Source organism: Streptomyces gardneri (genome assembly GCF_006539185.1).
GTDB classification, from domain to species: Bacteria; Actinomycetota; Actinomycetes; order Streptomycetales; family Streptomycetaceae; genus Streptomyces; species Streptomyces gardneri.
Window position 1 is genome coordinate 1 of sequence record NZ_BJMN01000058.1, and the last position, 51,454, is coordinate 51,454.

Annotated in this window: 35 protein-coding genes; 24 read left to right on the forward strand and 11 right to left on the reverse strand. The window is 74.1% G+C overall.

The genetic code is table 11. The features are described from left to right. Positions 1-152 precede the first annotated feature (152 nt). Complete coding sequence (locus SGA01_RS35055) at positions 153-617, reverse strand: nuclear transport factor 2 family protein (RefSeq protein ID WP_141301884.1); 465 nt, start codon at positions 615-617, stop codon at positions 153-155. A 249-nt stretch (positions 618-866) separates the two neighbouring features. On the opposite strand from SGA01_RS35055, the gene SGA01_RS35060 reads away from it, so the two are divergent. After that, positions 867-1,640 (forward strand): cyclase family protein, encoded by a 774-nt coding sequence (locus tag SGA01_RS35060; protein WP_055643861.1) that lies wholly within the window; start codon positions 867-869, stop codon positions 1,638-1,640. Positions 1,641-1,741: 101 nt separating this feature from the next. Here the strand turns inward: SGA01_RS35060 and SGA01_RS35065 are convergent, their stop codons facing one another. After that, positions 1,742-2,206 carry a nuclear transport factor 2 family protein gene (locus SGA01_RS35065; protein WP_141301886.1) on the reverse strand — a complete coding sequence of 155 codons (465 nt, stop codon included), beginning with the start codon at positions 2,204-2,206 and terminating at the stop codon, positions 1,742-1,744. Between the two features lie 148 nt (positions 2,207-2,354). Between SGA01_RS35065 and SGA01_RS35070 the strand changes: the two genes are divergently transcribed. Both SGA01_RS35070 and SGA01_RS35075 read left to right on the forward strand, forming a co-directional pair. Beyond that, entirely contained in the window at positions 2,355-3,986 is a 1,632-nt protein-coding gene (locus SGA01_RS35070; RefSeq protein ID WP_167534243.1) for a class I adenylate-forming enzyme family protein, read from the forward strand. Further along, a complete protein-coding gene (locus SGA01_RS35075) occupies positions 3,983-4,957 on the forward strand; it encodes an MBL fold metallo-hydrolase (RefSeq protein WP_141301890.1) in 975 nt (324 codons plus the stop codon). The genes SGA01_RS35070 and SGA01_RS35075 overlap by 4 nt, the downstream gene beginning before the upstream one ends. Before the next feature lie 94 nt (positions 4,958-5,051). Here SGA01_RS35075 and SGA01_RS35080 read toward each other — a convergent pair whose 3' ends face one another. From SGA01_RS35080 to SGA01_RS35105, 6 genes are all read right to left on the reverse strand, one after another. After that, a complete protein-coding gene (locus SGA01_RS35080) occupies positions 5,052-5,306 on the reverse strand; it encodes an acyl-CoA carboxylase epsilon subunit (RefSeq protein ID WP_055643865.1) in 255 nt (84 codons plus the stop codon). A gap of 225 nt (positions 5,307-5,531) precedes the next feature. After that, positions 5,532-6,485 (reverse strand): glycosyltransferase, encoded by a 954-nt coding sequence (locus SGA01_RS35085; protein WP_141301892.1) that lies wholly within the window; start codon positions 6,483-6,485, stop codon positions 5,532-5,534. A 105-nt stretch (positions 6,486-6,590) separates the two neighbouring features. After that, on the reverse strand, positions 6,591-7,367 hold the full coding sequence (locus SGA01_RS35090) for an AfsR/SARP family transcriptional regulator (protein WP_141301894.1): 777 nt from the start codon (positions 7,365-7,367) through the stop codon (positions 6,591-6,593). A gap of 216 nt (positions 7,368-7,583) precedes the next feature. Next, positions 7,584-8,189: a response regulator transcription factor gene (locus SGA01_RS35095; protein ID WP_055643868.1), complete on the reverse strand. Its 606-nt coding sequence runs from the start codon at positions 8,187-8,189 to the stop codon at positions 7,584-7,586. A 197-nt stretch (positions 8,190-8,386) separates the two neighbouring features. Further along, positions 8,387-10,666 carry a TOMM precursor leader peptide-binding protein gene (locus tag SGA01_RS35100; protein ID WP_255325335.1) on the reverse strand — a complete coding sequence of 760 codons (2,280 nt, stop codon included), beginning with the start codon at positions 10,664-10,666 and terminating at the stop codon, positions 8,387-8,389. A gap of 43 nt (positions 10,667-10,709) precedes the next feature. Beyond that, entirely contained in the window at positions 10,710-11,027 is a 318-nt protein-coding gene (locus tag SGA01_RS35105; protein ID WP_141301897.1) for a hypothetical protein, read from the reverse strand. 309 nt (positions 11,028-11,336) lie between these two features. Here SGA01_RS35105 and SGA01_RS35110 point away from each other — a divergent pair, with 309 nt between their 5' ends. Continuing rightward, positions 11,337-12,620: a sensor histidine kinase gene (locus SGA01_RS35110; protein WP_167534244.1), complete on the forward strand. Its 1,284-nt coding sequence runs from the start codon at positions 11,337-11,339 to the stop codon at positions 12,618-12,620. Between the two features lie 14 nt (positions 12,621-12,634). Here the strand turns inward: SGA01_RS35110 and SGA01_RS35115 are convergent, their stop codons facing one another. After that, positions 12,635-13,129, reverse strand: a complete 495-nt coding sequence (locus tag SGA01_RS35115) for a DUF6059 family protein (RefSeq protein ID WP_141301902.1) — start codon at positions 13,127-13,129, stop codon at positions 12,635-12,637. Between the two features lie 278 nt (positions 13,130-13,407). On the opposite strand from SGA01_RS35115, the gene SGA01_RS35120 reads away from it, so the two are divergent. The 14 genes from SGA01_RS35120 (at position 13,408) to SGA01_RS35185 (ending at position 42,356) form a co-directional block, all read left to right on the forward strand. After that, a complete protein-coding gene (locus tag SGA01_RS35120) occupies positions 13,408-14,133 on the forward strand; it encodes an alpha/beta fold hydrolase (protein ID WP_141301904.1) in 726 nt (241 codons plus the stop codon). A 130-nt stretch (positions 14,134-14,263) separates the two neighbouring features. Beyond that, on the forward strand, positions 14,264-16,045 hold the full coding sequence (locus tag SGA01_RS35125) for an acyl-CoA dehydrogenase family protein (protein ID WP_141301906.1): 1,782 nt from the start codon (positions 14,264-14,266) through the stop codon (positions 16,043-16,045). Further along, positions 16,042-16,899, forward strand: a complete 858-nt coding sequence (locus SGA01_RS35130) for a 4'-phosphopantetheinyl transferase family protein (protein ID WP_141301908.1) — start codon at positions 16,042-16,044, stop codon at positions 16,897-16,899. The genes SGA01_RS35125 and SGA01_RS35130 overlap by 4 nt, the downstream gene beginning before the upstream one ends. A gap of 193 nt (positions 16,900-17,092) precedes the next feature. After that, positions 17,093-17,353, forward strand: coding sequence for an acyl carrier protein (locus SGA01_RS35135; protein WP_055643876.1), 261 nt, complete (start codon positions 17,093-17,095; stop codon positions 17,351-17,353). Further along, positions 17,350-18,402 carry a 3-oxoacyl-ACP synthase III family protein gene (locus SGA01_RS35140; RefSeq protein ID WP_141301910.1) on the forward strand — a complete coding sequence of 351 codons (1,053 nt, stop codon included), beginning with the start codon at positions 17,350-17,352 and terminating at the stop codon, positions 18,400-18,402. Before SGA01_RS35135 ends, SGA01_RS35140 begins: the two co-directional genes overlap by 4 nt. After that, the gene (locus SGA01_RS35145; protein WP_141301912.1) at positions 18,402-20,285 is read left to right on the forward strand and encodes an HAD-IIIC family phosphatase; all 1,884 of its coding nucleotides are present in this window, start codon (positions 18,402-18,404) and stop codon (positions 20,283-20,285) included. Before SGA01_RS35140 ends, SGA01_RS35145 begins: the two co-directional genes overlap by 1 nt. Then, positions 20,275-20,571: an acyl carrier protein gene (locus SGA01_RS35150; RefSeq protein WP_141301914.1), complete on the forward strand. Its 297-nt coding sequence runs from the start codon at positions 20,275-20,277 to the stop codon at positions 20,569-20,571. Before SGA01_RS35145 ends, SGA01_RS35150 begins: the two co-directional genes overlap by 11 nt. After that, a complete protein-coding gene (locus SGA01_RS35155; protein ID WP_141301916.1) occupies positions 20,568-21,323 on the forward strand; it encodes a 2-oxo acid dehydrogenase subunit E2 in 756 nt (251 codons plus the stop codon). Before SGA01_RS35150 ends, SGA01_RS35155 begins: the two co-directional genes overlap by 4 nt. Beyond that, positions 21,320-22,639, forward strand: a complete 1,320-nt coding sequence (locus tag SGA01_RS35160; RefSeq protein WP_063785784.1) for an FAD-dependent oxidoreductase — start codon at positions 21,320-21,322, stop codon at positions 22,637-22,639. The genes SGA01_RS35155 and SGA01_RS35160 overlap by 4 nt, the downstream gene beginning before the upstream one ends. Next, positions 22,632-28,907, forward strand: coding sequence for a type I polyketide synthase (locus tag SGA01_RS35165; RefSeq protein WP_229917571.1), 6,276 nt, complete (start codon positions 22,632-22,634; stop codon positions 28,905-28,907). The genes SGA01_RS35160 and SGA01_RS35165 overlap by 8 nt, the downstream gene beginning before the upstream one ends. 69 nt (positions 28,908-28,976) lie before the next feature. After that, a complete protein-coding gene (locus tag SGA01_RS35170) occupies positions 28,977-38,000 on the forward strand; it encodes a type I polyketide synthase (RefSeq protein WP_167534245.1) in 9,024 nt (3,007 codons plus the stop codon). Positions 38,001-38,075: 75 nt separating this feature from the next. Then, the gene (locus SGA01_RS35175) at positions 38,076-40,472 is read left to right on the forward strand and encodes a type I polyketide synthase (RefSeq protein WP_141301920.1); all 2,397 of its coding nucleotides are present in this window, start codon (positions 38,076-38,078) and stop codon (positions 40,470-40,472) included. After that, positions 40,469-41,257, forward strand: coding sequence for a thioesterase II family protein (locus SGA01_RS35180; RefSeq protein ID WP_141301922.1), 789 nt, complete (start codon positions 40,469-40,471; stop codon positions 41,255-41,257). The genes SGA01_RS35175 and SGA01_RS35180 overlap by 4 nt, the downstream gene beginning before the upstream one ends. A gap of 61 nt (positions 41,258-41,318) precedes the next feature. After that, positions 41,319-42,356 carry a ketoacyl-ACP synthase III family protein gene (locus SGA01_RS35185; protein ID WP_141301924.1) on the forward strand — a complete coding sequence of 346 codons (1,038 nt, stop codon included), beginning with the start codon at positions 41,319-41,321 and terminating at the stop codon, positions 42,354-42,356. A gap of 15 nt (positions 42,357-42,371) precedes the next feature. Here SGA01_RS35185 and SGA01_RS35190 read toward each other — a convergent pair whose 3' ends face one another. After that, positions 42,372-42,713, reverse strand: a complete 342-nt coding sequence (locus tag SGA01_RS35190; RefSeq protein WP_024761882.1) for a YrdB family protein — start codon at positions 42,711-42,713, stop codon at positions 42,372-42,374. Positions 42,714-42,778: 65 nt separating this feature from the next. Further along, on the reverse strand, positions 42,779-43,582 hold the full coding sequence (locus SGA01_RS35195; RefSeq protein WP_024761883.1) for an AfsR/SARP family transcriptional regulator: 804 nt from the start codon (positions 43,580-43,582) through the stop codon (positions 42,779-42,781). 294 nt (positions 43,583-43,876) lie between these two features. On the opposite strand from SGA01_RS35195, the gene SGA01_RS35200 reads away from it, so the two are divergent. The 6 genes from SGA01_RS35200 to SGA01_RS35230 form a co-directional block, all read left to right on the forward strand. Beyond that, positions 43,877-45,799, forward strand: a complete 1,923-nt coding sequence (locus SGA01_RS35200) for an HAD-IIIC family phosphatase (RefSeq protein ID WP_229917573.1) — start codon at positions 43,877-43,879, stop codon at positions 45,797-45,799. Then, positions 45,796-46,020: a phosphopantetheine-binding protein gene (locus SGA01_RS35205; protein WP_024761885.1), complete on the forward strand. Its 225-nt coding sequence runs from the start codon at positions 45,796-45,798 to the stop codon at positions 46,018-46,020. The genes SGA01_RS35200 and SGA01_RS35205 overlap by 4 nt, the downstream gene beginning before the upstream one ends. 34 nt (positions 46,021-46,054) lie before the next feature. Further along, positions 46,055-47,563 carry an MFS transporter gene (locus tag SGA01_RS35210; RefSeq protein ID WP_063785785.1) on the forward strand — a complete coding sequence of 503 codons (1,509 nt, stop codon included), beginning with the start codon at positions 46,055-46,057 and terminating at the stop codon, positions 47,561-47,563. 897 nt (positions 47,564-48,460) lie between these two features. Beyond that, positions 48,461-49,771 carry a pyruvate dehydrogenase (acetyl-transferring) E1 component subunit alpha gene (gene pdhA, locus SGA01_RS35220; RefSeq protein WP_229917595.1) on the forward strand — a complete coding sequence of 437 codons (1,311 nt, stop codon included), beginning with the start codon at positions 48,461-48,463 and terminating at the stop codon, positions 49,769-49,771. Between the two features lie 2 nt (positions 49,772-49,773). Continuing rightward, positions 49,774-50,778 (forward strand): alpha-ketoacid dehydrogenase subunit beta, encoded by a 1,005-nt coding sequence (locus SGA01_RS35225; protein ID WP_141301932.1) that lies wholly within the window; start codon positions 49,774-49,776, stop codon positions 50,776-50,778. A gap of 32 nt (positions 50,779-50,810) precedes the next feature. After that, positions 50,811-51,454: biotin/lipoyl-containing protein (locus SGA01_RS35230; RefSeq protein ID WP_174867630.1), on the forward strand; the 644-nt coding region annotated here is incomplete at its 3' end.

The window sequence follows — 51,454 nt, forward strand, 5'->3', positions numbered from 1 at the left end:
GGGGCCCGACCACCGGAAGGTGGCCGGGCCCCGCCCCTTTGGCCCGGCTTCGATCGGGAGACGCGCGGGAGACATGACCGTGCCCCGGTCACGGGGGATGAGACCGGGGCACGGAGTCGGGGCGGGTGGTGCAGGTGGTGCAGGCTGTGGGCTCAGAGCGTGGACGTCGGCGGCAGGTCGTCGCGGTCGACGTGCCGGGCGAGGATGCGCAGCGCGCCGTCCTCGCGGTTCAGGACGTCGGTGACGAGGGTGCTGGCCAGCAGAGTAGGACCGCCCTCGCGGGGCGTCGAGACCACGAGCACGTACGAGCGGGTGAGCACGGTGCCGTCCTCGCGCGGCTCGACGGTCAGCTGCGTCAGCATGTGCCGGTGCTGCACCCCCTCCGCCGTACGGGCCGCGAACATCGCGGTGACGGCCGGCAGGATGACGGCGCGCGAGACCACCGGCTCGGGGCGGGCGTTGGAGCTGAAGGAGCCGTCCACGGCGAAGCCCTCGGCCCAGGCGGCGGCGTCGCCCCCGTCCCCGGCCTGGAAGTGCCGGGCGTAGAACTCCTCCACCTCGTGGCGGAGTCCGGTCTGCGCTCCGGTGGCGGGGGCGTCGGACGTGACGGTCGGCATGGTGTTCCCTCCGGTGGTGGGCGGTCGGCGCACGGGGTCGGCCCGTGATGCCGACACCAAGGTCGCCGGACCTGCTCGAAGAGGACTCGGCCGGTTCTGAAGGGCCGCCGGGTTCACACATCCTCCAGGGGCGTGCGAGGCCCCCCGCCGACGATGGCCACCGCCGCCCCAGGGCCTGTCCGGAAAGTCCCGCCCGGCCCTGGCCCCGATCGCGGCCCCGCGCCCCCCTGACTGCCAAGGAGCACGCCCATGCCTCTGATCGACCTCTCCTCGCCGGTGGACGGCGAGTTCTGGGAGCCGGACACCGTGACCCACACGATCATGTCCGCCGAGGAGGGCGCCCGGCACATGGCCGAGGGCATGAAGCGCGTCTTCGGCATCGACTTCGACACCTCGGTGCTGCCCGACGGCGAGTTCCTCACCAACGACTTCCTGACCCTCACCGCGCACACCGGCACCCACGTGGACGCCCCCGCCCACTACGGCTCGCGCGGCACCTACGGCGTGCCCCGCACCATCGACCAGATGCCGCTCGACTGGTTCCACCGCCCGGCCTTCGTCCTCGACCTGAGGGACTCCGGCACCGGCACGGTCGGCGCCGACCGGCTGCGCAAGGCCGTGGCCGACATCGGCTACGAGCCGCAGCCGCTGGACATCGTGCTGCTCGACACCGGCGCCGCCGCCCGCGTCGGCACCCAGAGCTACTTCACCGACTTCACCGGGCTCGACGGCTCGGCCGTGCGCTATCTGCTCGACCTGGGCATCCGTGTGATCGGCACCGACGCCTTCAGCCTGGACGCCCCCTTCGGGCACATCATCAAGACGTTCCAGGAGACCGGCGACCGCGACGTGCTGTGGCCCGCGCACTTCGCCGGCCGGGAGGTCGAGTACTGCCAGATCGAGCGGCTCGCCGGCCTGGAGAGCCTGCCGCGCCCATACGGCTTCACCGTCAGCTGCTTCCCCGTCAAGATCGCCCGGGCCGGGGCGGGATGGACCCGGGCGGTGGCCCACGTCCCGGAGTGAGCGGCGGGGCGGGACACGGAGCGGGGCGGAACCCTGAGGAAGGGTTCCGCCCCGCTCTCGTCTCCGTTTCCGCTTCCGCCGCTGTCTCGGGGCGGGTCGGTTCAGGCCAGCGGCGGGAGGTCGTCGCGCAGCACGTCACGGCGGCGCACCCGCCACCCGCCGTCCACCGCGACGACCTCGTCCTCCATGACCGTGCTCAGGTACGCCTGCGGGGCGCCCTCCCGGGCCGTCTCGACCAGGAGCACGTACCCGCGGGTGGCGAGCGCCCCGTCGGCGAGCTCGGTCACGGCCAGGGAGGTCAGCAGGTGCCGCCGCACGACCCCGGCGGCGCGTCGCGCGTCGCCCTGCCTGCGGGTCGCCTCGCGGATCTTCTCCCGGCCCTGGACCGGGCCGGGCAGCGCGTTGCTCCGGAAGACGGTGTCCTCGGTGAACGTCCCCGCGTACGTGTCGACGTCGTCGCCGTCGGCCGCGTGCATCTGGCGGGCGTAGAAGTCCAGGAGCGACTGGCGGCGGGCGGCGGTGGCGGTGGCGGTGGCGGTGGCGGTGGAGTGCAGGGCGGTGGACATGGGGCTCCTCGGTCGGGACGGTGCGCGGGGCGTGGGCACGCAGGCTGGCCCCGGCGGCTCGGCGGGCGCTCGGGCGGTCCTTGTTCACCGGCGCTCGACGGCCGCTCGAGGACGGCTGGAGAGGCTTTCCGGACCTGCCGGAGAAGGGATGGGAACCATCGTGGTCGCACAGCGTCTTGAGCTCTCGGAGGAGGCGCCGGTCCTGCTGGGCGCGCTGCCGCGCGAGGCCGCACGCCGGTCCGGGCGGCACCTCGCCGTGGAAGCCGCCGGTACCTCCCTGACGTACGCGGAGCTGGACGCGCGGGTCGACGCGATCGCCGCCCGGCTCGCCGGACTGCTCGACACCGGGCGACGCGAGGTCGTCGCGGTCTCCTCGGTCCTCGGAGCCGACTTCCCCGCCGTCTACTACGCGGTGGCCCGCGCCGGTCACATCGTCGCGCCCGTCAACCCCTTCCTCCCGCCGCCCGTCTGGCAGGGACTGCTCCGCTCCGTCGGGGCCGCGGCCGTGGTGCTCGCGGCGGACGTACGGGCCGCGGTGGGGCCCGCCCTGGCGGCGGTCCCGTCGCTGCGGGCCGTGGTGAGCTTCGACGAGCTGCCCGGCGTACCGGAGACCGGGCGGTCCGAGCGGTCCGAGACCGGGTCGTCCGAGGAGGCCGGGCTGCCGGAGGCGTACGAGCCGCCGGAGTACGAGAGCGTCCCGGCCGGGCCCGACGACATCGCCGCGATCATGTTCACCAGCGGCAGCACCGGACGCCCCAAGGGCGTCGCCCTGACCCACCGCAACCTCCTCACCGGCGCCCGGCAGATCGGCGCGGCGCACGGAGTCGGCGCGGACGCCGTCGTCCTCAACGCGCTGCCGCTCTACCACCCGATGCACCTCAACGCCGCCGTCACCGCCGGCGCCACCCAGCTCCTCGCCGCGGGCCGGGACCCGGTCGGCGCGGTCCGGCTGGCCCGGGAGCGGCGCGCCACCCACTTCTACGCCCTGCCGTTCCAGCTGGCCGGCCTCGCCGAGCACCCCGACCCGCGGGCCCTCGACCTGCCGGACGTCCGGCTCGTCGGCACGGGCGGGCTGCCGCTGCCGCCCGCCACGGCCCACCGGCTGAGCACCTCCTTCGGCGCGCCCCTCGTGCAGGGGTACGGCCTGACGGAGACGGCCGGTCTCGCCCACTCCGCCGGTGCCGATGGCGCCCCCGAGGGTTCGGTCGGCCCCGCCCTGCCGGAGGCCACGACCCGGATCGTCGACCTGACCACCCGGGAGCCGGTGACGGACGGCGGGCTCGGCGAGATCGAGATCGCCGGCCCGCACGTCGCGCTCGGCTATGTCTCGCTGGACGCCCTGGGGCGGCTCGCGGTGGCGCCGGCCGCCGGGTCGGACGGCTGGTTCGCCACGGGCGACGCGGGCCGCCTGTCGCCGGACGGTGAGCTGTACGTCCTCGACCGGGTCGTCGACCTCTACCACCACGAGGGCGGCCTCGTCTCGCCCGGCCGGGTGGAGCGCCGCCTCGCGGCGCACCCCGCCGTCCGGGAGTGCGCGGTGCTCGGCCTGCCCGGGCCCGGGACCGACGGACCGCTCCTGACCACCGCGTTCGTAGCGGCACGGGACGGGGCCGAGGGCGGGTGGGAGGAACGACTCGCCGCCGCGGCAGGACCCGAGGCCGAGCGGGTGCACCGGGTGGTCCGCGTCGGCGCCCTGCCGCGCCTGCCCAACGGCAAGATCGACAAGGCGGCCCTGCGCGAGCTCGGCGCCTTCCCCGTGGAGGCGGCGGTGTCCGGATGACCGACACCCGGCCGAAGGTCGTGCGGCGGCCCGTCGGCGCGCGGTGCGACCGGCCCGACGGATACCGGCACCGGCTCGCCGATCCGCTGCCGAGCCCCCGCGACATGCTGGCCGCCGTCGTCGCGGGGAAGCTCCGGCCGGACCGGTCGCAGGCCCCGCTCATCCCCGTACACCCGGAGCCGCACGGCGGGTTCGACGCCGGCCCGGCCGAGACCTCGGCCACCTGGGTGGGGCACGCCACCTACGTCGTGCGCATCGGCGGGCTCACCGTCCTCACCGACCCCGTGTGGTCGTCCGCCATCCTCGGGGCGGGCAGCAGGCTCACCGCGCCGGGAGTGGAGTGGGACGCCGTCGGGCCGGTCGACGCCGTGGTGATCAGCCACAGCCACTACGACCACCTCGACGCCGCCACCGTCGACCGGCTGCCGCGCACGACACCGGTGTTCGTGCCGGCCGGGCTCGGACGGTGGTTCAGGAAGCGCGGGTTCGACGGGGTCACCGAGCTGGACTGGTGGGAGGAGGCCGAGCTCGACGGGGTCAGGTTCGGCTGCGTCCCGGCCCGCCACTGGAGCCGCCGCGGCCCCTTCGACCTGTGCCGCACGCTCTGGTCGGGATGGGTGCTGTCCGGCCCCGGGCACCGGGTCTACTTCGCCGGGGACACCGCGTACGGGCCGCACTTCGCCCGGATCGGGGAGGCCTACCCGGACATCGACCTGGCGCTGATGCCGATCGGCGCGTACGAGCCGCGCGCGCTGCTCTCGCACGCGCACGTCAGCCCGGAGGAGGCCGTGCGCGGCTGCCTCGACGCGGGCGCCGCCCGGATTGCGACGATGCACTGGGGCACGTTCGCGCTGTCGGGCGAGCCGCTGCTCGACCCGCTCGAACGGGCCCGCGCCGCCTGGCGGGAGACCGGCCGCGCGCCGGCGGACCTGTGGCCGCTGGCGGTCGGGGAGGGCCGGTCGCTGCCGTAGAGGAGCGTCGGGGAGTTCGTACGCGCCGTACGGGATGTGAGGGCATCCTGTACGGCGCGTACGCGTGTGGGGGGCCGCCGGGACGGCCGGGCGGTCAGCGGCCCCGGGGCACCGAGCGCCAGGAACCCGCCGCCTGCGAGCTGTGCGACCTGCTCCAGCGCGCCGCGCGGTCGGCCCCGGCGCTCGCCGCGCGCGGCGGCTCGCGGTGCAGCGTCGCCAGCAGGGCGGCGGTCACGGCGGCGACCTCCTCCGGGGTGGGATTGCCGTTCAGGATCCGCAGGGGACGGACCGGCGTGGCGGTGGAGTCCGCCGTGTGCGGCGGAAGCGGGAACGGGGTCGAAGCGCTCATGGCGGTGGCCTCCTGCGGGGGAGGGGCGGGCCCCTCGGGCGGACGGACGGGCGGGCGGACGGATGCGAACGTCGGTGAGTCGGTGAGTCGGTGAGTCGGTGAGTCGGTGGAGCGGCAGGTCGGTGCGTGGGGCGGGCGGCCCGGCCAGGTGTACGCGGTCGGGCCGGACGGCGGGTGTACGGGGCGGGGCGACGCGGCCACCAGGGCCTGTCCGGCACCCACCCCCTAGTGCGCGGCGAGGTCCTCCAGGCGGCCGGCGAAGGCCTCCGGCGAGGGCAGGGCGGCGATCGCGGAGCGCAGCCGCTGGGCGGTCGCCAGGGCCCGGCCGCCGTAGAGGAGGTCGGCGAGATGGCGGCGCAGCCGCAGGGAACTCCCGGTCTCCAGGGGCTCCTCGGCGGTGACGAGCCGGCGTCCGGCGCCGATCCGGTCCAGCCGGTCGCCCGCCGGGCGGCTGTCGGCGAGCACCAGTTGCGTGACGCCGTGGGCCGCGGCCTCCAGGGTCACGTCGGGGCCGCCCTCGTGGGCGACGGCCACACAGGTCGACAGGACCGGGCCGAGCAGCTCCGGTTCCGCGAACCGGACGGGGGAGCCGGGCCCGCCCAGGGCGCCGGTGATCCGCATCCGCTCGGCGGCGGGGACGAGGACGATCAGCTCGACGTCGAGGCCGAGCGCGGCCCGGGCGACGAGGAGCAGCCGCTCGGGCGTCCAGCTGTCCGGCGAGCCGGCCGGGCCGGGACGCAGACAGACCCGCAGCAGGTGGTGCGGCTCGCGCAGCTCGTACGGCAACTGTCCGGCGTGGCTGGTGGGTTGGCGTACGGACAGGGCGTCGTGCTCCGCGCCCGACTCCGCCCCGCCGCGCAGCCCCGGCGGGCAGGGGTCGATGCGGACCGGCGCCGGTCCGTCGGCGCTCCGGTGGTCGAGCGGCGTCCACCGCACGACTCGCCCACCGGGGAAGGCCGCGCGGGCGCCGGTCTCCGCGGCGCCGTCCTCGGCCGACACCACCAGATCGGGGAGCCAGCCGGGGGCGGGCGGCGACGTGCCGCGCAGCGCGGGGGAGAGGGGGGCGTCGGGCGGCCCTGCGGTGCGGACCTCGTGGCCGGCGGACGCGCAGGCCTGTGCGGCGGCCGTCATCGCGAGCAGATGCGAAACGGAGTGCCGCGCGCTGAACAGGACACGCATGGGTTCCCCTTCCGGCGGCGCCGTGCGCTTCTTCGCGCACGCTCTTGCCGACCAGGGGACCCCCACGCGGTCCAGCCTCGTTAGGGGGACGCTGGAGTCCGGGCGTCAGGCGTGGTGGGAGGCCTGTCCGGCGCGCTCCCGCAACTCCCGGCCGAGGCGCAGGAGGTCGGGCGAGGGGAGCAGGCCGAAGCGCTCGTCGAGGCGGGCCGTGACCGTCTCGTAGACGCTGAGCGCACCCGACACCCGGCCGGAGCGCGCCAGCGCGGTCATCAGGAGCCCGTGCAGCGCCTCGTGGTGCGGGTGCTCCTCGGCCAGCGCGGACAGCTCGGGCAGCAGCCGCTCCCCGGCGCCGAGCCGCAACTCGGCGGTCAGGCACCGCTCCAGTACGTCGGTGCGGCTCTGCTCCAGGCGCATCGCCTCCAGGCCGAGGGCGGGGCCGTCCTGGACGCCGTCCAGCGCGCGCCCCTTCCACAGGGCGAGGGCCTCGCGGAACAGCGCGGCCGCGGCCGCGTCGTCACCGGTCTCGAAGGCCGACTGACCCTGGGCGCACAGCCGGTCGTAGGCGTGGACGTCCACCGTGCCCTCGCCGACGAGGAGCGCGTAACTGCCCGGCCGGGTCACGAGGACGTCCCGGGCGGCGCGCGGGTCCTTGAGGGCCTGGCCGATGAAGTTGCGGAGCTGGAGCACGTACGTCTGGACGGTGATGTGCGCCTTGGGCGCGGCGGCCGCGCCCCACACCTCGTCGACGACGGCGGAGACCGGGACGGCCTGGCCGGCGTGGAGTGCGAGCAGCGCCAGGATCCGGCGGGGCTTGCGGGCGCTCGGGGTGATCGGGACGCCGGCGATGGCAGCGGAGAACGGTCCCAGCATGTCGATCTTCATCGATGCCTCCTCCTGGTCGTGGATTCCACCGTCGCACGCGCCCGTGACGGCGGACCAGTGAGACCGGAACAAGCCAGGGATGAAGCGTTCCCGGCCACACCGTGACGGATTCACGGTCCGAGGCCACACCCCTGTCGATGTCCCGGTTCACGTCCATGTCCACGTCCCCGGATCCCGTCCCGGTCCACGTCCCGGATCACGGTCCTTGCGAGGGACTCACAGCCAGCCGGAGGTCTGCGCGATGCGGATGGCGTCCACGCGGTTGCGGGCGCCGAGCTTGTACACGACCGCGGTGAGGTAATTGCGGACGGTGCCGGACGAGAGGTAGAGCGCGCCGGCGATCTCCTCGACGTCGTCGCCGTCGGCCGCGAGCCGCAGGACGTCCGCCTCGCGCGGGGTCAGCGGGGACTCGGCGGCACCGAGCGCCGCGAGCATCAGCTGCGGGTCGAAGACGCGCTCGCCCTTGGCGATGGCGCGGATCGCCTCGGCGAGCCGGCCGGGCTCCGCGTCCTTCAGGAGAAAGCCGCGCACCTGCGCGTCCAGGGCCCGGCGCAGATTGCCGGGCCTGCCCAGGCTGGTGAGAATCAGCACCCGGGCCCCCGCGCCCCGTTGGTGCAGGGCCTCGGCCGCCGCGATGCCGTCGATACCGGGCAGTTCGATATCGAGGATCGCCACATCCGGCTTCAGCTCCTCGACGCGCGACACGATCTCGCTGCCGGTCTCCAGCTCGGCGACGACCTCGATGTCGGGCTCCAGGGAAATCAGTTCCACCAGAGCACGGCGCAGCATGCGCATGTCTTCGGCGATCAGGATCCTGATCAAGCTTCGTTCCACCCCCCGTGGACTCCGTTGACTCTGTCGACGGGGATGGAGCGTACTGGCTATTTTCGATCGCCGCGCGGGGTGGGACGGCTGGATTCGTACGAAGACGGAGGCGGCCGCTCCACGGCCGCCTCCGTCGTCATCGAGGGTTCACACGATCTTCAAGCGGTACTGACCGGTAGCCGGTCCGGTCCGTCTCAGAGGAACAGCGGGACCGGGTTCAGCCCCTCGTACGGGGTCGGGGCGGCCACTCTGCCGAGGGCCACGGGCACGTCGAAGAGCCGGCCGGGCGCGAAGCGGTCCCAGAAGTGGCGCATGCCGGGCACGATCACCTTGACCACCGGCAGCCCGACGTCGGGACGGGTCTGGTCCAGGACCAGCAGCTCCATGCCGCGCTCGCGGACCGCCGCCCCGATCGCGGCGACGTCGTCGCGGAGGTCGGCGCGCGGGGCGTACGCGAAGTCGGCGGGGCCGCGCAGCGGGGCCTCGGGATCCGGCAGCAGGTAGGGGTGGGCCGCGGCGGTGGCCGTCCGCCACCAGCGCAGCAGCCGCTCGTCCTGGCAGCCGTAGCCGGTCCCGTCGGCCCGGACCTCGGCGACGGACGGCATCATCTGGTTCGCCTCGGCGAGCGCGCGGCACAGCGCGACCTTCGGGTCGAAGTGCGCGCCGAAACCGAACAGGATGTCCTCGGCCGGCTTGTCGGTGCGCCGGGTGACGGCGGCGAAGGTCGGTACGCCGAAGTCGGCGGTCACGTCGAGGACCCACACCTCGCGGCCGAGGGAGGCGTGCAGCTCCCGCATCCGGCCGATCCAGGGCTCGTCGAAGGCGTCGAGGTCGACGGCGGGGTGCCGGGTGCGGTTGTACCACCAGAGGGCGACCGCGTCCCGCTCGACGAGCTCCAGGAAGCCCTGGACGATCGCGTCCTCACGGCTGCTGCCGGCGGCGTTGCCGTTCGAATCGGCCCGGACGTGGCCGAGACCGGGGGTGCGCGGGGCGTCGAAGTAGAGCAGCGCGGTGGGCAGCAGCCGGTGTTCGCCGCGGGTCAGCGACCAGACCGGCGTCCAGTCGACGGGCGCGTCCTCGTCGAAGGGCTCCATGCCCTGGCGGGGGTCGTACAGCTGGCAGGCGGCGGGGTGGACGGCCCGGTCCGCGACCTCGCGCCAGCTCGCCCGGACGGTCGGCTCGTCGCCCTCGTACATCCCGGAGTGCCGCTCCAGGGACTCGCACAGGGCGCCGACCCGGGCGTCGAGCTCGGTCATGCCCTTGCCGCCGCTCTCGCTGCGCAGTTGGGAGGCGGGCCCGGTCAGGCCGCGCGGTCCCCGGGCGTGGTTGTGTCCGGCGCGGAAGGAGTTGAGGCCGGCGGGGCCGCGGGCGTCGCGCTGCACGGCCTTGACGACGCCGGTGATGGGGCTGATGAGGTGCTCGTACCGCCGCAGGGTCTGCTCTGCGGTGGCGGAGCGGTGGCCCGAGCCGGTGAGATCGGCCTTGGGACGGGAGTGCACGGTGACGGGGGAGAGGACCCGGCGCGCCACCAGGCCGGGGTCGCCGCACCCCGTGCACTGCGGGCGGGCCCGCAGCGGGTGCACCTGGGTCGTGAGGCTGAAGGTGTCGAAGGTGAGGACGCCGTCCTGGCCGGGGTGGCGGTGCCCGCCCAGCCACTTGACGCACTCGGCGACGGCGAGCTGATTGCCGAGGAGGAGGCTCGCGGGCGTCTCGGCCGGCGGGTGCGCGACCGGGCGGCCGAGCGCACGGCTCAGATGGGTCTCGGCGCCCCGGTGTCCCGAGATCCGGTGGGACAGGCACTGCCAGCAGGGGCCGTCGTCGGGCCGGAACAGCGGGCCGATCCAGGGGGTGGTGCCGTGCGGCTTCGCGAGCAGCCAGGGCGTGCCCGCCGCGCGCTGCTCGGCGTCGACCTCGGCGAGCTCGGGGTCGAGGTAGTTGTCGCAGACGACCAGGGTGAGCTGGGCGGGGACACGGCCGCCGATGCCGTCCCCGCCCTCCTGGCGGCAAGAGCCGTCCTGGCCGTACGCGCTGACCTGGCCGTACGCGCCGTCCTGCCCGTACGCGCCGTCCTGGCCGTCCGTCAGGAGCAGGCCCGACGCGGTGCAGGCCTGCTCGGCGGACCGGGCGTCGGCGCCGCCGACCGCCCGGACCCGTACGGTCGAGAGGGATAACGGGCCGGGCGCGCCGGCCAGTTCCCAGTACGCGGCGGCCGCCGCCGCCGTGGGGGTCGCCGGGACCGGGTCGCGGGTCAGGAGGTCGGCCTCGTTGAGCCGGCCGACCGCCAGGGCGACATCCCGGGGTGTGCAGTGGGGAGAGGCGTCGGCGACGAGGGACCGGAAGTCCCTGGTGCCGTCGAGGAGCGGTGCGACGACCGCGACCCGCGCGTCGTCGAAGGCGGTGATGCCTCGTTCGGAGATGACGTACGTCGCTTCGCCAGGCACGACTTCGGCCCGCAGATGCTCCTTGAACCCCATGCGCATGCGTGTGCCCCTCCCCTTACGTGTCGGACGTACGGATTCAGTGACCGGCGACGGGGAGCGGAGCCAGGGCGGCGGCGGGCAGGGCGCGGATGCAGAGGGTGAGCAGGGTGGTGCCGTCGGGGGCTATCGCGGCGTACTCCTCCGTGACGGCGCCGAGCCCGGTGGTGGCCGGGATGACCGGGGCGGTGGCGCCCTCGTCGAGGGCGATGCCGGACTCCTTCAGGACGCCGTCCGGGTCGCTGGCGTAGCGGGCGGCGAAGGCCGGGTCCACGAAGGTGTGGAGCATGAGCTCGGCGAAGGCCAGCTCCTGCTCGATCGAGCCGATCTCAAGGGCCGTGGCGACAGACTGGTTCATGGCAACTCCCGTGATGTCAGCGGTTGGTGAGGGCCGTGAGGCTCGATAGGAGTAGACGAAACTTCGCGACATCTCCACAAGTGATCGCTTCACCCTCACCGACATGAGATTTTCACCACGGTGACAAATCGCTTCAGTGGGGAGATCCGCCCGCCATACGGACATCCGGACGCCCATAATCCGGCCACGGAGCGACATGAAGCGGATCCGTGTGGTTATGATCCGGCCATGGGTGGCCCCGGGGGAGGGGCCGACAGGGGGCTGGATCCGATGACAGCACAGAGCACCTCTCGCCTGAGACTCAAAGCCATGCGGTCGCATGCCACAGAGCGGCCCGGTGGCAAAAGGGAGTTGTCGGCCATCAGCTCGGCGGCGCCGGCTCCCCGGATCGCGAACGTCCTGGTCGTGGTGGTCTTCCTCGGCTATCTGCTGATGCAGGCCGTCAACGTCCTCGATCTCTCTCCGGGGAGGTCGGAGTTGACCGCCTGTCTCGCCATTCCGCCTGTGCTCGCCGCGCTCCAGTACGTGCACTTCGCCCCACACCTCGCGCACCTCAGGCAGCGGCTGCACCCCTGGTCCCTGATCCTCCAGGCGCTGGTCACCTTCGTCCCGTTCGCCCTCTTCGGATGGCACTGGGGAGGCATGGCGGGCTTCCTTGCCGGATCGTTCCTGCTCCGGCTGTCGCCGGTCCTGGGCTGGGTGTTCTACGGACTCACCGTGACCGGCGTCATGGCGATCTCGGCGACCGAGCAGCTGCGCCCCGTCGACATCGCCTACATGGGCGTCTCGACCGCCCTCACCGGCCTGGTCCTGTACTCCATGGCCCGGCTGGCGATGCTGGCCACCGCCATCCACGACTCGCGCGGCGAGCTCGCCCGCATGGCCGTCGCCAGGGAACGGCTCCGGTTCGCCCGGGACCTGCACGACCTGCTCGGTTACAGCCTCTCCTCCATCACGTTGAAGAACGAGCTGATCCAGCGGCTGATCGTCAGCAACCCGCAGCGCGCCTGCGAGGAGGTCACCGAGGTCCTCGTCATCTCCCGGCAGGCCCTGGCCGACGTCCGCGAAGTGGCGCGCGGCTACCGGGACATGTCGCTCCTCGTCGAGGCCGAGTCCGCCGGGTCGGTGCTGAAGGCGGCCGGCATCGACGCCGAGATCGAGGTGGAGTGCACGGGGCTCTCGTCGATCGCGAACACGATCCTGGCGACCGTGCTGCGGGAGGGCGTCACCAACGTCCTCCGGCACAGCCAGCCCCGGACCTGCTCGGTCACGGCGGGCGAGGACCCCGAGCGGAAGGGCTTCTTCCGACTGGAGATCGTCAACGACGGGGTGGGGCTGCGGGGGCTCGTCGCCGCCGACAGCACCGGTACGGGACTCACCAACCTGGCGGCCCGGGCCGCCGCCGTGGGCGGTCGGCTGCGCAGCGGGGTGGACCCCGGGGGCGCCACGTTCCGGCTCGTGGTCGCCGTTCCGGCAGACGCGGCCGCGGTGAAGGACGGTTTAGCCCTCCTGACGGAGGAGCCCCGGACGGTCTGCCCCGACGAGCCCTCGGCGGCCGAGCGTCCCACCCTGGAGTCGCGGCGCAGCGCCTGACCGGGGAGCGGGCGTCACACGCCCTTCAACTGCCGGGCCAGCCGCATCTCCAGCTCGCTGAGCGGCACCTCGACACAGAGCCGCTCCGGATGCCCGGGCGGCGGTCCTGGCGGTGTGCGGAGCGCCTTGGCCGTCTTCCGGGCGGTGCGCCCGGTGGTCTTCCCGGTCGTGTTCCCCGCGGTGTTCCCGGCCGTGGCCGGGCCGGTGGGCCAGTCCTTCGCCGAGTCCGCGGTCGTGTCCCATGCCGGGTCCCCGGTCGTGTTCCCGGACGGGCCGGTGGGCGGGGGCGGGGCGGTGGCGGTGGCCGTGGTCCCGGACCCCGACCAGGACCCGGTTCCGGTTCCGGTCTCGGTCTCGGGTCCGTGCTCCTCGGTCTCCCCGTACACGATCCGCCGCAACTGGTCCTCGGGCAGCGGGAGCCAGAGGGATCCGAAGGCCACCAGGGCCCGGTAACAGCCCAGGGCCACCCGTACGACGTGGCCCAGGGCGCGGTTCGGCTCTCCGTGCACCGCTCGTCCTCCGTTCGTGGGCGGCGGCCGGGGCCGGGGGGTCCCTCGGGCCGCCGCCGTCCCCGGAGCGTCGTCCGCGCCGCTCACGTCCGGCTCGAACGCGGGTGGAACGGCGTCGGACGGGGTCCGCTTCAGAGGGAGTGTCCGGAGGCTCCGACGATATTCGAGCGGGCGGTGTCAGCATGCCCCTCGGGGTTGTCCCGCCGTGTGCCGACCGGACACCTCACACAGGCCGCTGTCAGGCCGATGCAGGCCGTGGCCGCCGAGAGGAGTGAGGGATGGCCGTGCGCGAGATCCGTCGGGGGCCGGTGCCCGCGAGCGGTCCGGACCCGGTCTGGTGGAGCGGCGGGTCGGATCCCGAACGGCCGCTGGTGCTCGTCGTCGGCGGGGCCCTGGGCGGCGGCCCGGAGTGCACCCGGCTCCTCGGCCGGCTCGTGGCCTACGGCCACGCGGTGGTCGCCGCGCGGCTGCCCCGGCCCGTGCCGTGCGCCGAGTGCACCGCGGCCTCCGTCACCCGGCTGATCGACCGCCACGACCGCACCGCGGACACCCGGCGCACCCATGTGATCGGCTTCGACCTCGGCGGACGCCCCGCGCTCGCCGCCGCCGCGACCGACGACCGGATCGCCTCCGTCCACCTCGTCGGCGCCCCGGTCTCCCGCCTCTTCGAGGAACCCGACCGGATCCTCGACCTCCCCCCGGCGACGGTCGACGCGCTGGCGGACGCCACCGGGGCGGCGGGCGGCGAGCAACTCCCGTACCTCCTCAAGGGCCTGGCGCTGCTGCCCGAGCAGCTGTACGAGATCCGGGGCCGGGTGTGGGTCGGCCACGCCCCCGACGACCCGCTCACCACCCCGCAGGACCTGGCCCTGCTCAAACTGACCCTGGAGAGCTCCGTGTTCCACGCCTTCGGCCCGACCGGGGGGACGTCGCCGCGCGGCGGGCCCGTGCACCGCTGGCTGGTCGACGGGGTGCGCAGGGCGGGTGCGCCGCCGACGGGCTGACACCGCCCGCGGCCACATACCCCGAAGGGACCACGTACGGGTCGACTCCCGGTCAAGGCGGTCTCCAGCGTCTTTCGACATGGTGCGAGGGATTGTCCGCCGATGCCCCCTCTGACGCCCTGGGGTGACCATGTACGAACCCGATGAACTGATCGCCGCCGCACTCGGTGCCGATCCGCAGTGGCAGCCCGACCGGCTGACGCGCGCCCGCTCCCGGGTGGCCGAGATCGAAGACGGTCTCGGCGACCCCTGGAGCCCTGACAACCCCGTCGGCCTCGCCGCCGTCCTCGCCGCCGACGACTCGGGGGAGAGCTCCGTCATCGGCATCCGGCGGTTCCAGAACCTCGGCATGCCGGCCGAGATGGTGCCGGCGGAGCTCGGCGGCAAGATGGCCGGTGTCGACCTGCTCGGCCTCGTCATGCGGCCGTTCTTCCGCCGCGACCCGGCCCTCGCCTTCAGCCACGGCTTCACGCCCTTCCTGGGCGCGCAGATGGTGTGGCTCAACGGGGACGCGCGCCAGCGCTCCCGGATGGCCAACGTCGTCCTGCGCGGCGGCATGGTCGGCGTGGCCTGCCAGCGCTTCGAGCACGAGAGCGAGTTCCACGCCCAGGAGTTCACCGCCACCTGGGCCGAGGACGGCATGCTGCGGCTCAACGGCAGCAAGGGCGCCATCAACAACGCCCACACCGCCGAGCTGATCGTCGGCTTCGTCTCCACCGGCGACGGCGCCACCGACTACTCGATCCTCATGTTCGACCCGGCCTCGGTGCCGCCCTCCCGCGTGCGCGCGCTGCCCCGGCACCGGACGACCGGGGTCCGCGGAGTCCAGGCCGCCGGACTGGAGTTCCTCGACTGCCCGCTGCCCGGCGAGTCCCTCGTCGGCACCTGGGGCGACGGCGTGGCGCTCAGCCTGCGCGCCTACCCGGCCGTGCACGCGGCCTTCCCTTCGATGGCCATCGGCCTCGCCGACACCGCCCTGCGGTCCGCCGTGCGCGCCGCCCAGGAGCGCGACTACGGCACCCAGGGGCCGGTGGGCGACGCCTCGGCCCGCTCCGCGCTCGCCGGTACCTTCGCGGACCTGCTGATCGCGGACTGCCTGTCCCTGACGGCCGCCCGCTCCACGCACCTGCTGCCCGAGCAGTGCGACGTGCTCGCGGCGGTCACCAAGTACATCGTCCCGAAGATCGTCGGCGAGGCGCTCTACGACCTGTCGGCGGTGATGGGCGACGCGTTCCACGCGGAGAGCGGGCACGACGCCGTCTTCCGCAAGCAGCTGCGCGACCTCTCCACCATCACCTTCGGGCATGTCAGCAGCGCCATCTGCCAGTCCGTCATCGCGCCCTACCTGCCGGCCCTCGCCTTCGTCGACCCCGACGCCGCCACCACCCCCGCCGACCTGTTCCGGCTGGAGGTGCCCCTGCCGCCGCTCGACGGCGAGCGGCTCTCCGGCTTCGGCGGCGACGACCGGCTGCTCGACTACCTCGGGCACGCCGCCGGACAGCTGCCCCTCGCGCTCACCGGCCTCCCGCACGCCGACCTGCTGACCGGCCTCGTGGCCGGGCTGTGCGAGGAGGCCGCCGAGATCCGCCGGGAGGCCGCCGAGCTCACCGGCGACGGCGGTGAGGACGGCCTGCTGTTCGACACGCGCTCCTTCCCCCTCAGCGAGCGGTACGCGCTGCTGCTCGCCGCCTCGGCCTGCGTCGGCGTCTGGCTCAACGCCGGCGTCGGCCCCGACGAGTTCCTCGACGAACCGGCCTGGCTCGTCCTCGCCCTGCACCGGCTGCTGCGCCGCATCGGCCGTTCCGTACCGCCGCTGCCCCGCGAGATCGAGGCCCTCACCTGCGAGGAGGTCCTGGCGCGGGTCCGCGTCCCGCAGAGCCTCGACCTGCTGCGCACCGGACTCGCGGGATGACGGCAGCCGCGCCCGAACGGGTCTTCCCGCCCGAGCCGAGCCGTGTCGGCGGCCCGGCCGGGCCCTGGGCCAACCTGCTGCGCGACCTGGAGGGATCCGGCTTCGGCATGGTGCACGCCTCGCTCGGCGAGTGGCGCACCCAACTGCCGCCCGAGGACGAGCGCAAGGAGCTCCTCGGGCGGGACTGGGAGCGGTACAGCAAACTCGCGGGAGCCCCTCTGCGGGAACGTTTCCTCGCAACCCGCATGCTCATCCGGCACACCGCCGCCGTCGCCCTGGGCACGGAACCGTACGCCCTGGAGCTGCGGTACGGGCTCAACGGCCGCGTCCACCTCCGGGGCTACGACCAGATCGACGTGAGCCTCAGCCACACCGCCGACCTGCTCCTCTGCGGCATCACCTCCCTCGGCGTCGTCGGCATCGACACCGAACCGGCCGACCGCCGGCTCAGCGGCCAGGACGTCGAGGGGCTGATGTGCACCGAACCGGAACGCAAACGGATCGCCCGCGCCCCCGAGGCGGAGCGCAACGGACAGCTCCTCAGCCTCTGGACGCTGAAGGAGGCCTACAGCAAGGCGCTGGGACAGGGACTGCGCTTCCCCTTCACCGAGTTCGGCTTCCGCATGGAGGACGGCGAGGGGGACGGGGCGGGCCGCGCCGCACGGCTCGAACGCGCCGACGGGACGCTCGTCGAGGACCACACCTGGCGGTTCGCCACCTGCCCCGTGCCCGGAGGCCACGTCGCCGCCGTCGCCCTCCAGGACACCCGGCGCTCCGGCCGGCCCGACACCCGGGCCAGCACCGCCCTGAACCGTCAGATCCTGGCCGCCATCAGGCAGTCCAGGCCCGCCTGACCTGGATCTACCTGCACTCAAGGGGTCGTCGAGTCACCCCCGCCAAGGTGGAGGAGCCGGTGGGGCCTCCTCGGGATCCGAGGAGGTTTCACACCGCAGGCGCCCGGGTCGGGGCAGCCGGCCACAAGCTCGCTGCCCCGCCCCCGATCGCGCCGGAGCGGATGAATCTGCCGTGGCGAAGGGGTAATTGACGATGGCACAACTCACCCTGCGGGAGCTGGGCGAGATCCTTCTCGAGTTCCAGGACCGGGAAACGCCGGGCGTCCTCGACACCGGCAGCCTCGACGTCGTCTTCCAGGACCTGGGGTACGACTCGCTGGCGCTGCTCCAGACCACCGGCCGTATCCAACGCGAGTACGGCGTCGAACTGGACCGGGACGGGGTGGCCTCGGCGGAGACGCCGCGCGCACTGCTCGACCTGGTCAACACCACATTGACTGGAGCGACGGCATGAGGCTCACCGGATTCAGCGAAGTCCTTCCGGGCGAACCCGTCACCAATCGGGACATGGCCGAGCGGTTCGGCCTGCACGAGAAGTGGCTGGACATGATGACGGGCAACCGGACCCGCTACTTCTGCGCGACGGACTCCCCACCCTCCGTACCCAAGAGCACCGGCGACCTCGCCGTCGCCGCGGCCACCGCGGCCCTCGCGGACGCCGACGTGGACGTCGCCTCGCTCGACTTCCTCGTCCTGACCACCGCGTCGCCCGACCACCTGATGCCGGCCACCGTCAACCTGGTCGCCGACCGCATCGGGCTCAACGACGTCCCCACCTTCCAGCTCATGTCGGGCTGCGCCGGCGCCCTCACGGGCCTCTACACCGCCCGCGCGCTCCTCGCCTCCGGGCTCCGCCGCGGCCTCGTCATCGGCGCCGACACCTGCCTCAACTTCTTCCCGTCCAGCGGGCAGATCGAGGCCATGTCGCCGGCCGAGCTCATCAACTTCGCCCTCTTCGGCGACGGGGCCGGCGCGGCCGTCGTCGACGCCGACCCGGACGGTCCCGGCCTGCTCGTCGAGCACCTCTTCCTGCGGACCACCGGCATGGGCCGCAAGCCCGCGCAGACCGCCCGCTGGTTCGGCGTCGAGGGCGCCCCGCTCCTGGACGGCCCCGACGGCCCGTACCGCGAGTCCTGGGGCGAGGAGGACTACAAGGCCATCGAGCACCATGTGCCCGAGCACGCCGAGTCCATCTTCAAGGAGCTCACCGCCGAGACCGGCTGGCAGCTCGACGAGGTCGAGCACGTCCTCCTCCCGCAGCTCAACGGCGTCATGACGGACTCCATCCGCAAGCGCCTCGGCGTCCGCCCCGAGCAGGCCGTCAACTGCGTCGCGGACACCGGCAACAACGGCAACGCCGTGCCCTTCATCCAGCTCAACCGGGCGATGCGGCGCATCCGCTCCGGCCTCGGCGTCGAAGGACGGCTCCTCGTCGCCAACGTCGAGTCCTCCAAGTGGATCACCTCGGGCCTCGCGCTGCGCCACCAGAACGGAGCCCGGTGATGACCGGCGACGCCCTCACCGAACTCCGCGCCCTCAAGCGCGCGGGCATCGCGGACTCCGCCGACCGCGTCCCCGGACTGCTCCGCTCCCTCGACGACGCCCTCGACCGCGAGGCCGCCGGGATGCTCCTCGGCGGCCGGGCCGTCCGCACCGCGCTCGCCTCCACCGGCCGGTACACGCCCGTGGCCCTCGGGCTGCTCGCGAGCTCCACCGTGGACCCGCTGCCCCACCTGCTGACCGCCGCGCTCCTCGCCGAGGGCGTCCAGCCCGAGACCGGCACCACCGGCTTCAACCAGTGGCGGTTCGAGATCCTCTCCGGCGCCCCGAACCTCAAGGAGCTCGCCCCCGCGGTCACCGCCTGCCTCCTCGACGACACCGCCGTCTTCGAGAAGGTCGCCGACCCGCTGGACGCCGCCGAGGTCGAGGCGCGGTGCGCCGCCCTCCCCGCCGAACTCGACGCCTGGCTGACGGCCTTCGAGGGCGCGCCCGGCGGTGTCGCCGTACTCAACACGCTGCCGCTGTCGGCGCTGCGCCGCGACCGCTACGTCGACTACGCCACCAAGGCCCGTGTCGAAGCGGCCTGGCACCGCATGAACGCCGGGATCCTCGACCTCGCCGGCCGTCCGAACGTCGTGGTGCTCGCCACGGACGGCCTCGCCGCGCGTGCGGGCTCGGCCGCCGCCACCGACCGGATGCGGCACATCGCGGGCCACGCCTGGAGCCAGGAGTTCCTCGACGTCTACGCCCGCGAGGTCGCCCGGGTCGTCCTGGCCCGCCTCGGCCGCGCCAGGAAGTGCCTCGTCCTCGACCTCGACCACACCCTGTGGGGCGGCGTCGTCGGCGACGACGGGATCCCCGCACTGAAGATCGGCGGCTCCTTCCCGGGCTCCGCCCACGCCGAACTCCAGGCGCTCGCCAAGGACCTGTCCCGGCAGGGCGTCCTGCTCACGGTCTGCTCCAAGAACGACGACTCCGTCGCCCGCGAGGCCGTGGCCGGCCACCCCGACATGGTCCTCGGCCCGGACGACTTCTCCGCCTTCCGTGCCAACTGGGACCCGAAGCCCGGCAACGTCGCCTCGATCGCCGCCGAACTCAACATCGGCACCGACTCGATGGTCTTCGTCGACGACAACCCGGCCGAGCGCGGCCTCATGGAGGCCCAGCGCCCCGAGGTCACGGTCGTCGCCCTGCCGGACGACCCCGCGGGGTACGCCTCCGCCGTCGCCCGCGCCGGTCTGTTCAACCAGTTCGCCCTCACCGACGAGGACCGTGTGCGCGGCTCCCTCTACCGGGCGCGCGCCCAGCGCGACGAACTGCTCCAGACCGCCGTCAGCGTCGAGGACTACCTCCGGGAGCTGGCCTCCGAGATCACCGTCGAGGAGTACGGGACGCTCAACGGCGCCCGCATCACGCAGCTCTTCGGCAAGACGAACCAGTTCAACCTGACCGGCATCCGCTACGGGGCCGACGAGGTCGCCCGGCGGGTCGAGACCGGACAGGCCGCCTTCTTCGGCGTCCGGGCCACCGACGCCTTCGGCGACAACGGACTCGTCGGCGCCCTGGCCCTCGTGCGGGAGACCGCAGGACCGGACGGCGAAGGGGACTGGGCGATCGAGAACTTCGTCCTGTCCTGCCGGGTCTTCTCCCGATCCATCGAGCAGGCCGTCGTCGGCCTGGTCCTGCGCGCCGCGCTCGACGCCGGGGCATCCGGCGTCCGCGGCCGGCACGTGCCCACGGCCAAGAACGGCCGCTTCGCGGACTTCTACCCCTCCCTCGGGTTCACCGGGCAGGACGGCGACTTCCGCCACGACCTCACTCAACTCGCCGAACTGCCCGACTGGGTGGCGGTCGGCACCGGCGAAGGGAAGTTCCATGCCCCTTGAGGCGACCCCCAACGAGCCCACCGAGCACGACCGGGACGCCGCCGTGGCGTTCGTCGTCGAGGCCGTCGCGCAGCTGCTCGACGTCGACGAGGACACCCTCGCCCTCGACGCCCCGCTCGAGGCCATCGAGGGCTGGGACTCGGTCAACCAGCTGCGGATCCTCGTCTACTTGGAGCGCGAGCTCGGCTCCTCGCTCGACTACGACCGGTTCACCGCCGCCGAGACCCTCGGCGCGCTGGCGTCCCTCGTCGCCGACACCGAGGCCGCCGCCGGAGCCCGGGCATGAGCGCGGTCACCGCCCCGCTGCCCGCCGCCCGCAAGCAGACGCTGGTCTTCCTGGAGGACGCCCGGCGCACCTCGCACGTCTATCTGATGACCGAGGTCGACGCGACCGCCCTCAAGGCCGCCCGCACCCGGGCCGCCACACCGGTCAGCTACGTCAGCTACGTCGTCAAGGCCACCGCCGAGGTCCTCGCCGACTACCCGGACGCCCGCGCCGTCATCCTCGGCGGCCGCTCCCCGAAGCTGACCACCTCGCCCGAGGTGCACGCCAAGGTGCTCTTCGACAAGACCGTCGAGGGCCAGCGCTGCGTCGTCTCCGGCATCGTGCGGGACGTCCAGGCCCTCGACGTGACCGCCGTCCAGTCCGCCATCGACCTCTACAAGACGGCGGACGTCGACGACCAGGGCCCCTTCGCGAACATCAAGCGCCTCCAGCGCCTGCCGCTGCCGGCCTTCCGCGCCGTCTACCGGACCATGATGCGCAACCCGGTGCGCCGCGCCGCCCTCCAGGGCACCTTCGCCGTGACCTCCATCGGCCACGAGCAGGTCGGCGCGATCCTGCCGCTCATCACCGGAACGCTCGGCCTGGGCGTCGGCCACATCGCCGACGCCCCCGTGGTGCGCGACGGCGCCGTCGCCGTCGCGCCCGTCTTCACCCTCTCGCTCGTCTTCGACCACCGCGTACTCGACGGCGCGATGGCCGCCGAAATCCTCGCGGGCATCAAGAACCGCCTGGACAACTGGGAGTTGGCATGACCGAATCCGCCCACCAGGGCAGCTCCGCCGGAATACCCGACGAGACCGACGTCCTGATCGTCGGAGGCGGTCCCGCCGGCTCCCTGCTCGCCTGTCTGCTGGCCCGCCGAGGCATCCGTACCGTCCTCGTCGAGAAGCAGACCAGCCTGGAGCGCAGCTTCCGCGGCGAGACGATCGCCGCTCCGTCGGTGGCCTCGCTCAACCAGCTGGGCTTCGGCCCGGCGCTGCGCGAGCACGGCTTCCTGGAGACCACCGCCGTCACCACGATCGCCGAGCAGCGCCCCGTCCTGCGCGTCGACTACTCCAAGTTCGCCGGCCTGCCGCTGCCCATCGACATCCCGCAGCCCGGACTGATCCGCATCTTCAACCGGCACACCGCCGAGCTGCCCGGCCACACCTACCTCTCCGGCTGGTCCTTCGCCTCCCTCGTCGAGGAGGGCGGGACCGTCCGCGGCGCCGTCCTCACCCGGCGCGGCGAGAAGGTCACCGTGCGGTCCCGGATCGTCATCGGCGCCGACGGCCGCTTCTCCAAGGTCCGCAAGGCCTCCGGACTCGTCGCCGACGTCCAGCCGATGGCCCGCGACTTCCTCTCCTTCCTGGTGCCCCGCCCGCCGGAGTGGGGCAGCGAGGCCCAGCTCGTCATCGAGGGCGACCGCCACCTCGTGGTCCTGCCGACCTTCCCCGACTCCCTGCGCATCGGGCACAACCTGCCCAAGCGCGGCCTCGGGGACCTGCGGGCCGCCGGCTTCGACGCGTTCAAGCGCGGCATCATGGCGATCTCCCCGCAGCTCGCCCCGCTCGTCGACGAGCACCTGCACACCTGGGACGACACCGGCTTCCTGGAGATCTTCACCGCCGAGCTGGAGGAGTGGGCCCGCGACGGCCTGCTGCTCATCGGCGACGCCTCGCACACCGCGACCCCCATCCTCGGCCAGGGCGTCAACCTCGCGATGCAGGACGCCATCACGATCGTCCCGGTGATCGCCGCGTCCCTCGCCAAGGGCGGACAGGACCGGGTCGTCACCAAGGCCGAGCTCGCCGACTTCGTCGCCAAGCGCCGCGCCCACAAGATCCACGTCACCGGCTTCCAGCGGATGCAGGAGGGCCTCCTCGCCATCGGCGACCCGCGCGGCATCAAGCTGCGCCGCCTCCGCTTCCGGGTGCTCAACTCGATCCCCGGCAAGTACCGGATCTTCAACAAGGTCATCAACGCCCGCCACGAGATCGACCCCGTCGACCTCGCCGCCGCCCGGAACGCCCCGGCGCCCACGCCCGCCACCGCGAGCCCGGTCCTTCAGGAGGCGAGCCGTGACTGACCTGCCACAGAACAGCGACGGGCACGGCGACCCCCAGCGGGACATCGCGATCGTCGGCATGGCCGGCCGGTTCCCCGGCGCCCCCGACGTGGACCGCTACTGGAAGCTCCTGACCGCGGGGGAGGAGGCGGTACGCCCCGTACCGCCCGAGCGCTGGGACACCTCCGCCCAGCTCGACCCCGTCAAGAAGATCCCCGGCTTCGCCGGACTCGTCGACGACGTCGACCAGTTCGACCCCGGCTTCTTCGGCATATCCCCCCGCGAGGCCGAGGAGATCGACCCGCAGCAGCGCCTCATGCTGGAGGTCGGCTGGCAGACCCTGGAGGACGCGGGCATTCCCGCCTCCAAGGTCCGCGGCACCCGTACCGGCGTCTACGTCGGCGCCCTCTGGCACGACTACGAGATCGCCCGTAAGGAGCGCGGGGTCCGGACGACCCAGCACAGCGCCGTCGGCAACGGCCTCGACATCGTCGCCGCCCGCCTCTCGTACTTCCTCGGCCTGAGCGGCCCCAGCCTCGTCGTCCAGACGGGCTGCTCCTCCGGCCTCGTCGCCCTGGACCTCGCCGTCGGCGCCCTGCGCTCCGGCGAACTCGAAGGCGCCTTCGTCGGCGGCGTCAACCTGATCCTGATGCCCGACAACTCCATCGGCCTCACCCACTTCGGCGGCCTGTCGCCGGACGGCCACTGCCGGGCGTTCTCGGCCCAGGCCAACGGCTTCGTCCGGGGCGAGGGCGCCATCAGCCTCTACCTCAAGCGGCTCGACACGGCCCTCGCGGACGGCGACCGCATCCACGGCGTCATCGTCAACAGCGCCGTCAACAACGACGGCGGCGGCCACAGCCTCGTCTCCCCGAACGTCGAGGCCCAGACCGACCTGCTCCGCCGGGTCTACGCCGAAGCGGACGTCCACCCCGACCGCCTCCGCTACGTCGAGGCGCACGGCACCGGCACCCTGCGCGGCGACCCGATCGAGGCCGAGGCCCTCGGCACGGCGCTCGGCACCGCGCGCAGCGTCGAGGCCGGCCCCCTCCTCATCGGCTCGGCCAAGTCGAACATCGGCCACCTGGAAGCCGCGGCCGGACTCGCGGGCATCGTCAAGACGATCCTCGCGCTCAAGCACCGCACCATCCCCCGCACCCTCCACGCCGAGGAGCTCAACCCGAACATCCCCTTCGGCGAGCTGAACCTTGACGTCGCCTCCCAGCCGGCCGACATCCCCGCCGACGGCACCTGGTACGCGGGCGTCAACTCCTTCGGCTGGGGCGGCACCAACGCCCACGTCGTGCTCCGCACGCCCCCGGCGCAGGAGTCCCCGGCGGACGAGGCCACCGGTCCGCTGCTGCTGCCCCTCACCGGTCACAACGACGCCGCCCTGCGGCAGCGCGCCGCCGACGTGCTCGACGCCCTGACCGAGGACGCCACGACGGCCGAGGCGGTCGCCCTCGCCGCGACCCTCGGCCGGGAGCGCGACCACTTCGCCGCCCGCACGGCCGTCGTCGCCGAGGACGCCGCCGAACTCCTCGACAGGCTCCGCGCGTTCACCGAGGCCGCGCCCGACGCCGAGCTGCCCGGCACCTTCACGGGACGCGCCAAGGAGCGCGGCAAGGTCGCCTTCGTCCTCCCCGGCCAGGGCTCCCAGTGGGCCGGCATGGGCCAGGACCTGTACGCCCGGTCGCCGGTCTTCGCCGAGACCGTACGGCGCTGCGCCGAGGCCCTGAGCCCCCACATCTCCTGGGACCTCACCGCCGTCCTCTCCGGCGCCGCCGGCGACGAGTGGCTCGAACACAACGACCAGGTCCAGCCCACCCTCTGGGCCATGTCCATCGGCATCGCCGAGATGTGGCGCGCCGCCGGCGTCGAGCCCGACGTCGTCATCGGACACAGCCAGGGCGAGGTCACCGCCGCCACCATCGCGGGCCACCTCTCGTACGAGGACGGGGCGCGCATCATCGCCCTGCGCAGCGCGCTCGCCAAGCGCACCGCGGGCCGCGGCCGGATGCTCGCCGTCGACCTCGACGTCGAGGGCGCCCTCAAGGCGCTCGACGGCTTCGAGGACACCGTCTCCCTCGCCGTCAACAACGGACCCTCGTCCTGCGTGCTCTCCGGCGACACCGACTCCGTCCTCATGCTCCGCGAACTCCTGGAGGCCGACGGCACCTTCTGCCGCCTGGTCAACGTGGACTACGCCTCGCACAGCCACCACATGGACGAGCTCACCGACGAGCTGATCGAGGTCCTCGCGCCGATCCGCCCCCGGCGCGGCGCCGTCCCCCTGATGTCCACCGTCGTCGGCCGCGAGCTCGACGGCGACTCCCTCGACCCCGCCTACTGGGCCGCCAACCTCCGGCAGCCGGTGCTCTTCGCGGACGCCCTGGGCAAGCTCCTCGACGCCGGCGTCACCCACGTCGTCGAGATCAGCCCCCACCCGGTGCTCTCCCCGGCCGTCGAGCAGCTCGCCGCCACCCGGGAGGGGCCGGTGGCCGTCCTCGGCAGCCTCCGCCGCCAGGAGGGCTCCCTCGGCGACTTCACGCAGGCCCTCGCCCGCGCGTACGTCCAGGGCCTCGCGCCCTTCGGCGGGCTGCCCGCCCGGGCCGGCGCCCCCGTGCCCGCCTACCCCTGGCAGCGCTCCCGCTTCTGGCTGCCGGACGCCGTGCGCCGTACCGCCGGACCCGGCGGACTCGCCTTCGAGTTCTCTCCGGCCAGCACCGAGCAGGACGTCCACGAGGGCCGCACCGAGCTGTCCCTGAACGACCTGCCGTGGCTCCGCGACCACCAGGTGTACGACGCCGTCGTGCTGCCCGGCGCCGCCATGCTGGCGCTCGCCGTCGCCGCCGCCCGGGCCCGCACCGGCGAGAACCCCGGCGCCCTGCACACCGTCCGGTTCCGCAGCGACCTCACCCTCACCGACGAGCCCGTCCGCCTCGGCGCCGTCTGGCGCGAGGACGGGGCCGCGTCGGCGGGCTTCACCCTCGCCTCGCTCGCCCCCGGGGCCGACGGCTGGACCCGGCACGCCACCGCCCGCGTCGGCGGTGACACCGACCCCGACCTGCCCGCCTTCCCCGGTACGCCGGCGGGCGCCCGGGACGTCGAGCCGGACGACTTCTACGCGTCCTGCGGCGAGCGGGGCCTCAACTACGGGCCCGCGTTCCAGGGCCTGCGCACGCTGAGCCTCGCCGAGCGCGAGGCGCTCGCCGAGGTACGGCTCCCGGACCGCTGCCTCGCCGGGGTCCGCCCGGGCGAGCTGCACCCCGCCCTGTGGGACGCGGCGCTCCAGGTCACCCTGGCCCTGCTGCCCGGCGACGCGACCGTGGTCCCCACCGCCGTCCGGCGCGTCGACTACGCCCTGCCGCGCGACGCCCACGTCTCCGTGCTCCTGGCGCACGCCGTCCGCAACGACGACGACACCTTCGACCTGGTCTGCTACGACGAGGACGCGCGGCCGCTGCTGCGGATGGCCGGACTCGCCTTCCAGACCATCGAGACGGCCACCGCCGAGGGCGTCGACCCGGCGCGACTGCACCGCTTCGCCTTCCGGCCCGCCGAGGAGGCGCCCGCCGCCGGCGACCGCGCCCCCGGGCACTGGGTGGTCTGCGACGCCTCGGGGCACGGCGCCGAGCTCGCCGCCGCGCTCACCGCCGCCGGTGCCAGCATCGACGTCCTGAAGGCCGACCCCACCGACCCCGCCGCCGTCGAGGTCCTCGCCGCCGCGCTCCGCGAGAGCGACCGGGCCGCCGGCCTCGTCTTCCTCGCACCCGGCGCCGACCGGGGGCTGGACGCCCAGCGCGCCGGCCTGCTCACCCTCGCCGGGACGGTCAAGGCGGTCACCGCGCTGCCCGTGCCGCCGCGGACGTTCGTCGTCACCGACGGCGCCCAGTCCGTACCCGCCGAGCCCGCCGACACGGCACCCGACCCGGGCGCGGCCCTCTACTGGGGCTTCGGCCGCGTCCTGCGCCGCGAGCACCCCGAGCTCGCCGCGACCCTCCTCGACGTCCGCACCGGCGACGACGACTGGGCCGGGTCCTGCGCCCGGCAGCTGCTCGTCGCCGACGCCGAGGACCAGGTCGTCCTGCGCGGCACCGACCGCCACGTCGGCCGGGTCGTCCGCGGCGAGGAGAGCGAGGAGAGCATCACCGCTCCCTGGGCCGGCCCCGCCCAGCCCTTCCGGCTCAGCCCCGACGGCACCGGCCTCTGGGAGGGCCTCGCCTTCCGCCCGTACGCCAGGACGGCCCCCGCCGCCGGGCAGGTCGAGGTCGAGGTCACCGCCGCCGCCCTCAACTTCATCGACGTGATGAAGGCGATGGGCACCTACCCCGACACCTCGGCGGGAGCGGGCCTCATCGGCGGCGAGTGCGCCGGCGTGGTGGCCGCCGTCGGCCCCGGCGTCACCGGCCTCGCGGTCGGCGACCGGGTCGTCGCCTGCGGCTTCGGCGCCGTCGCCTCCCACCTCACCGTGCCCGCCGGGCACGTCAGGCCCGTCCCCGCGGCCCTGACCGACGCCGAGGCGGCGGGACTGCCCCTCGTCACCGCCACCGCCTGGTACGCGCTCGCCGAGCAGGCCGGTCTGGAGGCCGGCGAGACCGTACTGATCCACTCGGCGGCCGGCGGCCTCGGCCTCGCCGCGGTCGGCGTCGCGAAGGCGCTCGGCGCCACCGTCATCGCCACCGCCGGCACCGAGTCCAAGCGGGCCGGACTGCGCGCCCTCGGCATCGACCACGTCTTCGACTCCCGGGACCTGTCCTGGGCCGAGGACGTCGCCCTGGTCACGGGCGGCCGGGGCGTGGACGTCGTCCTCAACTCGCTCTCCGGCGCGGCCATCGACCTCGGTCTCGCCGCCCTCGCCGAGGACGGCCGGTTCGTCGAGGTCGGCAAGCGGGACATCTACGCCTCCCGCACGATCAGCCTCCGCGACTTCGCCAAGGGCATCAGCTTCTCCGCCGTCGACGTCGCGGGGCTCATCACCCGCCGCCCGGAGCGCTTCGCCCGCCTCCTGGACGCCGTGTGGCAGAAGGTCACCGACGGCACCCTGCCGCCGCTGCCCGTCACCCCGTACGCCTTCGACCGGGCCGCCGAGGTGCTCCGCACCATGGCGCGCGGCGAGCACACCGGCAAGCTGGTCCTCACCGAGCCCGGCCGGGTCACCGCCGTCGTCCCGGAACCGCTCCCCGAGGGACGGCTGCGTCCCGACGCGAGCTACCTCCTCAGCGGCGGTCTCGGCGCGCTCGGCCTCTCGCTGGCCGAGCACCTCGTGGAGCACGGCGCACGGAGCCTCGTCCTCCTCGGCCGCTCCGCACCCGGCGACGCGGCCCTGGCACGGATCGGGGCGCTGCGGGAGCGCGGCGCCACCGTCACCACCTTCCCGGTGGACGTCGCCGACCGGGACGGACTCGCGGCCGTACTCGACCGCGTACGGGCCGAACTGCCGCCCCTGAGGGGCGTGTTCCACGCCGCCGGCGTCCTCGACGACGCGGTCCTCGCCAACCTCACCGGCGCCCAGCTCGACAAGGTCCTCGCCCCCAAGGTGGACGGCGCCCGGCACCTGGACGCCCTCACCGAGGACGATCCGCTCGACCTGTTCGTCCTCTTCTCCTCGGTCGCCGGCCTCGTCGGCAACCCCGGACAGGCGGGCTACGCCGCGGGCAACGTCTACATGGACGCCCTCGCCCAGGCCCGAAGGCACCGCGGGAGGCCCGCGCTCGCCGTCCAATGGGGACCGTTCGCCGACATCGGCCTCGCCGCCGACGAGGCGATCCGCGGCGAACGCCTCGCCGACCACGGCATGACCGGCTTCACGGCCGCCGAGGGCTGGCAGGCGCTCTTCCACCTCCTGGACGCCCCGGGACAGGTCGTGTCGTACGTCCCCCTGGACGCCCGGCACTGGTTCGACGCGTACCCGGAGACGGCCGCACAGCCCAGCTGGCGTGCCATCGCCGAGCTCGCCAAGGACGGCGCCACCGCCGGCGGCGGGGCCGAGGAGTTCCTCGGCCGGCTGCGCGGCTCCTCCGACACGGAGCGGCCCGTCCTCGTCGAGGGCAAGATCCGTGAACTCGCGGGCCGTGTACTGCGGCTCGAGGCGGGCTCCATCGACCGTGAAGCTCCTTTCAAGTCACTTGGGTTGGACTCACTGATGAGCCTGGAGCTGCGCAACCGCCTCGAAATGGCCTTCGGGATGAAGCTGTCGCCCACGCTGCTGTGGACCTACGGCACCACGGCGGCCCTCGCGGGAATGCTGACCGGACGTCTCGGCGGGACCGACGACGCCCACCCGTAAGGCGAGTGGAGCTCCGCCCGGCTCCTTGAAACCAGTCAGTACGACATGCCGACCGCGAGGGACCTTCTTGTGACGACGCAACCGACCCATGAGGAATCGGCAGACCGGAAGACCGGTGCCGGGCGAAGCTCCACCACCCCGCTCAGCCGCGCGATGGACACCATCAAGAAGCTGCGCGGAGAGCTCGAAGAGGCCCGTTCCGGGCAGAGCGGACCGCTCGCCGTCGTCGGCGTCGGACTCCGCCTGCCCGGCGGCATCGTCGACCTCGACGGCTACTGGGACGCCCTGTCCGAGGGCCGCGACCTGGTCGCCCCGATGCCCGAGCACCGCAAGGGCCCGTTCGCCGCGGAGTGGGACACCCTCCCGCGCCGGGGCGGCTACCTCGACGAAGTACTGGAGTTCGACGCCGGATTCTTCGGCATCAGCCCCCGCGAGGCCCGCAGCCTCGACCCCCAGCACCGCCTCCTCCTCGAAGTGGCCTGGGAGGCCCTGGAGGACGCGGCCTTCGCGCCGGAGTACCTCTCCGGCCTCCGGACCGGCCTGTACGTCGGCGTCACCGGCCAGGACTACCGCGACTGGCAGCCCGCCGGTCAGGAGGACGCCTACTGGCTCACCGGCAACGGCCACTGCTTCGCCGCCGGCCGGATCGCCTACACCATGGGCCTGATGGGCCCGGCCGTCGCCGTCGACACCGCCTGCTCGTCCTCGCTCACCGCCGTCCACCTGGCGGGGCAGGCGCTGCGCCGCGACGAGTGCGACGTCGCCATCGCCGCCGGCGTCAACCTGATCCTGTCGCCCCGCTCCACCCGCCTCATCCAGCAGACCAACTCCCTCTCCCCGGACGGTCTCTGCAAGACCTTCGACGCCCGCGCCAACGGCTTCACCCGCGGCGAGGGCTGCGGCGTCGTCGTCCTCAAGCGGCTCTCCGAGGCCCTGCGCGACGGCGACCGGGTGCACGCCGTGATCCGCGGCAGCGCCGTCAACCAGGACGGCCGCTCCACCGGCTTCACCGCCCCCAACGTCCGCGCCCAGATCTCCCTCATCAAGGCCGCGCTCGACGACGCCGGCCTGACCCCGGCCGCCATCGGCGCCCTGGAGGCGCACGGCACCGGCACCGCGCTCGGCGACCCGATCGAGGTCGAGGCGATCGTCGAGGCCCTCGGCCGCCGCGACGGCGGCGCGCCGCTGCGCATCGGCTCCGTCAAGACGAGCATCGGCCACCTGGAGGCCGCCTCCGGCATCGCCGGACTCATCAGGGGCGTCGCGTCCGTCAAGCGGCGCGCGATCCCGCCCGTCGTCCACCTGGACACCCTCAACCCCCGCATCGACATCGCGGACACGGGCATCGAGTTCCCGCGCGCCGAGACCCCGTGGACCGGCGAGGACGGCGCGGGCGACTGCCTCGGCATCAGCTCCTTCGGCATGAGCGGCACCAACGCCCACGTCGTCCTCGGCCCGCTCACCGCCGAGGAGTTCACCGAACGGCCCGCCCCCGCCGCGCCCGTGACCGGCTTCGAGATCACCGCGCGCAGTGAGGACTCCCTGCGCGCCTGGGCCGGCAGGCTCGCCGACCGCGTCGCCGAGCTCCCCGAGGACGCCTACCCGGCGTTCGCGTACACCGTCACCGAGGGCCGCGCCCGCCACGCCGTGCGCGCCGTGATCACCGCCGAGGACCCGGCCGCCGCCGCCCTCGCCCTGCGTGCCCTCGCCGACGGGACCGCCTCCGAGGCGGTACGCCCCGACGGCACGGCCCCCGCCGCCGCGCTCCCGCGCCGCGTCGCCGACCTGCCGGCCTACCCCTGGGAGCGGGTCCGGTACGCGCCGGAGACCGCCGCCCCGTCGACGGTCCGCACCGCCGACACCGCCACGCAGGCCGCGGACACCGCCGCCCCGGCCGACACCGCCGCGGAGCCGCTGCCCGCGCTCGGCGTCGAGTGGATCCCGTACACCCCGGCCGCGACCGCCACCGAGCGCCCGCTCGTCGTCACCGGTGACGACAGCGCCGCCGTCGCCCTCCTCACCGAGGCCGCCCGCACCACCGGCCGCACCGTCACCGCCCTCGACACGCTCCCCGCCACCACCGAGGAGTGGACCCGGGCCCTGGACGGGCGCTCCGCCGACCTGCTGCTCGCGCTCGCCGCGGCGCCGCTGCCCGGCACCCTCGACGCCACCGCGCCCACCGCGCACGCCGCGGCCCTCTGCGCCGCCGCGACCACCGCCGTCCGCGCCCTCACCGCCGGCACCGGCCGGGTCCACCTCGTCACCGCGGGCGTCCGCCAGGTGACCGGCTCCGACCCGATCGCCGCCGCCGACCACGGCGTCCTGCACGGCCTCGCGCCGGTCCTCGCCCTGGAGTTCCCCGACACCTGGGGCGGCATCCTCGACCTGCCGGCCGCCCCGACCGCCGCCGACGCCACGGCCGCCCTCACGGCGCTCGCCGACGGCTCCGCCGAGGACCTGATCGCCGTCCGCGCCGGCGCCGCCCACACCGCACGCCTGCGGCCCGCCGCCGAACCGCTGCGCCCGCTGCCCGTCCGCCCCGACGCCACGTACCTCCTCACCGGCGGACTCGGCGCCATCGGCACCGGACTCGTCCGCGACCTCGCCGCCCGCGGCGCCCGGCACCTCGTCCTCCTCGGCCGCCGGCCGCAGGACGAACTGCCCGCCGAGGCCCGGGAGCTGCTCGCCGAACTCGCCGAGGCCGGCGTCACGGCCGCGTACGTCCCCGCCGACACCGGCGACGCCGCCCGCCTCACCGAGGCCCTCGCCGTCCTGGACGGCATGCCGCCCGTCCGCGGCGTCGTGCACGCGGCCGGCAGCATCGACCGCCTGCCGCTCGCCGAGGCCGACCAGGACACCTTCGCCGCCGCCCTCGCCGGCAAGTTCACCGGCGCCGCCTGGCTGCGCCTGCTCGCCGCCGACTGGCCCCTCGACTTCCTCGTCCACCTCTCCTCCGTCTCGGCGGTCTGGGGCACCGACGGCTACGGCGCCTACGCCGCCGCCAACGGAGGCCTCGACGCCGTCGCCGCGCTCTGCGCCACCGAGGGCATCCCGGCGACCAGCGTCGCCTTCGGCCCCTGGGACCTCGACGGCATGGCGAGCCCCGAGGCCCGCGCGCTCCTCGCCCGCATGGGCGTCAGCCCCGTGGCCCCCGCCGAGGGCTTCGCCGGACTCGCCGGAAACGGCACGGGCGCGCACACCGTCGCCTGCCGCCTGGACGCCGAGCGGTTCCGCACGGTCATGAACTCCGTACGGACCAGGCCCCTCTTCGACGGCCTCACCGGAGCGGACACGGCCCCGGACACCACGGCCGACACCCTCGCCGAGACCCCGGCGGCCGCCTTCGCCCGGGAACTCGCCGAGGCCCCCGAGCACCGCCGCGCCACCCTCGTCACCCGCCGCACCCGCGAGGTCCTCGCCGGGATCCTCGGCCACGACGACCCGGCCGCCCTGCCGGAGACCACCGGCTTCCTCGACCTCGGCCTCGACTCGATCATGGCCGTCGACGCGGCCGCCGCGCTCACCGAGACCCTCGGCGTCGACGTCGGCATCGGCGACGTCTTCGGCCACCCGACCGTCGAGCGCCTCTCCGCCGAGCTGACCGGCCGCCTCGCCGGCCGCACCACGGCCCCCGCGCCCCGCAAGACCCCCGCGGCCCGCCCCGTACCGGCCCAGGCCGTGCAGGTCGCCCCGGCCGACGAAGCCGACCGCCCCGACCAGGAGCCCATCGCCATCGTCGGCATGGCCGGCCGCTTCCCCGGCGCCGACTCCGTCGAGGAGTTCTGGTCCCTGCTCGACGAGGGCCGCGACGGCGTCGGGCCCGTTCCAGCCGACCGCTGGGACACCGGCACCCTCCACGACCCGGCCGGCGCCCGCCCCGGTTCCATCTCCACCGACCAGGGCGGCTTCCTCCGCGACATCCGCCGCTTCGACGCCGCGTTCTTCGACGTCCCGGCCCGCGAGGCCGAGAGCCTCGACCCGCAGCAGCGCCTCCTCCTCGAAGCCGCCTGGCACGCCCTGGAGGACGCCGGCACCGACCCGAAGTCCCTCGCCGGCAGCCGCACCGGAGTCTTCGTCGGCATCTCCAACTCCGACTACGCCCGCGTCCTGGAGAGCGGCGGCCTTGAGCCCCTCGACGCCTACTTCGCGACCGGCACCGCGCTGAACGCCGCCGCCGGCCGCCTCTCCTACTACCTCGGCGCCCAGGGCCCCGCCCTCGCCGTCGACACCGCCTGCTCGTCCTCCCTCGTCGCCCTGCACCTCGCGGTCCGCTCCCTGCGCTCCGGCGAGACCGACCGGGCCCTCACCGGCGGCGTCAACGTCATCGCCGCACCCTCCTGCTCGGTCGCCGTCAGCCGCGCCCACATGCTCGCCCCCGACGGCCGCTGCAAGACCTTCGACGCCTCCGCCGACGGCTTCGTCCGCGCCGAGGGCTGCGGAGTCCTCGTCCTGCGCCGCCTCTCCGACGCCCTGCGCGACGGCGAGCAGGTCCTCGCCGTCATCCACGGCAGCGCCGTCAACCAGGACGGAGCCTCCTCCGGCTTCACCGCCCCCAACGGCACCGCGCAGCGCCAGGTCATCCGGGCCGCGCTCGCCGACGCCGGCGTCGAAGGCGCCGAGATCGGCTACCTGGAGGCGCACGGCACCGGCACCTCGCTCGGCGACCCGATCGAACTCGAAGCCGCCTGGGACGTCTTCGGCCCCGGCCGCCGCCCCGGCGAGCCGCTGCTCATCGGCTCGGTGAAGAGCAACATCGGCCACTGCGAGTCCGCCTCCGGCATGGCCTCCGTCTTCAAGACGGTCCTCGCCCTGCGCAACGGCCGCATCCCCGGCGACCTGCACTTCGAGAACCCCAACCCGCACGTCCCCTGGCGCGACATGAACGTCCGCGTCGTCGACTCCCGCGCCACCTGGACCCGGAGCGACGTCCCGCGCCTGGCCGGCGTCTCCGGATTCGGCTTCTCCGGCACCAACGCCCACATCGTCATCGGCGAGGCCCCCGCCACCGAGGCCGCGCCGGTCCCGCCGCGCGACTCCGCCGACGGACTCCTCCTGCCCCTCTCCGCCCCCGACGCGGCCGGCCTCGACCGGCTCACCGAGCAGTGGCGGCGGACCCTGGAGGAGACCCCCGAGGAGGCGCTCGCCCAGCTCACGGCCACCGCGGGCGCCGGCCGGGCCCATCTCCCGGTGCGCCGCGCCGTCTTCGGCCGCGACAGCGACCAGCTGCTCGCCGCGCTCGCCTCGGCGACCCCGGCCTCCGGCCCGGCCAAGGCGCCCAGGGTGGCGTTCCTCTTCTCCGGCCAGGGCGCCCAGTACTTCGGCATGGGACGCGAACTGTACGAGACGGAGCCGGTGTTCAGCGCGGTCTTCGACGCCTGCGACCAGGCCCTCGCCCCGCACCTCGGCGACTCGCTCCTCAACCTGGTCTTCTACGGCGACGACCCGACCGTCGTCAACCAGACCCGCATCACCCAGCCCGCCCTCGTCGCCCTGGAGCTGGCCCTGGCCGCCCTCTGGGAGTCCTGGGGCGTCAAGGCCGTCGCCGTCATGGGCCACAGCGTCGGCGAGATCGCCGCGGCCGTCCACGCCGGGGTGATGAGCCTCGACGACGGCATGACGCTGATCGCCCACCGCGCCCGGCTCATGCAGTCCACCGAACCCGGCGGGATGCTGTCGATCCCGGAGTCCCCGGAGACCGTCGCCGCCTGGGCCGCCGAGGCCGGAGTCGACGTCGCCGCCGTCAACGGACCGCAGTCCGTCGTCGTCGCCGGCCCCTCCGACCGGCTCGACGCCCTCGCCGAGCGCCTGCGCAACCAGGGCGTACGGTGCAGGCCGCTGACCGTCTCGCACGCCTTCCACTCCCGGCTGATGGACCCGGTCCTCGACGAGTTCCGGCAGACCCTCGCGGGCCTGGAGTTCGCCGCCCCGAAGCTCCCGGTCATCGCCAACGTCACCGGCACCGAGGCCGGACCCGACACCTTCACCCCCGCCTACTTCGCCGACCACATCCGCCGGCCCGTCCAGTTCGTCGAAGGCGCCCGCGCACTCGGCTCCCTCGACGTCGACGTACTCCTGGAAGTCGGCCCCGACCGCACCCTCGTCAACCTCGTCCGGGCCGCCGGACTCACCCCCGAGGGCGGCTCCACCCCCTCGCTGCGCCGCGGCGGCCAGGACCGCGCCGTCCTGCTGGGCGCCGCCAAGACGCTCTACGAGCGCGGCCAGCGCCTCGACTGGGAGAAGATCACCGGCCGCCGCACCGACCGGTCCGACGCCCCCCGCTACCCCTTCGCCGACACGGAGTACTGGACCACGGCGGGCAGCCGCGCCACCGGCGGCACCACCGCCTCCCCGGCCGTCCGCGCCGGCGCCGGCCGCCACTGGGGCGCCGAACTCCGCTCGCCCGGCCTCACCGGCCGCGCCTTCTCCTTCGAGCGCAGCTCCGGCTTCCCCGCGTACCTCACCGACCACCGCCTCTACGGCACGGTCGTCACCCCGGCGGCGTCCCACCTCGCCACCGTGCTCTCCGCCCTCGGCAACGACGGCAGCCCCGTCGTCGTCCGCGACCTGATCTGCCCGCGGGCCCTGGTCATCAAGGACGGCGAGGAGTACGAGGCCCAGATCGTCGTCGACCGGCCCACCGACACGGGCGGCGCCGAACTCTCCGTACAGAGCCTCCTCGACCCCGAGCGCGGCGTCTGGCAGAAGCACATCGGCGGCCGCTACTCCGACACCCCGGACGCCCACCAGCCGCCCGCCGAGAGCCGCAGCGCGTTCATCGACTCCAGCGACCGGCACCTGACCCGCACCGAGTTCTACGACTACTTCCGGGAGCTCGGCTACACCCTCGGACCGTCCTTCCAGTGGATCGACGAGGTGTGGATCCGAGGCGACGAGGCCCTCGTCCGCTACACGATGCCCGCACTGCCCGACGACCCGGCCGGATACGAGCTCTACCCCGGCCTGATCGACTCCTGCTTCCAGAGCATCGCCGTCTTCCTCGTCGACGACGGAGCCGTCGAGGCCCCCTCGCTCGCCATCCCGTTCGCCGCGAAGGAACTCTCCTTCCACGGCCGCCCGCTCACCGAGAACGGCGAGCTGTGGGGCAGGGTGCGCGTCCTGCGCGCCGAACCCCTGCCGAACGACCGGCTGCGCGTCGAGACCGCCGACCTCCACCTGTACGCCCTGGACACGGTCACCGGCGCCGAGCACAGCGTCTTCACCGCCGACGAGTTCCGCATCCGGCACGCCTCCCGCGCCGTCCTGGAGGCCAGCCTCCGCGGCGACGGCCTCGTCCACACCCTGGACTGGGCGCCGCTCCCCGAGACCCCGGAGGCCGGCGGCACGCTCGGCGTCCTGGTCCTCGCGGACGGCGACGGAGCCCCCGAGCTGGTCGCCGCGCTGACCGGCGCCGGACACCGGGCCCTCGTCCACACCGGCGAACTGCCCGCCCACCCCGAGGCCGACCTCGTCCTCGACGCCCGCTGGGCGACCCCCGGCACCGGCGACGCGGGCGACGCCCTGTACGCGGCCCAGACCCTCGCCGCCGACCTGCGCACCCTCCCGCAGACCCTGCCCTACCTCCTGGCCGTCGACGGCTCCGCCGGGCGGGCACCGCTCCGCGAGGCCCTCTTCGGCATGGCGACCGCCCTGGAGGCCGAGCAGGCCGACCGCCGGCTCACCCGGGTCAGGCTCGACGTCGCCCACGCGGCGGGACGCCTCGCGAAGCTCGTGGGCGCACTGCCCACCGAGACCCGGCTCGCGCTCACCGACGACGGCGTCCGGGCCGCCCGGCTCGTCAAGGTCCCGGCCGAACCCGACGGTGACCGCCCCGCCGGCGGGGCCCTCGTCACCGGCGGACTCGGGGCCCTCGGCCTCGCCGTCGCCACCTCCCACGCCGCCCGCGGCGGAGACCGGATCACCCTGATGGCCCGGTCCGCTCCCGGCGAGACCGAGCAGGGCGTCATCGACGGACTGCGCGCCTCGGGCGTCCGCGTCACCGTCGTCCGCGGCGACGTCACCGACCCCGCCGACTGCGCCGCCGCCGTCGAGGCGGCCACGGCCGACGGACCGCTCGGCACCGTCTACCACCTGGCCGGCGTCAACGCCGACGCGGCCTTCGGCTCCCTCACCGACGCCTCGTACGAGAAGGTCTTCCACGCCAAGGCACGCGGCGCGGACGTCCTCGCCGAGGCGATCACCGGCCACGACCCGCGAGCCCTGGTGCTCTTCTCCTCGGTGTCGGCCGTGCTCGGCGCCGCCGGACAGGCCAACTACGCCGCGGCCAACGGCTACCTCGACGGACTCGCCGAGAACCTCCGCGACCGGGGAATCCCCACCGTCAGCGTCAACTGGGGCCCCTGGGTCCCCGAGGCCAAGGGCGGCATGGCGGCCGCGGCGGCCGTCGAACGCGCCGCCGGACGGCTCGGCATCCGGGCCCTGTCCGACGCGGACGCCGCCACCCCGCTCGCCTTCGCGACCGACGCCACACTGGCCCGGCTCGTCGTCGTCGGCCTCGACCCCGCCCGGTACGCCGAGCAGAACGCGGGCCACGCCCGCGCCGCCCTCGTCGCCGAACTCACCGGCCCCGCCCCGGCCGCGGAGCGCGCCGACGCCGACACCGCCGAACCCGCCGGCTGGATCACCGACCGGCTGCGCGGCACCGACGAGGAGGAGCGCGAGCACGAACTGCGCGCCGCCGTCCGCTCGCTCGTCGCACGGATGCTCGGCTCCGACGACGGACTCCCCGCCGACGGCTCCGCCGACGCCGAGGGCTTCTCCGAACTCGGCCTCGACTCCATCATGGCGATCGACCTGCGGGCCGCCCTCGCCCACGCCATGGGCAAGGACCTTCCGGCCACCGTCGCCATCGACCACCCGAGCGTCCTGTCGATGAGCGAGTTCCTCCTGGCCGAGGACGCCGCGTCGCCGGCCGCCCTCGCCGCCACCCCCGCACCGGCGACGACGCCGGTGTCCGCCCTGGTGCCCAGCACCGCCGACACCCCGCAGGCCGGGCCGTCGTCCGAGGAGCTCGACGAGCTCTCCCTGGACGATCTGCTCCAGGCCGTCCACGACGACCTCTCCCAGGAGCGGTGAGCAGGCGATGAAGGCGATACCGATACCCACACCCACCACGTACACCGCGACGCACGCGAACGCAGGAGCAGAGTGATGGCGACCGGCCCCGACACCGCAGCACTGCGGCAGGTGATCCAGGACCAGCTGAAGCTGTCCCGCCGTCTGAAGGACCGCGTGGCCGAGCTGGAGGCCCGCACCCACGCCCCCGTGGCCGTGGTCGGCACCGCGATGCGGCTGCCCGGCGGGATCGACACCCCCGAGGCGTACCGGACGTTCCTGTACGCCCCCGACCCCGACACCCGGGCCCTCGGCCCGATCCCCGAGGACCGCACCGGTCTGCGGTCCGTCTACCACCCGGAGCGCGGCAAGGAGGGCCACTCCTACGTGGACCGCGCCGGGTTCCTCGACGACATCGCCTCCTTCGACGCGGCGTTCTTCGGGATCTCGCAGCGCGAGGCCGAGACCATGGACCCGCAGCAGCGCATGCTGCTCGAAGTGGCCTGGGAGGCCCTGGAGCGCGGCGGCATCGCCGCCCGCCGCCAGGACCGGCTGCCGATCGGCGTGTTCGTCGGCGTCATGGCCTCCGAGTACGGCCGCCGGTTCGTCCACGACGGCGACTACAGCCGCATCGACCCGTACCACAGCACCGGCAGCGGCCACTGCTTCGTCGCCGGCCGGATCAGCTACGCGCTCGGCCTCTCCGGCCCGGCGACCAGCGTCGACACCGCCTGCTCCTCCTCGCTGGTGGCGATCCACCAGGCGGTACGGGCGCTGCGCGGCGGCGAGTGCGACTACGCGCTCGCCGGCGGCGCCAACCTGATCCTCGGCCCCGACCTCATGGTCTCCCTGTGCCAGGGCGAGGCCCTCTCGCCGGGCGGCAGGTCCCGGAGCTTCCTCGCCGACGCCGACGGCTACGGCCGTGGCGAGGGCGTCGGCATGGTCGCCCTGATGCGGCTCGACGACGCCCTCGCGCAGGGCCACCCGGTCCTCGCCGTCGTCCGGGGCAGCGCCGTCAACCACGACGGGGCCTCCTCCGGCTTCACCGTGCCGAGCGGCCCCGCCCAGCAGGAGGTGATCCGCGCGGCCCTGGCCGACGCCCGGGTCGCCCCCGGCTCGGTCGGCTACGTCGAGGCGCACGGCACCGGCACCGCTCTCGGCGACCCCATCGAGGTCGGCGCGCTGGACGCCGTCCTCGGTACCGGCGCGGGGGAGCGGCCGGCCCCCGTCGCCCTCGGCAGCGTCAAGGCGCGGATCGGGCACCTGGAGGCCGCCGCCGGCATCGCCGGCGTCCTGAAGCTCGTCCTCATGCTCGGCGACGGCACCGTCCCGGCGGGCGCCCAGCCCGGCGACGGCCGGCTCAACCCGCTCATCCCCTGGGACCGGATCGCCCTCACCGTGCCCCGGGAGGCGGGGCCGTGGGCGGGCGCCCCCGAGGAACGCACCGCGGGCATCAGCGCCTTCGGTCTCTCCGGGACCAACGCGCACGCCGTGCTCTCCTCGTACCCCCAGGCGCCCGCCGCGCCCGCCGACGTACCGGCGGACCACCCGGAGCTGCTCACCCTGTCCGCCAAGGACCCCCGGGCGCTCGCCGAGCTGTCCGAGCGGGTGCAGGAGGCGCTGACGGGCCTCGACGCCGCCGGTGTCGCCTCCCTCTGCCACACCCTGCGCGCCGGCCGCGTCCACTTCGGCCACCGGCTGGCCGTCGTCGGCACCGACGCGGCCGCCCTCGCCGACGCGCTCGCCGCCGGACAGCCGGCCGACGGGGTGCGCTCCGCCGACCGGGTCGTCCTGGAGACCGGCGCCGACACCGCCGTCCTGGACGGCGCGCTGACCGAACTGGCCCGCCACTTCCCCGGACTGGGCGAGGCGATCGGCGCGGAGGGCACGCCCGCCGCCCGGCTGCGGGCCGTCCTGACGCTCCTCGGCGTCAAGACGACCCTCGCCGCCGGCGGCGACACGGCCGCCCCCGGCGCCCGGATCACGGCCGGCGGGCAGAGCCTGCCCCTCGCGGGCGACGCCCCCGAGGACGCGCCCCGCCTCCTCACCGCGGCGCTGGCCGCGCTCTACCGGGGCGGCGCACCCCTGCGGCTCGACCGCCTCGGCGCGCCCGGCGCGGTGTTCACCGACGCGCCGACCTACCCCTTCCAGCGCAAGCGGTTCTGGATCGAGGAGACGGCCCCCGAGCCGGCGCACCCCGTGGCGGTCACGGTCACCCCCACCCGTACCGCCCCGCTCGACCGGGCCGAGATCGGCGCCTATCTGACCACCGAGCTCGCCGCCGTGCTCAAGGCGGACTGCGGGCTCGACCCCGACCTGCCGTTCAGCGACGTCGGCGGCGACTCCTTCACCGCGATGCTCCTCACCAAGAGCGTCGAGCAGAAGTACGGGGTGGACCTGCCGACCCTCGACTGCCCGGTGGAGATGCCGGTCGCCGAACTCCTCGCCCACCTCAGCGACCAGGTCTGCGACGCCATGGGGGTGCACAAGTGACCGTCGGCAGAAGCCCGTTCCTCAGACCGCGGCCGGTCGACGACCCGGCGGTCCGGCTGATCGGCTTCCACCACGCGGGCGGGTCGGCGGCCGTCTACTACCCCTTCGTCCGCCATCTGCCCGCCGACTGGGACCTGCTCCTGCTCGACCTGCCGGGCCGCGGCCGGCGGGCGGCCGCCACCCAGCTGGACGACATGGCCGAGGTGGTGGAGACCGTCGTCGCCGACGTCCTGCCCTGGGCGGACGACGGCGCGCCGTTCGCCCTGTTCGGCCACAGCATGGGCGCGGTGGTGGCCGTGGAGACCGCCAGGGCCCTGGAGGCCCTCGGCCGGTACCCGGTGTGGACCGGGGTGTCGGGGCGCGTCGCGCCCCTGCACCCCGGCGTCGGGGCCGTACCCCTGCACACCCTCGACGACGCCGCGCTCCTCGACGTGATGCTGGACCTCGGCGGCATGCCCGAACGGGTCACCGAGGCCGCCGAATTCCTCGACCGGTTCCTGCGGACCGTCCGAGCCGACCTGAAGGCCGTCGACAACTACCGCCCCGCGCCCGGCCGTACGCCGCTGAACTCGCCGCTGACCGTGTTCGGCGGCACCCAGGACGCCTGGGCCCCCGCCTCCGCCATGCACATGTGGCGCCGCGAGACGGGGGCGAGGTTCACCCAGAAGTTCTTCCCCGGAGGCCATTTCTACTTCCTGGACTCCGGCTTCCCGGCCCTCACGGACCAGGTCATCGGCCAGATCGAGGCCTTCCTCGACCTGGCGGACGACGCACAGGTCGCCTAAGCGCGCACCGCACGACACAGCAGTCACACCACACACGCAGCAGATCAGAGGGAGAACAGACATGCGCTGGGACAACCTGCACGTCGCCGGACTCGGGGCCTACCTTCCGGAGCAGATCGAGACCGCCGCCGAGGCCGTCGCCGCCGGCCGCTACGACGCCGAGGAGGCCACCTCCAACGGCATCCGCGCCGTCCGCGTGGCCCGCGCCGACGAGCCCGGCCCGGTCATGGCCGCCCACGCCGGCCGCCAGGCCGTCGAGCGCGCCGGCCGCCCCCACGAGGAGTACGACATCGTCCTCCACGGCTGCGTCGGCCACCAGGGCCAGGACTTCTGGACCCCAGTCAACTACGTACAGAACGAGACGGTCGGCGGCACCGGCCTCTCCCTGGAGATCCGGCAGGGCTCCAACGGCGGCCTCGCCGGCCTGGAGATCGCCGCCTCGCACCTCGCGAGCCGCAGCAAGCCCGCCGCCGCCCTCGTCACCACCGGCGACGCCTTCCGGCTGCCGTACTTCGACCGCTGGGGCTCCGACAGCCAGCAGGCGTACGGCGACGGCGCCGGCGCCCTCGTCCTCTCCAACCAGGGCGGCTTCGCCCGCCTCAAGTCCACCGCGACCTACACGGACTCCTCCCTGGAGCCCATCTACCGCGGCACGACGGGCTGGACCGACGGCCCCTTCCTCGACGGCAAGCCGGTCGACCTGCGCACCCGCAAGTCCGACTACCTCCTCAAGGAGGAGGGCGCCTACGACCACGTCATCCAGCAGATGACGAAGAACGCCTCCCAGGTGCTCCAGGAGGCGCTCGACGACGCGGACGCCAAGCTGTCCGACGCCCGGTTCTTCGTCCACGCCAACATCGCGGAGACGATCGCTCAGTTCTCGTTCTACTCGCTGCTCGGCGTGGACCGCGCCACCACCACGTACGACTGGGGCCAGGACTTCGGCCACATGGGCGCCGGCGACCAGCTCATCGGCATGAACCACGTGGTGGAGGCCAGGAACCCGCAGCCGGGCGACCTGCTCGTCACCATGGGCGTCGGCGTCGGCTTCATGTGGACCGTCGCCGTCCTGGAGTTCACCGAGTCCCCCCAGTGGTGACGACCCACCCCGGACTCACTGGTTCCAGAGCAGCCGAAGCGCCGCGTTGACCAGGAAGATCCCCGCGAACGCCGCCGCCCAGCCCTGCCTCCCCGAGGCGGCCAGGGCGGCGGCGCCGCTTCCGAACCACAACACCTCGAGCAGCACCCGGCCGCCGCCGTGCACCGCGTACGTGGCACGCGGCGCCCCGAACAGCGCCCACACGGCGATCAGACCGACCGGCACACCGACACCGAGCAGCAGCTTCAGCGGCCACTTGTCGGTCGTGGTGAACCCCCACAGGGCGACCGCCGCGTACACCGAGAGTTCCAGCAGGAACATCACAAGGAGGTTGAAGGCCTTGAGGGACGAGAGCATGAAGGACTCCTAGAGCGTGCGGGTGCGGGCTTCCGCGGTGCGGGGGTTCCGCGCGGATGGGCAGATCAGACCGTCAGATCGGTACGGAGCGTGAAACGGGTCAGCCGGGGGTCGGAGCTGAGGATGGCGCGCTGCAGCTCCTGGAGCCGCGGCGACGGCTCCACACCCAGCTCCTCCACGAGGAAACCGCGGAGCGCGGTGAACGCCTCCAGGGCCCGCCACTGCTGACCGGACCGGTAGAGCGCCGTCATGTACTGGGCGCACAGGTTCTCGTGCATCGGATGGCGGGCCGTCAGCACCGCCAGCTCGGACAGCAGCGCGTGGTGCCGGCCGAGCGCCAGATCGGCCTCGACCCGCGACTCCACGACGCACAGGTGACTCTCCTCAAGACGCGTCACCTCCACGCCGAGCCGCAGCCCGTGGTGCACGTCGACCAGCGCCCGGCCGCGCCACACCGCGAGCGACTGCCGCAGCAGCCGGGAGCCCGTCTCCCGGTCGCCGAGATCGAGCGCCCGCCGCCCGGCCGCCGCGAGCCGCTCGAAGGCGTGCACGTCGACCTCCTCCGGCGTGATGTCGAGGAGATAGCCGCCGTACCGGGTCGCCAGCACGTCCTTCGCACGACGCGGACCCTCCGGCGGCAGCGCCGCCTCGATGCGCTTGCGGAGCTGGAGGATGTACGTCTGCAGCGTCGTCTGCGCGCTCCTCGGCGGCTCCATGTCCCACAGCTCCTCCATGAGCGTGGGCACCGGCACTATCTGGCCGGCCTGCAGGGCAAGCAGCGCGAGGATCTGGCGGGGCTTCCCCGCGGTCGGCAGGAGCGCGACCCCGTTCTCCGATGCCTCGAAGGACCCCAGGACCTTGATGTCCATGCAGCTCCACCCCTCCACTCGCCGGCTCTCATGGTGCTACCGAGTCTGGCCCGCTCGCCTGTTGGGGCGACAGTGCCCAGGTCACCGGCCTCCCATGAACCCCGAACGTGCCGATGCATGAGAAATCCACGGTCCGTACGAGGGCGCTGGACGCGAGTGCGAGTCCCGCTCAAGCGCCGCCGCCGACGATCGGCCCGTACCGACCGCCCGTACGAACGGGCAGTCCGTACCGACGAGCTGTCCGCACCGAGGACAGGGCCCGGCCGACGGAGGCGCGCGCGTGAGGAGAGATCATTGACCACGGTATCCAGCCCGGCGGATCGCGAAACCCGGAAGTCCCCGCTGGAATCACTGCGCGCCCTGCGCGCCGACGGCACTCTGGCCGAGAACTACCCGTCCGTCGCCCCGCTCCTCGCCGCCATGGTGTCCGGCGGCGCGGACGCCGACTTCCGGCGGGCCGGCAACCTCCTCGCCCAGCTCGACCGGCAGGCCGTCCTCACGGCCCGCCCGGACACCGAGACGGCGGTCGTCGCCCTCACCGGACACTCCACGATCGGAGGCGTACGAGCGCCGCTGACCGCCGAGTTCGCCCGCCACGGCGTCCTCGTCGAGGACCGCCTCGGCGACTTCGACGCCTACCTGCGCGACCTGCGCGACCCGGCGAGCGCCCTGCACGCCCCCGACGTCGACCTGGCCCTGTGGATCCTCGACCCGCAGACCCTCCTCGACGAGATGGGCACGCCCTGGCAGGCCGACGACCTCGCACGGACCGCCGAGCGCAAGCTCGCCCAGATCGAGAGCCTCGCCACCGCCTTCACCGGCAACGCCACGGCCGCCCTGGTCCTCAACACCGTGCCGCTGCCCCGCAGCGTCACCCACCAGCTCATCGACCACGAGTCCCGGGCCCGCGCCGGCATCGCCTGGCGCGACTTCAACAGCGGACTCCTCCGCCTCGCCCTCGGCAACCCGCGGATCCATGTGATCGACCTCGACCCGGTCGTCGCCTCCGGCGTCCCGCTCGACGAGCCCCGCATGGCCGCCTACGCCAAGGCCAACCTCGGCGACGACCTGCTCGCCCGCTACGCCCGGGAGGTCGCCCACCTCTCCCGCATGCTGCGCGGCCGCACCAAGAAGGTCCTCGTCGTCGACGCCGACAACACCCTCTGGGACGGGATCCTCGGCGACGACGGCCCGGACGGCATCGCCGCCGCCACCACCTTCCGCGGCGAGGCCTTCGGCAACTTCCAGCGGGTCGTCAAGCAGATCGGCACCCAGGGCATCCTGCTCGCCGTCAGCAGCAAGAACGACCACGAGCCGGTCGTCCAGGTCCTCAAGGACCACCCCGACATGGTGCTGCGCGAGGCCGACTTCGCCCGCGTCAACGCCAACTGGCAGCCCAAGGACGCCAATCTGCTCGACATCGCCGAGAAGCTCAACCTCGGCGTCGACAGCTTCGTCTTCGCCGACGACTCGCCCTTCGAGTGCGGCCTCGTCGCCGACAGCCTCCCGCAGGTCGCCGTCGTCCGCCTCGACGAAGAGCCCGCCCTGCACATCGAGAAGCTCCTCGCCGACGGCTGGTTCGACACCGCCCGCCTCACCGACGAGGACCGCGCACGGGCCGCGCTCTACCGCACCGAGTCCGAGCGCGCCGAACTCCTCGAGAACGCCGGCTCCATGGAGGAGTACCTCGAAGGGCTCGGCGTCCGCGTCAAGCTCGCCGAGGCCGGCGCGGGGGACATCGACCGGGTCGCGCAACTCTCCCTGCGCACCAACCAGTTCAACCTGACGACGGTACGGCTCCAGCCGGCCGACGTGACCGCCCGGGTCGACGACCCCGACCACCTCGTCCTCGCGATCCGGTCCGGCGACCGCTTCGGCGACAACGGCGTCGTCGGCGCCGTCTTCGCCCGCCGCTCCGGCGAGGAGCTCCACATCGACAACATGCTGCTCTCCTGCCGGGTCTTCGCCCGCGGCATCGAGCAGACCGCGATCGCGAGCCTCCTCGCCCACGCCGCCGCCACCGGCGCCCGCGCGGTCCTCGCGAGCTACCGGCCCACCGCCAAGAACAAGAACGTCCGGGAGTTCTGGCCCTCCATGGGCTTCACCCCCACAGCGACGGCGGACGACGAGCTCCACTTCCGCCACGACCTGGAGAACCTCCCGGCCGTCCCCACCCACATCCTGCTCGACTCCACCCTGGAAGGCACCGCGTCATGACCAAAGAGGACTTCATCCACCTGGTACGCGACGAGCTCGACCTGCCCCTGGGCGTCGACGACCTCTCCGCGGACTTCGACCACGTCGTGAGCTGGGACTCGATGCACATGCTGCGCCTCGTCGCCGCCGTCGAGCGCGAGACCGGCTCCCGAGTCCCCGTCGGCAAGCTGCTGGCCGACCGCAGCCTCGCCGCCATCTACGAGCGCATCAGCGCGGCGTGAACCGCAGAGGAACCAAGCAGAGGCAGGAGAGAACATGAGTATCGACGCTCGGGACACCGCTCGGGACACCACCCGGGACACCCGGCCCGCGTCGCCGCAGGCGCCGGCCGGATCCACCGGCCCGGACGCCCCCGCCCCCGGCAAGCGCGGACTGATCCTCGCCGTGGTCGCCGTCGCCCAGCTCGTCTGCGTCCTGGACGCGACCATCGCCAACGTGATGCTGCCCCAGCTCCGCGGCGACCTCGGCCTCGGCACCACGGGCCTCCAGTGGGTCATGAACATCTACGTGCTGCTCTTCGGCGGCCTCATGCTGCTGGGCGGCCGTCTCACCGACGTCTTCGCCCGCCGCACCGTCCTGGTCAGCGGCATCGCCCTGTTCACCCTCGGCTCCCTCGCCGCGGCCACCGCCGACAGCGGCGGCATGCTGCTGACCGGCCGCGGCCTCCAGGGCATCGGCGCCGCCATCCTCTCCCCGGCGGCCCTCTCCATCCTCGTCACGACCTACCCGGAGCCCGCGGAGCGCGCCAAGGCCCTCGGCATCTGGGGCACCGTCATGGGCGTCGGCGCCAGCCTCGGCACCCTGCTCGGCGGCGCCGTCACCGACGTCGACTGGCGGTGGGCGTTCCTCATCAACATCCCCATCGGCCTGCTCCTGATCGCCGCCGCGTTCGTGTACGTCCCGAAGATCGTCCGCACCGGTGCCCGCCCGCCCGCCGACGTCCTGGGCGCCCTCACCGGCACCCTCGGCCTCCTCGCGCTGGTCTTCGGCATCGTCACCGCGGGCACGGACGGCTGGACCGACTCCATCGCCCTCGGCTCGCTCGCCGCCGCCGTGGTGCTGCTCGCCGTGTTCGTCCGGGTGGAGAGCACCGCCAAGGCGCCGCTGCTGCCCCTGCACCTGCTGCGCCGCCGGTCCGTCGCGACCGGCACCGTCGCCCAGCTGATCACCGCGGGCCTCATGCTGCCGGCCTTCTTCATGCTGCCGCAGTACATGCAGCTCGGCCTCGGCTACAGCCCGATGGAGGTCGGCCTCGCCTACATCCCGACCTGTCTCGCGATGCTCGGCGTCTCCGGCGCCGTCCCGGTGCTCATCGCCAAGTTCGGGCCCCGCGTCCCGTACGTCATCGGCACCGTCCTGCTCGCCGTCATGCTGGTCCTGATGCTCGGCGCCGAGACCACCAGCGGCTACTGGTCGCTGCTGCTGCCCGTCACCGCGCTGCTCGGTGTCGGTCTGGTGCTCTGCATGATGACGGCCCCGGTCGTCGGCACGCAGGACGCCTCGGAGCAGGACGCCGGCACCACCTCCGCCATCCTCAACGCCTCCACCGAGGTCGGCGGCGCCCTCGCCCTCGCCGTCACGGCGACCGTCGTCGGCTCCCGCCTCGCCGAGCTCACCGCCCAGGGAGTCGGCACCGCCGAGGCGTTCACCGAGGCGCTCCAGCGCGGCTTCCTGGTCCTCTTCGTCTGGATCGCCGCCAACCTGGCCATCGGCCTCCTCGGGTTCGCCGGCCGCCCGGCGGCCGACACCGCGCCGAAGTCCTGACCAGCGCCGCCGGGCGGCCCCCCACCCGCCCGGCGGCCCCGTCCTCCTCCGTATCCGCACCGGTTCGAGGAGATCCCCAGCCCGCTCTCTCCGCGCAGAGAGGCAGACAGATGCTCCAGCAACGCCACCGGCCCGCCGCACGGCCCGCCGCCCCGCACACCACCGCCCCGGACACCTCGGCCACCGTCGCCGCCCCGGCCACCCCGGGCGGCCCCGTCGCCCTCCTCGTCGGAGCGGCGGCACCCCACCGGCACCCGGGCGAGGCCGCCGCCAACTCCACGCTCCTGGAGACCTGGTCGAGCGGGGTACGCACCTGGGTCCTCGACCGCGCGGAGCTGCTCGCCGCCCGCGGCCCCGAGGCCCGGATCCTCTCCGACGAGTCGACCGGCCTCGCCAGCGTCCACACCGACACCTGCGTGGCCTGGGCCCGCGACCGGCACGCCGCCGGCCACCGCTTCGACCTCGTCCTCGGACTGCGCGAGGACGTCCAGCTCGCCGTCGCCGACCTCGCTGCCGCACTGCACCTGCCCGGCAACCACCCGGACGCCGTCCGCCGCGTCCAGGACACCGGCGCCCGGCTCAAGGCCCTCGCCGCCGGCGGATTCCTCGTCGACGAGGACCCCGACCGGGCCCCCGAGGGCACCGCGCTCACCGCCGTCGGCGCCTTCGTCTCCGGCCGGCCCCAGGTCTTCCTCCTCGCCGCACCCACCGAGAACGGCTGGGCCCCCGCCACCGGGCTGCCCCACACCCCTCAGGCCCTCGCCGCCGAGGCGGCGGCGGCCGTCCTCCACCTCGGACTCTGCTTCGGCGTCTTCCGGGTGGACCTGCGCGTCACCGACCGGGGCATCGCCGTCTCGGACGTCCGCCTCACCCTCGAGGCACCCGGCCTCCAGGCCCATCTGGCCCGGACGCTGCCCTGCGTCGAGCTCTTCAACCTCGTGTACGACGACGCCCTGGGCCGCACGGCGGCCCTCCCCGCGCCGCCCCTCGCCCCCGCGGCCCAGCCGCCCACCCCCGCGACGGTGCCTCCGTTCGTCCTCCTCGCGGGCGAGCCCGAGGGAGCGGCGGAGGAGCCCCACATATGCCGCGGCACCGACTGAGACCGACCCGAACGAGAGCCGGAGACCCCGAATGACCACCGAGCTCATCCAGCTGCTCACGCCCGAGGGCCGCCGGGTCCACCACCCCGAGTACGCCGTCGACCCGAGCGCGGCGGAACTCCGCGGCCTCCACCGCGACATGGTGCTGGCCCGCCGCCTCGACGCCGAGGCCGTCACCTTGCAACGCCAGGGCGAACTGGCCCTCTGGCCCTCGCTGCTCGGCCAGGAGGCCGCCCAGATCGGCTCCGCCCGCGCCCTGCGGCCCGAGGACCACGCCTTCCCCAGCTACCGCGAGCACGGCGTGGCCCTGGTCAGGAACCTCGACCCGGCCCACCTCCTCTCGCTCTTCCGCGGTGCGAGCAACGGCAGCTGGGACCCGGCCGAGAACAACTTCCACCTCTACACCCTCGTCATCGGCTCGCAGGCGCTGCACGCCACCGGCTACGCGATGGGCGTCGCCAAGGACGGCGGCGACACCGCCGTCATCGGCTACTTCGGCGACGGCGCCACCAGCCAGGGCGACGTGGCGGAGGCCTTCACCTTCGGCGCGGTCTACGACGCCCCGATCGTCTTCTTCTGCCAGAACAACCAGTGGGCCATCTCCGAGCCCACCGAACGCCAGATGCGGGCCCCGCTCTACCGGCGCGCCGCCGGCTTCGGCTTCCCGGGCGTCCGCGTCGACGGCAACGACGTCCTCGCGTGCCTGGCCGTCACCCGCGCCGCCCTCGACCACGTACGGACCGGCTCCGGGCCGATGCTCGTCGAGGCGTACACGTACCGGATGGGCGCCCACACCACCTCCGACGACCCGACCCGCTACCGCGACGAGGCCGAGGTCGAGGAGTGGCGGGCCAAGGACCCGATCCTGCGGCTCCGCCGGCTCCTGGAGCGCGAGGGCCACACCGACGAGGCCTGGTTCGCCGCCCTCGACGAGGAGGCGGAGACGCTCGCGCGGCGCGTCCGCGAGATCGTCAGGACCATGCCCGATCCCGACCCGTCGGTGATGTTCGAGAACGTGTACGCGGACGGGCACGCGCTCGTCGACGAGGAACGTGCCGGGTTCGCCGCCTACCAGGAGTCCTTCGTGGACGCCGGACGGAGCAACTAGTCATGGTCACGAAGAGCCTTCCCCTGGCCAAGGCGATCAACGAGGCCCTCCGCGCGGCGCTGGAGTCCGACCCCAAGGTCCTGCTCATGGGCGAGGACATCGGAAAGCTCGGCGGTGTCTTCCGGGTCACCGACGGCCTGCAGAAGGACTTCGGCGAGAGCCGCGTCATGGACTCGCCGCTCGCCGAGTCCGGCATCGTCGGCACCGCGATCGGCCTGGCCCTGCGCGGCTACCGGCCGGTCGTGGAGATCCAGTTCGACGGCTTCGTCTTCCCCGCCTACGACCAGATCGTCACGCAGCTCGCGAAGATGCACGCCCGCTCGCAGGGCAAGGTGCGCCTGCCCGTGGTCATCCGTATCCCGTACGGCGGCGGCATCGGCGCGGTCGAGCACCACTCCGAGTCCCCCGAGGCGCTCTTCGCGCACGTCGCGGGCCTGAAGATCGTGTCGCCCTCGACCCCGTCCGACGCGTACTGGATGCTCCGGCAGGCGATCCAGAGCGACGACCCGGTCATCTTCTTCGAGCCCAAGCGCCGCTACTGGGACAAGGGCGAGGTCACTGTGCCCGACAGCGGCTCCGCCGCGGGCGACGCCGTCCCCGGCGAGCTCCACAAGGCGCGGGTCGCCCGCGAGGGCACGGACCTCACCCTCGCCGCCTACGGCCCGATGGTGAAGGTCTGCCTCCAGGCCGCCGCCGCGGCCGAGGAGGAGGGCAGGTCGATCGAGGTCGTGGATCTGCGTTCGGTCTCCCCGATCGACTTCGACACCGTCCAGGCCTCGGTCGAGAAGACCGGCCGCCTGGTCGTCGTCCACGAGGCCCCCGTCTTCTTCGGCTCGGGCGCGGAGATCGCCGCCCGGATCACCGAGCGCTGCTTCTACCACCTGGAGGCCCCCGTCCTGCGGGTCGGCGGCTACCACGCGCCGTATCCGCCGGCGCGCCTGGAGGAGGAGTACCTGCCGGGTCTCGACAGGGTGCTCGACGCCGTAGACCGCTCGTCGGCGTACTAATCGCTCGTCGGCGTACTAGGAAAAAAGGAATCATGGCGATTCGCGAATTCAGGATGCCCGACGTGGGGGAGGGGCTCACCGAGGCCGACATCCTCACCTGGTACGTCAAGCCCGGCGACCCCGTCGTCGACGGGCAGGTCGTGTGCGAGATCGAGACGGCGAAGGCGGCGGTGGAACTCCCCGTCCCCTTCGACGGGGTCGTACGGGAGATCGGCTTCCCCGAGGGCGCGACGGTGGACGTCGGCGCCGTGATCATCTCGGTCGACACGGCGGACCGGGCCGTGGCAGCGGCCCCGGTCGTCGCGGCCGCCACCGACACCACCGCCGACACCTCCGCCGACGAACCGGCACGGGCGGAACGCCGGCCCGTGCTCGTCGGCTACGGCGTCGTGGAGTCCTCCGCGAAGCGCCGCCCCCGCAAGACCGCCAACGGCACGGCCCCCGGCGGCCGCGGGCCCGCCGCCGCCCCGCGCCCCCTGGCCAAGCCCCCCGTGCGCAAGCTGGCCAAGGACCTCGGGGTCGACCTGACGGTCGTCCGCCCCTCCGGCGGGGGAGGCACGATCACCCGCGCCGACGTGCACGCCGCCGCCGTGGTCGACATCGGCACCCGGGAGATCGTGGAACGACCGACCCCGGCTCCGACTCCCGCCCCGAATCCGGCCCCTGTCGTGTCGGC

Bases quoted from the DNA above. Each gene is read 5' to 3' on its own strand.
- SGA01_RS35055 (WP_141301884.1), bottom strand. From the start codon at position 617: ATGCCGACCGTCACGTCCGACGCCCCCGCCACCGGAGCGCAGACCGGA.
- SGA01_RS35060 (WP_055643861.1), top strand. From the start codon at position 867: ATGCCTCTGATCGACCTCTCCTCGCCGGTGGACGGCGAGTTCTGGGAG.
- SGA01_RS35065 (WP_141301886.1), bottom strand. From the start codon at position 2,206: ATGTCCACCGCCCTGCACTCCACCGCCACCGCCACCGCCACCGCCACC.
- SGA01_RS35070 (WP_167534243.1), top strand. From the start codon at position 2,355: ATGGGAACCATCGTGGTCGCACAGCGTCTTGAGCTCTCGGAGGAGGCG.
- SGA01_RS35075 (WP_141301890.1), top strand. From the start codon at position 3,983: ATGACCGACACCCGGCCGAAGGTCGTGCGGCGGCCCGTCGGCGCGCGG.
- SGA01_RS35080 (WP_055643865.1), bottom strand. From the start codon at position 5,306: ATGAGCGCTTCGACCCCGTTCCCGCTTCCGCCGCACACGGCGGACTCC.
- SGA01_RS35085 (WP_141301892.1), bottom strand. From the start codon at position 6,485: ATGCGTGTCCTGTTCAGCGCGCGGCACTCCGTTTCGCATCTGCTCGCG.
- SGA01_RS35090 (WP_141301894.1), bottom strand. From the start codon at position 7,367: ATGAAGATCGACATGCTGGGACCGTTCTCCGCTGCCATCGCCGGCGTC.
- SGA01_RS35100 (WP_255325335.1), bottom strand. From the start codon at position 10,666: ATGGGGTTCAAGGAGCATCTGCGGGCCGAAGTCGTGCCTGGCGAAGCG.
- SGA01_RS35105 (WP_141301897.1), bottom strand. From the start codon at position 11,027: ATGAACCAGTCTGTCGCCACGGCCCTTGAGATCGGCTCGATCGAGCAG.
- SGA01_RS35110 (WP_167534244.1), top strand. From the start codon at position 11,337: ATGCGGTCGCATGCCACAGAGCGGCCCGGTGGCAAAAGGGAGTTGTCG.
- SGA01_RS35120 (WP_141301904.1), top strand. From the start codon at position 13,408: ATGGCCGTGCGCGAGATCCGTCGGGGGCCGGTGCCCGCGAGCGGTCCG.
- SGA01_RS35125 (WP_141301906.1), top strand. From the start codon at position 14,264: ATGTACGAACCCGATGAACTGATCGCCGCCGCACTCGGTGCCGATCCG.
- SGA01_RS35130 (WP_141301908.1), top strand. From the start codon at position 16,042: ATGACGGCAGCCGCGCCCGAACGGGTCTTCCCGCCCGAGCCGAGCCGT.
- SGA01_RS35135 (WP_055643876.1), top strand. From the start codon at position 17,093: ATGGCACAACTCACCCTGCGGGAGCTGGGCGAGATCCTTCTCGAGTTC.
- SGA01_RS35140 (WP_141301910.1), top strand. From the start codon at position 17,350: ATGAGGCTCACCGGATTCAGCGAAGTCCTTCCGGGCGAACCCGTCACC.
- SGA01_RS35145 (WP_141301912.1), top strand. From the start codon at position 18,402: ATGACCGGCGACGCCCTCACCGAACTCCGCGCCCTCAAGCGCGCGGGC.
- SGA01_RS35150 (WP_141301914.1), top strand. From the start codon at position 20,275: ATGCCCCTTGAGGCGACCCCCAACGAGCCCACCGAGCACGACCGGGAC.
- SGA01_RS35155 (WP_141301916.1), top strand. From the start codon at position 20,568: ATGAGCGCGGTCACCGCCCCGCTGCCCGCCGCCCGCAAGCAGACGCTG.
- SGA01_RS35160 (WP_063785784.1), top strand. From the start codon at position 21,320: ATGACCGAATCCGCCCACCAGGGCAGCTCCGCCGGAATACCCGACGAG.
- SGA01_RS35175 (WP_141301920.1), top strand. From the start codon at position 38,076: ATGGCGACCGGCCCCGACACCGCAGCACTGCGGCAGGTGATCCAGGAC.
- SGA01_RS35185 (WP_141301924.1), top strand. From the start codon at position 41,319: ATGCGCTGGGACAACCTGCACGTCGCCGGACTCGGGGCCTACCTTCCG.
- SGA01_RS35190 (WP_024761882.1), bottom strand. From the start codon at position 42,713: ATGCTCTCGTCCCTCAAGGCCTTCAACCTCCTTGTGATGTTCCTGCTG.
- SGA01_RS35195 (WP_024761883.1), bottom strand. From the start codon at position 43,582: ATGGACATCAAGGTCCTGGGGTCCTTCGAGGCATCGGAGAACGGGGTC.
- SGA01_RS35205 (WP_024761885.1), top strand. From the start codon at position 45,796: ATGACCAAAGAGGACTTCATCCACCTGGTACGCGACGAGCTCGACCTG.
- SGA01_RS35210 (WP_063785785.1), top strand. From the start codon at position 46,055: ATGAGTATCGACGCTCGGGACACCGCTCGGGACACCACCCGGGACACC.
- SGA01_RS35225 (WP_141301932.1), top strand. From the start codon at position 49,774: ATGGTCACGAAGAGCCTTCCCCTGGCCAAGGCGATCAACGAGGCCCTC.